General features: G+C 62.2%; 52 protein-coding genes and 1 tRNA gene (2 of these 53 running past the window's edge). 9 read left to right on the top strand and 44 right to left on the bottom strand.

What is annotated here, in order from left to right; all coding sequences use genetic code 11:
* The 4 genes from larB to B5E65_RS01310 form a co-directional block, all read right to left on the bottom strand.
* Positions 1-621, bottom strand: the 5' portion of a protein-coding gene (gene larB, locus B5E65_RS01325) for a nickel pincer cofactor biosynthesis protein LarB (RefSeq protein WP_087169976.1). It extends 135 nt beyond the left edge of the window; only the first 621 of its 756 coding nucleotides appear in the window; the start codon lies at positions 619-621; its stop codon lies beyond the left edge, outside the window.
* 12 nt (positions 622-633) lie between these two features.
* Positions 634-1,398, bottom strand: coding sequence for an ATP-dependent sacrificial sulfur transferase LarE (gene larE, locus B5E65_RS01320; RefSeq protein ID WP_087169975.1), 765 nt, complete (start codon positions 1,396-1,398; stop codon positions 634-636).
* 240 nt (positions 1,399-1,638) lie between these two features.
* Positions 1,639-3,021 carry a class II fumarate hydratase gene (fumC, locus tag B5E65_RS01315; RefSeq protein WP_087169974.1) on the bottom strand — a complete coding sequence of 461 codons (1,383 nt, stop codon included), beginning with the start codon at positions 3,019-3,021 and terminating at the stop codon, positions 1,639-1,641.
* Positions 3,022-3,033: 12 nt separating this feature from the next.
* Positions 3,034-4,206, bottom strand: coding sequence for an NAD(P)-dependent malic enzyme (locus tag B5E65_RS01310; protein WP_087169973.1), 1,173 nt, complete (start codon positions 4,204-4,206; stop codon positions 3,034-3,036).
* A 153-nt stretch (positions 4,207-4,359) separates the two neighbouring features.
* Here B5E65_RS01310 and B5E65_RS01305 point away from each other — a divergent pair, with 153 nt between their 5' ends.
* The 3 genes from B5E65_RS01305 (at position 4,360) to B5E65_RS01295 (ending at position 8,592) form a co-directional block, all read left to right on the top strand.
* Positions 4,360-5,442 carry a hypothetical protein gene (locus B5E65_RS01305; protein ID WP_087169972.1) on the top strand — a complete coding sequence of 361 codons (1,083 nt, stop codon included), beginning with the start codon at positions 4,360-4,362 and terminating at the stop codon, positions 5,440-5,442.
* 88 nt (positions 5,443-5,530) lie between these two features.
* Positions 5,531-7,915: an ATP-dependent DNA helicase gene (locus B5E65_RS01300; protein ID WP_087169971.1), complete on the top strand. Its 2,385-nt coding sequence runs from the start codon at positions 5,531-5,533 to the stop codon at positions 7,913-7,915.
* Positions 7,912-8,592, top strand: coding sequence for a Crp/Fnr family transcriptional regulator (locus B5E65_RS01295; RefSeq protein ID WP_087169970.1), 681 nt, complete (start codon positions 7,912-7,914; stop codon positions 8,590-8,592). The genes B5E65_RS01300 and B5E65_RS01295 overlap by 4 nt, the downstream gene beginning before the upstream one ends.
* A 65-nt stretch (positions 8,593-8,657) precedes the next feature.
* Here the strand turns inward: B5E65_RS01295 and B5E65_RS01290 are convergent, their stop codons facing one another.
* From B5E65_RS01290 to rplM, 26 genes are all read right to left on the bottom strand, one after another.
* Positions 8,658-10,595 carry an oxidoreductase gene (locus B5E65_RS01290; RefSeq protein WP_087169969.1) on the bottom strand — a complete coding sequence of 646 codons (1,938 nt, stop codon included), beginning with the start codon at positions 10,593-10,595 and terminating at the stop codon, positions 8,658-8,660.
* 185 nt (positions 10,596-10,780) lie between these two features.
* Positions 10,781-12,256, bottom strand: a complete 1,476-nt coding sequence (gene spoIVA / locus B5E65_RS01285) for a stage IV sporulation protein A (protein ID WP_087169968.1) — start codon at positions 12,254-12,256, stop codon at positions 10,781-10,783.
* 22 nt (positions 12,257-12,278) lie between these two features.
* The gene (locus B5E65_RS16675) at positions 12,279-13,796 is read right to left on the bottom strand and encodes a DUF3794 and LysM peptidoglycan-binding domain-containing protein (protein ID WP_158098481.1); all 1,518 of its coding nucleotides are present in this window, start codon (positions 13,794-13,796) and stop codon (positions 12,279-12,281) included.
* Positions 13,797-13,930: 134 nt separating this feature from the next.
* Positions 13,931-14,011: a stage V sporulation protein SpoVM gene (spoVM, locus tag B5E65_RS16830; protein ID WP_143402942.1), complete on the bottom strand. Its 81-nt coding sequence runs from the start codon at positions 14,009-14,011 to the stop codon at positions 13,931-13,933.
* A gap of 97 nt (positions 14,012-14,108) precedes the next feature.
* Positions 14,109-14,738, bottom strand: a complete 630-nt coding sequence (locus B5E65_RS01275) for a thiamine diphosphokinase (RefSeq protein WP_087169966.1) — start codon at positions 14,736-14,738, stop codon at positions 14,109-14,111.
* Between the two features lie 74 nt (positions 14,739-14,812).
* On the bottom strand, positions 14,813-15,688 hold the full coding sequence (rsgA, locus tag B5E65_RS01270; protein ID WP_087169965.1) for a ribosome small subunit-dependent GTPase A: 876 nt from the start codon (positions 15,686-15,688) through the stop codon (positions 14,813-14,815).
* A gap of 8 nt (positions 15,689-15,696) precedes the next feature.
* Positions 15,697-17,547, bottom strand: a complete 1,851-nt coding sequence (gene pknB / locus B5E65_RS01265; RefSeq protein ID WP_087169964.1) for a Stk1 family PASTA domain-containing Ser/Thr kinase — start codon at positions 17,545-17,547, stop codon at positions 15,697-15,699.
* Between the two features lie 125 nt (positions 17,548-17,672).
* The gene (locus B5E65_RS01260) at positions 17,673-18,422 is read right to left on the bottom strand and encodes a Stp1/IreP family PP2C-type Ser/Thr phosphatase (protein ID WP_087169963.1); all 750 of its coding nucleotides are present in this window, start codon (positions 18,420-18,422) and stop codon (positions 17,673-17,675) included.
* Positions 18,419-19,471: a dual-specificity RNA methyltransferase RlmN gene (rlmN, locus tag B5E65_RS01255; RefSeq protein WP_087169962.1), complete on the bottom strand. Its 1,053-nt coding sequence runs from the start codon at positions 19,469-19,471 to the stop codon at positions 18,419-18,421. Before rlmN ends, B5E65_RS01260 begins: the two co-directional genes overlap by 4 nt.
* Before the next feature lie 4 nt (positions 19,472-19,475).
* Positions 19,476-20,789, bottom strand: coding sequence for a 16S rRNA (cytosine(967)-C(5))-methyltransferase RsmB (gene rsmB / locus B5E65_RS01250; RefSeq protein ID WP_087169961.1), 1,314 nt, complete (start codon positions 20,787-20,789; stop codon positions 19,476-19,478).
* Positions 20,786-21,694, bottom strand: coding sequence for a methionyl-tRNA formyltransferase (gene fmt / locus B5E65_RS01245; RefSeq protein ID WP_087169960.1), 909 nt, complete (start codon positions 21,692-21,694; stop codon positions 20,786-20,788). The genes rsmB and fmt overlap by 4 nt, the downstream gene beginning before the upstream one ends.
* Positions 21,694-22,221 (bottom strand): peptide deformylase, encoded by a 528-nt coding sequence (gene def / locus B5E65_RS01240; RefSeq protein ID WP_087169959.1) that lies wholly within the window; start codon positions 22,219-22,221, stop codon positions 21,694-21,696. Before def ends, fmt begins: the two co-directional genes overlap by 1 nt.
* A gap of 31 nt (positions 22,222-22,252) precedes the next feature.
* Positions 22,253-24,517, bottom strand: coding sequence for a replication restart helicase PriA (gene priA, locus B5E65_RS01235; RefSeq protein WP_087169958.1), 2,265 nt, complete (start codon positions 24,515-24,517; stop codon positions 22,253-22,255).
* A 27-nt stretch (positions 24,518-24,544) separates the two neighbouring features.
* Entirely contained in the window at positions 24,545-25,111 is a 567-nt protein-coding gene (gmk, locus tag B5E65_RS01230) for a guanylate kinase (RefSeq protein WP_087169957.1), read from the bottom strand.
* Positions 25,104-25,379: an extracellular matrix/biofilm regulator RemA gene (gene remA, locus B5E65_RS01225; RefSeq protein WP_087169956.1), complete on the bottom strand. Its 276-nt coding sequence runs from the start codon at positions 25,377-25,379 to the stop codon at positions 25,104-25,106. The genes gmk and remA overlap by 8 nt, the downstream gene beginning before the upstream one ends.
* 16 nt (positions 25,380-25,395) lie before the next feature.
* Positions 25,396-26,274, bottom strand: a complete 879-nt coding sequence (locus B5E65_RS01220) for a YicC/YloC family endoribonuclease (RefSeq protein ID WP_087169955.1) — start codon at positions 26,272-26,274, stop codon at positions 25,396-25,398.
* A gap of 86 nt (positions 26,275-26,360) precedes the next feature.
* The gene (locus tag B5E65_RS01215) at positions 26,361-27,755 is read right to left on the bottom strand and encodes an MATE family efflux transporter (protein ID WP_087169954.1); all 1,395 of its coding nucleotides are present in this window, start codon (positions 27,753-27,755) and stop codon (positions 26,361-26,363) included.
* A gap of 176 nt (positions 27,756-27,931) precedes the next feature.
* Positions 27,932-28,201 carry a hypothetical protein gene (locus B5E65_RS01210; protein WP_087169953.1) on the bottom strand — a complete coding sequence of 90 codons (270 nt, stop codon included), beginning with the start codon at positions 28,199-28,201 and terminating at the stop codon, positions 27,932-27,934.
* Entirely contained in the window at positions 28,198-28,743 is a 546-nt protein-coding gene (locus B5E65_RS01205) for an RNA polymerase sigma factor (RefSeq protein WP_158098480.1), read from the bottom strand. The genes B5E65_RS01210 and B5E65_RS01205 overlap by 4 nt, the downstream gene beginning before the upstream one ends.
* A 166-nt stretch (positions 28,744-28,909) precedes the next feature.
* Positions 28,910-30,328 carry a glycogen synthase gene (locus tag B5E65_RS01200; RefSeq protein ID WP_087169951.1) on the bottom strand — a complete coding sequence of 473 codons (1,419 nt, stop codon included), beginning with the start codon at positions 30,326-30,328 and terminating at the stop codon, positions 28,910-28,912.
* 111 nt (positions 30,329-30,439) lie between these two features.
* Positions 30,440-31,564 (bottom strand): glucose-1-phosphate adenylyltransferase subunit GlgD, encoded by a 1,125-nt coding sequence (gene glgD / locus B5E65_RS01195; RefSeq protein WP_087169950.1) that lies wholly within the window; start codon positions 31,562-31,564, stop codon positions 30,440-30,442.
* A complete protein-coding gene (locus B5E65_RS01190) occupies positions 31,558-32,772 on the bottom strand; it encodes a glucose-1-phosphate adenylyltransferase (protein WP_087169949.1) in 1,215 nt (404 codons plus the stop codon). The genes glgD and B5E65_RS01190 overlap by 7 nt, the downstream gene beginning before the upstream one ends.
* Before the next feature lie 57 nt (positions 32,773-32,829).
* Positions 32,830-34,878 (bottom strand): 1,4-alpha-glucan branching protein GlgB, encoded by a 2,049-nt coding sequence (glgB, locus tag B5E65_RS01185; protein WP_087169948.1) that lies wholly within the window; start codon positions 34,876-34,878, stop codon positions 32,830-32,832.
* Positions 34,879-35,251: 373 nt separating this feature from the next.
* On the bottom strand, positions 35,252-36,295 hold the full coding sequence (locus tag B5E65_RS01180) for a 3D domain-containing protein (RefSeq protein ID WP_087169947.1): 1,044 nt from the start codon (positions 36,293-36,295) through the stop codon (positions 35,252-35,254).
* A gap of 694 nt (positions 36,296-36,989) precedes the next feature.
* Positions 36,990-37,388, bottom strand: coding sequence for a 30S ribosomal protein S9 (gene rpsI, locus B5E65_RS01175; RefSeq protein WP_087169946.1), 399 nt, complete (start codon positions 37,386-37,388; stop codon positions 36,990-36,992).
* 17 nt (positions 37,389-37,405) lie between these two features.
* Entirely contained in the window at positions 37,406-37,834 is a 429-nt protein-coding gene (gene rplM / locus B5E65_RS01170; protein ID WP_087169945.1) for a 50S ribosomal protein L13, read from the bottom strand.
* Positions 37,835-38,137: 303 nt separating this feature from the next.
* Here rplM and B5E65_RS01165 point away from each other — a divergent pair, with 303 nt between their 5' ends.
* From B5E65_RS01165 to lepA, 4 genes are all read left to right on the top strand, one after another.
* Complete coding sequence (locus B5E65_RS01165) at positions 38,138-39,901, top strand: DUF885 domain-containing protein (RefSeq protein WP_158098479.1); 1,764 nt, start codon at positions 38,138-38,140, stop codon at positions 39,899-39,901.
* Positions 39,902-40,031: 130 nt separating this feature from the next.
* Positions 40,032-40,805 carry a tRNA 2-thiocytidine biosynthesis TtcA family protein gene (locus B5E65_RS01160; protein WP_087169943.1) on the top strand — a complete coding sequence of 258 codons (774 nt, stop codon included), beginning with the start codon at positions 40,032-40,034 and terminating at the stop codon, positions 40,803-40,805.
* On the top strand, positions 40,802-41,977 hold the full coding sequence (alr, locus tag B5E65_RS01155) for an alanine racemase (RefSeq protein ID WP_087169942.1): 1,176 nt from the start codon (positions 40,802-40,804) through the stop codon (positions 41,975-41,977). The genes B5E65_RS01160 and alr overlap by 4 nt, the downstream gene beginning before the upstream one ends.
* Positions 41,978-42,011: 34 nt before the next feature.
* Positions 42,012-43,817 carry a translation elongation factor 4 gene (gene lepA, locus B5E65_RS01150; RefSeq protein WP_087169941.1) on the top strand — a complete coding sequence of 602 codons (1,806 nt, stop codon included), beginning with the start codon at positions 42,012-42,014 and terminating at the stop codon, positions 43,815-43,817.
* A gap of 44 nt (positions 43,818-43,861) precedes the next feature.
* On the opposite strand, the gene B5E65_RS01145 is transcribed toward lepA, so the two are convergent.
* Positions 43,862-44,095, bottom strand: coding sequence for a hypothetical protein (locus tag B5E65_RS01145; protein ID WP_087169940.1), 234 nt, complete (start codon positions 44,093-44,095; stop codon positions 43,862-43,864).
* 130 nt (positions 44,096-44,225) lie between these two features.
* Here B5E65_RS01145 and B5E65_RS01140 point away from each other — a divergent pair, with 130 nt between their 5' ends.
* The gene (locus B5E65_RS01140) at positions 44,226-45,239 is read left to right on the top strand and encodes a helix-turn-helix domain-containing protein (protein WP_087169939.1); all 1,014 of its coding nucleotides are present in this window, start codon (positions 44,226-44,228) and stop codon (positions 45,237-45,239) included.
* Between the two features lie 88 nt (positions 45,240-45,327).
* Here the strand turns inward: B5E65_RS01140 and B5E65_RS01135 are convergent, their stop codons facing one another.
* The 10 genes from B5E65_RS01135 to B5E65_RS01090 all read right to left on the bottom strand — a co-directional run bounded on the left by B5E65_RS01135 (position 45,328) and on the right by B5E65_RS01090 (position 53,016).
* Positions 45,328-46,728 (bottom strand): oxaloacetate decarboxylase subunit alpha, encoded by a 1,401-nt coding sequence (locus tag B5E65_RS01135; protein WP_087169938.1) that lies wholly within the window; start codon positions 46,726-46,728, stop codon positions 45,328-45,330.
* A 21-nt stretch (positions 46,729-46,749) separates the two neighbouring features.
* Positions 46,750-47,130 (bottom strand): biotin/lipoyl-containing protein, encoded by a 381-nt coding sequence (locus B5E65_RS01130; RefSeq protein ID WP_087169937.1) that lies wholly within the window; start codon positions 47,128-47,130, stop codon positions 46,750-46,752.
* A gap of 51 nt (positions 47,131-47,181) precedes the next feature.
* Complete coding sequence (locus tag B5E65_RS01125) at positions 47,182-48,510, bottom strand: carboxyl transferase domain-containing protein (protein WP_087169936.1); 1,329 nt, start codon at positions 48,508-48,510, stop codon at positions 47,182-47,184.
* Positions 48,511-48,613: 103 nt separating this feature from the next.
* On the bottom strand, positions 48,614-48,958 hold the full coding sequence (locus tag B5E65_RS01120) for a hypothetical protein (RefSeq protein WP_087169935.1): 345 nt from the start codon (positions 48,956-48,958) through the stop codon (positions 48,614-48,616).
* On the bottom strand, positions 48,955-49,791 hold the full coding sequence (locus tag B5E65_RS01115; protein ID WP_087169934.1) for a pseudouridine synthase: 837 nt from the start codon (positions 49,789-49,791) through the stop codon (positions 48,955-48,957). The genes B5E65_RS01120 and B5E65_RS01115 overlap by 4 nt, the downstream gene beginning before the upstream one ends.
* A gap of 77 nt (positions 49,792-49,868) precedes the next feature.
* Positions 49,869-50,267, bottom strand: a complete 399-nt coding sequence (ytfJ, locus tag B5E65_RS01110) for a GerW family sporulation protein (protein ID WP_087169933.1) — start codon at positions 50,265-50,267, stop codon at positions 49,869-49,871.
* A 12-nt stretch (positions 50,268-50,279) separates the two neighbouring features.
* Complete coding sequence (locus B5E65_RS01105; protein WP_087169932.1) at positions 50,280-51,044, bottom strand: hypothetical protein; 765 nt, start codon at positions 51,042-51,044, stop codon at positions 50,280-50,282.
* 1 nt (position 51,045) lies between these two features.
* Positions 51,046-51,624, bottom strand: a complete 579-nt coding sequence (gene scpB, locus B5E65_RS01100; RefSeq protein WP_087169931.1) for an SMC-Scp complex subunit ScpB — start codon at positions 51,622-51,624, stop codon at positions 51,046-51,048.
* Between the two features lie 2 nt (positions 51,625-51,626).
* A complete protein-coding gene (locus B5E65_RS01095) occupies positions 51,627-52,346 on the bottom strand; it encodes a segregation and condensation protein A (protein WP_087169930.1) in 720 nt (239 codons plus the stop codon).
* A gap of 22 nt (positions 52,347-52,368) precedes the next feature.
* Positions 52,369-53,016 (bottom strand): site-2 protease family protein, encoded by a 648-nt coding sequence (locus tag B5E65_RS01090; protein WP_087169929.1) that lies wholly within the window; start codon positions 53,014-53,016, stop codon positions 52,369-52,371.
* A 180-nt stretch (positions 53,017-53,196) separates the two neighbouring features.
* On the opposite strand from B5E65_RS01090, the gene rpmB reads away from it, so the two are divergent.
* On the top strand, positions 53,197-53,385 hold the full coding sequence (rpmB, locus tag B5E65_RS01085) for a 50S ribosomal protein L28 (RefSeq protein WP_087169928.1): 189 nt from the start codon (positions 53,197-53,199) through the stop codon (positions 53,383-53,385).
* Between the two features lie 270 nt (positions 53,386-53,655).
* Here rpmB and B5E65_RS01080 read toward each other — a convergent pair.
* The 3 genes from B5E65_RS01080 to B5E65_RS16670 form a co-directional block, all read right to left on the bottom strand.
* Positions 53,656-53,747: transfer RNA gene (locus tag B5E65_RS01080), tRNA-Ser, on the bottom strand.
* Between the two features lie 70 nt (positions 53,748-53,817).
* On the bottom strand, positions 53,818-55,362 hold the full coding sequence (locus B5E65_RS01075; RefSeq protein WP_087169927.1) for an oligosaccharide flippase family protein: 1,545 nt from the start codon (positions 55,360-55,362) through the stop codon (positions 53,818-53,820).
* 74 nt (positions 55,363-55,436) lie between these two features.
* On the bottom strand, positions 55,437-56,621 hold the 3' portion of the coding sequence (locus B5E65_RS16670) for an ATP-dependent Clp protease ATP-binding subunit (protein WP_087169926.1). The gene runs 1,086 nt beyond the window's last position; only the last 1,185 of its 2,271 coding nucleotides appear in the window; its start codon lies beyond the right edge, outside the window; it ends in the stop codon at positions 55,437-55,439.

Here is a 56,621-nt window from a genome sequence, read left to right as displayed (position 1 = left end):
ATATCCCACGCTGGTGGGCACCGCGATGACCGGGCAGTCCACCAGGCCGCCCACCACGCTGGCCAGTGCGCCTTCCATGCCTGCCACGGCAATGACCACCCGGGCGCTCATGAGCACATCCAGGTTGGCCAGCAGACGGTGCAGCCCGGCCACCCCCACGTCGTAGAGACGCTCCACCTTGTTGCCCATGGCCTGGGCGGTGAGGGCAGCCTCCTCGCAAACGGCCTGGTCGCTGGTTCCGCCGGACACCACCACAATGGTGCCCTTGGCGCTGATATGGGGCCGGGGCCAGGCAATGCCCACCCGGCTCAGCGGGTCGTACTGCAGGCTGTGGCCCTGGCTGCGGGCCAGGTCGGCGGCTTCGGCGCTCATGCGGGTGATCAGGATGTTCTCTGCCCCGCGCCGGTGCATGGAGGCCAGGATGCCGGCGATCTGCTCCGGCGTTTTGCCCGCGCCGTAAATCACTTCCTGCGCCCCCTGGCGCAGGCCCCGGTGGTGATCCACCTTGGCAAAGCCCAGGTCTTCAAAGGGTTCCAGCTTCAGCTGCAAAAGCGCCTGCTGCGGGTCTACCCGGCCGTCCCGGACTGCTTCAAGCAGCTGCAGCGCGTCCTGTTTTTCCATTCTGTTTCCTCCTCACTCCATCGGTTCTGCCCGGCGGGCGGCGGTATCCAGCCACACCTGGGCAAAGTAAGGGCGCAGCAGTGCGCGGAGGGTTTCCCGCTCCGCCGCAGCGCGGCCCCATTGTTCTTCGGTAACCTGCAACAGGCAGGCATCGTCCGCCCGCAGGCGAACCCGGAAATCCCGGTAGCCCTGCCCGGCCAGGCAGTTTTCCGCCCCCTCTACCCGGGCCAGATCCGCGGGGTCAATTTGTCGGCCGGTGGGAATTCGGGTGGCCAGGCAGGCATAGCTGGGTTTCTGCCAGGTGAACAGGCCCAGTTCCCGGCTCAGGCGCCGCACCTCCAGTTTGGTGATGCCGCACTCCCGCAGCGGACTGCGCACCCCCAGTTCCGCCAGTGCCTGCATACCGGGCCGGTCGGCCGCGTCGTCCGAGGCGTTGGTGCCGTCCAGCAGCAGGTCATAGCCGTCGGCAGACGCCTGGCGGCGCAGGGCGGTGAAGATGGCCCGCTTGCAGTAGTAGCAGCGGCGGGGACCGTTTTCCCGCACTTGCGGGTCGGCCAGGGGATCCAGCTCGATAACCCGGAGGGTCACCCCGGCGCGGGCGGCCAATTGCTGCGCGTCCTGCCGCTCGAAGGCCGGCTGGAACGGGCTGGACACAAAGTAAGGCTGGATCTGCGCCCCGGCCTGCACCCCGGCCTGCAGCAGCAGCGCGGAGTCGGTGCCGCCGGAGAAGGCCAGCGCCGCTTTGGGATGGCGGGCAAATAATTCGGAAAGCTGCATAGAGAAAAGGGCTCCTTTCGACAGAACGGGGCGGGGCCCCATACAGAAAAATGCGCCGCGAAGCAGGCCGGTGGCGGCGGACTGCACACAGCCCCCGCACCCGGCGCAGAGGGTATTCCCCCGCCTTCGTGGCGCATGAACCCGGCCTGTCTTCCTGACGGCGCGGGCGGTTTTGTTGTTGATTTCAGTATACCGGGCCCGGCAGCGGTTTGCAAGCTGCGGACACAGCAAACGTTTGTTTTATCGCTGCAGGGTGCCGATCATATCTTCGGGACGTACCCAGGCATCAAACTGTTCCGCCGTAACCAGACCGGACTGGATGGCGGCCTGCCGCAGGGTAAGCCCCTGGGCGTGGGCGGCCTTGGCGATGCGGGCGGCGTTCTCGTAGCCGATATGGGGATTCAGTGCGGTGACCAGCATCAGGGACTGCTCCAGATTATGGGCGATGCGTTCCCGGTTGGGGGCAATACCCACGGCGCAGTTTTTGTTGAAGGAGCGCATGGCATCCGCCAGCAGCCGCACCGACTGCAGGAAATTGTAGATGCAGACCGGCATGAATACGTTCAGCTGGAAATTGCCCTGGGAGGCAGCCATGGCCACCGCCGTATCGTTGGCAATTACCTGCACCGCCACCATGGTGACCGCCTCGCACTGGGTGGGGTTCACCTTGCCGGGCATGATGGAACTGCCGGGCTCGTTCTCCGGGATGGTCAGCTCGCCGATGCCGCAGCGGGGGCCACTGGCCAGCCAGCGCACATCGTTGGCAATCTTCATCAGATCCGCCGCCAGAGCCTTCATGGCCCCGTGGGCGAAGACCAGCGCGTCCTTGCTGGTGAGGGCGTGGAACTTGTTGGGCGCGGTGACAAACTCGGTGCCGGTGAGGGCGGTGAGCCGCTCGGCGGCTTTTTCCGCAAAGCCTGGCAGGGCGTTCAGACCGGTGCCCACGGCGGTGCCGCCCAGCGCCAGCTGACGCAGACCCGGCAGGGAGGCCACCAGCATCTCCCGGCAGCTGGTGAGCATGGCCTGCCAGCCGCTGATCTCCTGGCCCAGGGTCAGGGGGGTGGCGTCCTGCAGGTGGGTGCGGCCGGTTTTGATCACGTCGGCGTAACGCTCGCTCAGATCGGCAAAGGTGGCCGCCAGCTCGTCCAGGGCGGGCAGCAGCTGGCCTTCAATCTCCAGCACTGCCGCCAGGTGCATGGCGGTGGGGAAGGTATCGTTGGAACTCTGGGAACGGTTCACATGGTCATTGGGGTGCACCGGGGTATCGTCCCCCAGAATCTGCTGGGCGCGGCGGGCAATCACCTCGTTCAGGTTCATGTTGGTCTGGGTGCCGCTGCCGGTCTGCCAGACCACCAGTGGGAACTGATCGTCCCACTTTCCGGCCAGAATCTCGTCGCAGGCGGCGCAGATGGCGTCGGCACGGGGGCCGTCCAAGTTGTCCAGTTCCCGGTTGGCCTGGGCGGCAGCTTTTTTCAGATAGGCGAACGCCCGGATGACCGGCAGCGGAATGGTCTCGCCGCCGATGCGGAAGTTCTCGTGGCTGCGCTGGGTCTGGGCGCCCCACAGCTTGTCGGCAGGTACCTTTACCTCGCCCATGGTATCATGCTCGATACGGTATTCCATCGTTCGCCCTCCTTATACCCGGGCCAGGCCCAGGCGGCGGGCTTCCTCCGCCACCGCACCGGCCACCGCATCGGCCACGCGGGGGTCAAAGGCATTGGGCAGGATGTAGTCGGCGTTCAGCTCTTCTTCACTTACCAGCGCGGCAATGGCGCGGGCCGCCGCCAGCTTCATGCTTTCGGTGATCTCCTTGCTGCGCACCTGCAGCGCGCCCTTGAAGATGCCGGGGAACACCAGCACGTTGTTGATCTGGTTGGGATAATCCGAGCGGCCGGTGCCGATCACCGCCGCGCCGCCGGCACGGGCCTCGTCCGGCATGATCTCGGGCACCGGGTTGGCCATGGGGAACACGATCGCGCCGGGGGCCATGGAGGCCACCATCTCCCGGGTGACCAGGCCGGGGCGGGACACGCCGATGAATACGTCCGCGCCCTTCATTACGTCGGCCAGGGTACCCTGCTTGTTTTCCTTGTTGGTGATCTCGGCCAGCTGGGCCTGAGCCGGGTTCATCCAGTCCGCGCCGCGGTAGAGCGCGCCCTGCTTGTCGCAGAGCACGATGTCCCCCACCCCCAGCTGCAGCAGCAGGCGGGCAATAGAGGTACCGGCCGCGCCGGCGCCGTTGATGACCAGGTGCAGGCTTTCCATCGGCTTGCCCACCACCTTGGCAGCGTTGAGCAGCGCGGCCCCCAGCACAATGGCGGTGCCGTGCTGGTCGTCGTGGAATACGGGAATATCGCAGCGCTTTTTCAGTTCTGCCTCGATCTCGAAGCAGCGGGGGGCGGCGATGTCCTCCAGGTTGATGCCGCCGAAGCTCTTGGAGATCAGGGCCACCGTGTTGATGAAGGTTTCCGGATCCTTGCTGTCCACGCAGATGGGGAATGCGTCCACACCGGCGAAGGCCTTGAACAGGGCGCACTTGCCCTCCATGACCGGCATGGCGGCTTCGGGGCCGATGTCGCCCAGGCCCAGCACGGCGGTGCCGTCGGTGATGACCGCCACCAGGTTGCCCCGGCGGGTCAGGTCATAGGAAAGGGCCGGGTCCTTCTGGATGGCCAGGCAGGGTTCGGCCACGCCGGGGGTGTAGGCCACCGAGAGCTCTTCCCGGTTGGTGACCGGCGCCCGGGAGATCACCTCGATCTTGCCCTTCCACTGGCGGTGTTTTTCCATTGCAAGCTGTTTTGTATCCATATTGCTTCTCCTCTCCCCCGACGGGTGGAACATACATCATACTGCTTTAGTATACTCGTACAGATTTTTCCCGTCAACTTGGCAAAAGGGATTTTTTGAGTGTCCGGGCGGCGGGCAGCGGCATACCATGGAACAGCGAAAGGGGTGCTGAAAATGGAATGCAACACACGCTATCTGGACTTTTTCCTCGGGGCGCTGTCCCCTGCCGGGTTTCACGGCTACTTTGCCCAGCTGACCGCCCAGCCGGGTCTGACGCCCTTTCTCATCAAGGCAGGGCCGGGCTGCGGCAAGTCCACCATGATGAAGAAGCTGGCCGCCCTGGGCAGCGGCACGGTGGAGCGCATCCACTGTTCCTCCGATCCGGCCAGCCTGGACGGGGCCGTATTCTGGGAACAGAACACGGCGATTCTGGACGCCACCGCCCCCCACACGCTGGAGCCCGCCTGCCCGGTGGCGGTGGAGCAGGTGGTGAGCCTGTACCACACACTGGACCGGGCCCGGATGCAGGCCAACGCCGGGGAGGTGCGGGCATTGTTCGGCCGGTGCGCCTGTTTGCAGGGACGGGCGGCCCGGTATCTGGCGGCGGCGGGCGCGCTGCTGCTGGAAAACCGTCGTCTGGCCGCCGGTGTGGCGGATGAGGGCAAAGCGCGCCGGTACGCCGCCCGGCTGGCGGAACGCCGGATGCCCCGGCAGGAGGGGCCGGGCCGGGAGAGTGTGCGGCTGCTGAGCGCCGTGACCCCGGACGGGATACTGGCCTACCGGAATACAGTAGAAGCGCTGGCTGACGATGTGATCGTGCTGCGGGACGAATACGGCGCGGTGAGCCGGGTGATTCTGGAGGAACTGCGGCGGCAGGCGCTGGAGCGCGGATTGTTTGTGATTACCTGCCGATGCCCGTTGGCCCCGGAGGATAAAATTGACCATCTGCTGCTGCCGGAGCTGGGGCTGGCGGTGCTGACCTCCAACAGCTGGCATCCCATGGAGTTCTGCGGCCAGCACAACATGCGGTGCAGCCGGTTTGCCGACCCGGAGGGGCTGCGGGCCCGTCGGCAGCGGATGCGGTTTAACCAGAAAGCGGCGGCGGAACTGCTGGCCCAGACCAGCGCTTTGCAGCGGGAGGCCCGCTGCGCCCACAACGAGTTGGAGACCTACTACAAATCCGCCGCGGATTTTACCCGGGTGGACGCGGTGATGGCCGAGACGGCCTGCTCCATGGGGCTGGTGACAAAGCCCTGATGGTGGTATAATAAGGAACAAGAAAAACAGCCCGCGCCGTTTTGTTGGCGGCGCGGGCTTTCCGGTGTTTTGCGGGAGGTGACGGGACATGGACGCGGTGCAGCTTTCGGTGCGGCAGCTGGTGGAGTTTCTTTTGCTGACAGGCAGTATCGACAGCCGGTTCTCCGGGCCGGACCGGGCGCTGGAGGGGGCCCGTATCCACCGCTGGCTGCAGAAGAAAGAGGGGCCGGATTACCAGCCGGAGGTCTATCTGCGCTGGGAGCAGACGGTGGAGGAGGTTCCCTACCGGATTGACGGCCGGGCGGATGGGGTCTACCCCGCCCCGGACGGGGTAATTTGCATTGACGAGATCAAGACCACCACCCTGCCCTGTGAGCAGATCACCCCGGATCACAGCCCGGTGCATTGGGCACAGGCCAAGGTATACGCGGCCATTCTGGCGGCGCAGAAAGGCCTGAGTGAGATGGGGGTGCGGCTGACCTATTTTCAGGTGGACGAGGAGCGGCTGTTCCGGTTTGAGGAACGATACAGTGCCGATGAACTGCAAGAATTTTTTCTGGATCTGCTGCGGCAGTACGCCCCCTGGGCCAAGCGCAGCGCCGCCCATCATGAGGCCCGGGGCGTTTCGCTGCGGGGGCTGGCATTCCCCTTTGACGGATACCGGGCGGGCCAGCGGGAGATGGCGGCCATGGTCTACCGGGCCATGCGGGACGGCAAGCGGGTATTCTGCCAGGCGCCCACCGGCATCGGCAAAACCATGAGCGCGCTGTTCCCTGCGTTGAAAGCCCTGGGCGAGGGGCACGGGGAACGGGTGTTTTATCTCACGGCCCGCACCACCACCCGGCAGGCGGCCCGGGACGCGCTGGAACTGCTGCACCAGAACCGGGGGCCGCTGGAACTGAATTACATTGTACTGACCGCCAAGGACAAGATCTGCCCCCGGGAACGCCGGGAGTGCAATCCGGAGGCCTGCCCGCTGGCACGGGGATATTTTGACCGGCGGCGGGACGCGCTGTGGCGGGCGCTGGAGCACCGGCATTTTGACCGGGAGACCATTGAACGGCTGGCCGAAACGGAACAGCTTTGCCCCTTTGAGTTCGGGCTGGATATTTCGCTATGGTGCGATGTGATCGTGGGGGATTACAACTACCTGTTTGACCCCACCGCCCGGCTGCAGCGCTTCTTTGAGGGCGGCGACGGGCAGAGCCTGTTTCTTGTGGACGAGGCCCACAACCTGCCCGACCGGGCCCGGGAGATGTATTCCAGCCGGCTGGAGAAGGAGCCTCTGTACGCGGTGCGCAAGGCACTGGGCGGACGGGGCAAGCTGGCCCGTGCACTGGCGGCGCTGAACACCGCTTTTGTGAACATCCGCCACGAGAGTGAGGAAAAGGAGACCCGCAGCTGGTTTACCGACGCGGCCCCGGAGGAGTTTCTCAAGGCGGTACGGCACTGCACCGCGCCGATGCAGCAGTGGCTGGAGGAACACCGGGGCGAAAACGGCGGCGAGCTGTACGATCAGGTACTGGACGCCTACTTTACGATCAAGGATTTTCTGCGCACCGCAGACCGGTACGATGAGCATTACGCCACCCAGTACACCGCCGCGGGCAGCCGGGTACGGGTGGAACTGATCTGTCTGGACCCAAGCCTGTTTGTGGACGAAAGCCTGGCGCTGGGCCGGGGCGCGGCGCTGTTCAGCGCCACCCTGACCCCCCTGCCTTACTACCGGGATGTGCTGGGCTGCGGTGAGGCGGCGGCGGTAAGCCTGCCCAGCCCCTTTGATCCCGGGCGGATGGGGCTGTTCTGCGCGCTGGATGTGGACACCCGCTACGCCCGCCGGGAACAGAGCCTGGACCGGGTGACCGATTACCTGGCGGTGATGGCCGCCGGGCGGGTGGGCAACTACCTGGCCTATTTTCCCAGCTATGGCTACATGGAGCAGGTGCGGCAACGGTTCTGCGAACGGTATCCGGAGATTGAGATTCTGGTGCAGGACAGCGGCATGAGCGAGGAAGAACGGGCCGCTTTTCTGGACAACTTCCGGGAAGAACCGGACAAGACCCTGCTGGGCTTCTGTGTGATGGGCGGGGTGTTTGGCGAGGGCATCGACCTGACCGGCAGCCGCCTGATCGGCACCGCCGTGGTGGGGGTGGGCCTGCCCCAGGTGAATCCCCGGCAGGAGATGCTGCGGGATTATTTTGCCCGCACCCGGGAGGACGGATTTGCTTACGCCTACCAGTATCCCGGCTTCAACAAGGTGATGCAGGCCGCCGGGCGGGTGATCCGCACCCCCGATGACCGGGGCGTGGTGCTGCTGCTTGACAGCCGGTTCGGCACACCGGGCTACCGACGGCTGTTCCCCGGGTACTGGCAGCATTGCCGGGATGTGCGCGGTACCGACATGATGGCGGAACAGCTAGCGGAATTCTGGCGGCGGGAGGACGAGGACCCGCAGAAAGGAGCGCGTCTATGAACACCAGCCGCAGCCCTTACCAGATACGGTATTTTTTCGAGGGGGAATTTTTGCCCTACCAGAGCGCCTTTGAGCAAAACGGCCCGCCGCCCATGAAGCTGGACAAGGGGATGCGTGTATGCCGCAGCCGGGAGAGCCGGGACTGGATGTACTACCTGTGCAAAGGCCGGCTGCGGGTGTATGCGGGCAACTGCCAGGGTAACGAGCGCACGGTGGCGGTCCTGGGGCCGGGCAGCATCGCCGGGCTGGACTGCCTGATTCCGGGCCAGGCCTCGCTTATGAACATCGCCTGCCTGACCGACTGCTGGCTGCTGCCCTTCCAGAACCGGTTTCTGGAAGAGATGATCCGCCGGGACCCGGATTTTTCGGTGGTGCTGGCCCGCTACTACTGCCAGGTGCTGCGGCAGCTCTGCTTTGACGCGGCCAACCAGAGTTTGAACAGCGTGTTCTTGCGGCTGGCCAACTTTCTGCTGGCCAACTGGGATGGCGAGCAGGCCCAGGTGCGCATGAGCCAGCAGGAGCTGGCCTGCGCCATCAACTGCTCCCGCGCCAGCGTATCCCGGGCCTGCCGGGTACTGCGGCAGGAGGGCGTGATCGCCAGCGACGGGATCGGCTTTCACATCCTGGATCCGACCAAGCTGGAACAGCTTTGCCAGACCTATGCGGAGCTTCCCTGAAACAAGCAAGCAGAGAGCCGGCCCCGGCATGTACCACCGGGGCCGGCTCTCTGCTTAGTGTGGCCTTATACCTTCAGGCCGGCCTTGTAGCCGCTGTGGACGGCGTCGTAAATCTTGCCGGGGGCCTGGCTGTCCCCCACGTTGTACACCATGACACCCTGGGCCAGCAGCTCCTCGTAGAGGGCCTGGTTGGGCTTCATGCCGGTAGCCAGGAACACATGGTCCGCCGGCACGGTGCCGCGGCGGGACCTCTGCTCGAAGGTGACCCCTTCCTCCCCGATTGAGACCACCTTGCTGGAGGTGAACACCTGCACACCGTTCTCCTGGATCCAGCCGCCGTAGACGATCTTGTCGCAGTCGCTGCAGCCGTTCATGATCTGGGGCAGCATCTCCAGGATGGTCACCTGGGTGTCCGGCTGCCGGCTGAAGAGCACCGCGGTCTCCACCCCGATCAGTCCGCCGCCAACGACCACCACCTGGCCGGTGGGGCGCACACCGCCCTCCTTGAGGGCGTCCACAGCCAGGGTCACGTTGGGCCGGTCGGCGCCGGGCACCGGCAGACCAGCGGGGGTGGTGCCGGTGGCCACGATCACCGCGTCAAACCCGGCCAGGTCCGCGGCAGTGGCCTCCTTTTCCACCACCGTAACCCCGTGCTTGTTCACCTGGGTGACCAGATAGCGCAACGCGTCCCGGATGTCCGCCTTGAAATCCGGGTAGGAGGCCTCGTGGAGCCAGCCGCCCAGCGCCCGCTTTTCAAACAGGGTCACCTCGTGGCCGCGCAGCGCGGCGGTGTCGGCCGCCTTTAGGCCGGCGGGGCCGCCGCCTACCACCGCTACCTTGCGGACCTTGTCGGCCGGCCGGATAGCCAGCGCGTCCTCAAAGCCCAGGGTGGGGTTCATCGTACAATTGATGGATTTGCCCAGATGGTTGCCCCGGTCCAGGCAACCCTCGTTGCAGCGGATGCAGGGGGAGATGTCCTCCGGATGACCTTCCTGCGCCTTTTTGGCCCAGTAGGGGTCCGCCAGCAGCGGCCGGCCCATGCTGATGAAGTCTGCCTTGCCGCTGGCCAGGATCTCCTCGGCAAAGTCCGGCTGAGTGATGGATCCGGTGGCAAACACCGGGATCTTCACCACCTTTTTGATGGCCTCAGCGGCCCACACGTTGTGGCCCCGGTCCAGCTGCATGGGGGTGACCTGGTGGATCATCTGGTGATGATCGCCGCCGCTCACATCGATGGCGGCGCAGCCCAGCTGCTCCAGCCTCTGGGCATAGTAGATGGTATCGTCGATGGTCATGCCGCCGGGCTCATAGTCGGTACCGCTGAGCCGAACGATGATGGGGAAATCCTCCCCCACATACTCCTTGCAGCGGGTGAACACCTGCTCCAGGAAGCGGAACCGGTTCTCCCGGCTGCCGCCGTACCAATCCCGCCGCTGGTTGGTGAAGGGCGACAGGAAGTTGGTGATCAGATACCCGTGGGCGCCGTGGATCTCCACTACCTGGAAGCCGGCGGTCTTGGCACGCAGGGCCGCCCGGCCGAAGTCCTCCACCAGTTGGTGGATCTCGTCGATGGTCAATTCCTCCGGGATAGCGGCCCGGCCGTACCGCTCGTACATGAGCGGCCAGGGGTTGGGAGACGCGGACTTCATGGGCGGGCCCAAAAAACGCTGACGGCCGCAGTGCTCGATCTGGATGCAGGGCACGCTGCCCAGGTTCTTGATGGTGTCCGCCAGCCAGCCCAGGCCCACAATGTATTCGTCGTCACAGATACCTAGCTGGTTTGAGGCCGACTTGCTGTACTTGCGGTCCACGAACGCGTACTCCACGATGATCATACCGACCTCGCCCCGGGCCAGGTCCTCGTAGCAGCGCACCAGCCGGGAGGAAACGCTGCCGTCCATATGGCTCAGACCAGTGGTCTGGGGAGCCTTGCAGATGCGGTTCTTGATGGTCACGTTGCCGATCTTGCAGGGGCTGAACAGGGTGGGAAAGTAGGGATTCATACGGGTATTTACCTCCTTTTGGCTTGGGATTCCTGTTTTCAGTATACCCGGTTTGCCCCGCGGTTTCGGAGAGCGTATGGCGCTGTTTTGCGCAAAATTATAGTGTCACATGATACAATTTTCGTACAAAAGCCGCGCCCGGCCCCGGCGCAAGGGTCGCCGCGAGCCGGGCGCGGGCCGGCGCTTTACAGGATAATGCAAATCAGGCCGGAACAGCCCTCGTTGATGACCCGTTCCAGGGTCTCCTGCAGGCGGGCGCGGGCCTCCTGGGGCATATGCAGCAGCTTGTTCTGCAGCCCCTCGTTGACCAGTTCGTGCAGGCTTTTGCCGAAGATGTTGGACTCCCAGATCTTGAGCGGGTCCTGCTCGAAGTCCTGCAGCAGGCTGAGAACCAGTTCCTCGCTCTGCCGCTCGGAGCCCACAATGGGGCTGATCTCGGTGTGTATGGTGGCCTTGAGCAGATGGATGGAGGGGGCGCTGGCCCGCAGACGGACCCCATACCGGCCGCCCTGGCGCACGATCTCCGGTTCTTCCAGATGCAGCTCACTGATGGCCGGCATCACGATGCCGTAGCCGGTGGCCTCCACCTGTTCCAGGGCGTTACGGATCTTCTCGTATTCCCGGCGGGCCTTGGCCAGGCTGATCACACAGGGCAGCAGGCTGGCCTCGTCGCAGACCTCCAGGCCAGTGGTCTCCCCCAATACCCGGTAAAAGATATCCGGCTCCAGCTGCAGGCGCATCCGCACGGTGCCTTCCGCCAGATCCATGCCGTCGATCACGGCGCTGCTCACATACTCGCAGGCAAAGGTATCCGCGTTGGCGGCCACGTCCTTCATCCGGTCGATCGGATCGGCCCATTCCCGCACCCCGGCATAGACCGCCTGCTGCAGCCAGTGGTCTGCATCCAGCATGGGAATCCACCGGGGCATGGCAAAGGCGATCTCCCGCACCGGGAACTCATACAGCACGCTGGCCAGGATCGCCTCCAGCGTCGGCACGTCCAGGTCCACGCAGCTTACCGGCAGCACCGCATGCCCGTACCGCTGCTGCATCTGCTGGGCCAGACGGCGGCTTGCTTCGCTGTCCGGCTCGGTGCAGTTGAGCAGCACCAAAAAGGGTTTGCCCAGCGCTTCCAGTTCCTGAATGACCCGCTGCTCCGCCGGCTCGTACCGCTCCCGGGGAATGTCGCTGATGGAGCCGTCGGTGGTGATAACCAGGCCGATGGTGGAATGGTCACAGATGACCTTGTGGGTGCCGGTCTCGGCGGCCTGGTCAAAGGGGATTTCCTCCTCGAACCAGGGACTTTTGACCATGCGGGGCTGGTCGTTTTCCTCGTGGCCCATGGCCCCCTCCACCATATAGCCCACGCAGTCGATCAGCCGGGTGCGGAAGCTGCCGCCGCCCTCCAGTTCCACCGTGACGGCGGTTTCGGGCACGAATTTTGGCTCGGTGGTCATGATGGTGCGGCCCGCGGCCGACTGGGGCAGTTCGTCCCGGGCACGGGCCCGGCGGGCCGGGTCGGTAATGCGGGGGATCACCAGCAGTTCCAGAAACTTTTTGATAAAGGTGCTCTTGCCGCTGCGGACCGGCCCCACCACCCCGATATAGATGTCGCCTCCGGTGCGGGCGGCGATGTCCTGATACAGTTGCTCACGCTCCATAGTTGCGATACCTCCTTTTCTGTCAGCCCACTACCGGGATCAAAAGCCGGGCGGGCGCATCCAGACGGGGCTGTTCCAGTTGGTTTGCGCGCAGCAGCGCCGCCGGCGACACATGGTACCGCTTGGCAATGTGGAACACGTCCTCCCCTGCCTGGGCGTAGCAGATGCGCAGCGCCACGTCCGGATCGGCGGGCTCCAGCGGGTCTTCGCAGGTCATTTCGCTGACCACCGTCTGCTGCCTGGCCCGGGCCATCAGGCCGGTAACCCGCAGCGTCAGGTCGGCGGCCATGCCGCCGTTCTCCTTGCGGGCGGCGCACTGCACCACATCCGCCCAGCATTCGGCCCGGTACTCCTGGATCTGGCCCTCCCACACGTCGGGCAGCTGATACTCAAACGCCTTGTCGTAGCACTCGATCTCGCCCAGGCTGTTCAGGCAGAGCACATGGGCGGTGCCGCGGCCCCGCAGCATCACCCCCGGCCCGGCCTGCGCGGCTTCCGTCGGGGCCAGGCTGGCAAAACAGTGCAGGATACGTGCGTTCTCGTCCGGCAGGGCACCTTCCAGGGTCAGGCGCACCGTCTGATCCACCGGCGCTTCCATCTGCTCCACCGTGACCGTTTTATACTCCACCTGGGCGTTGTATTCGGTGGAGAAGGCATCCTCCACCACCACGCATTCCATGGGCCGCCAGACCCGTAGCCGCAGCATGGCCGTGACCGACACGGTACCCGGCGTCTGGGGATTGGGGGCTGCCATCAGGGTGCAGCCCACCGGCTCCACGTAAGCAAAGCAGCGGCAGTCCTCCGCCGCGCCGTCCACATCCACGATCTGATTGAAGGGCACCGCCCTGGTCAGCTGCTCCAGCTCGCAGCCCGGGGCGATGCGGTAGAGCACCCGGGCTTCCACCTCGCCTTTTATCACCGCCTTGCCCGGCAGCAGACGAATCTCCTGCACGGTGGCCAGGCCGGTCACGTCCAGCACGGCCGCGGGCGGCGTGGGAAAGGTGATCTCCTCCTCGGCGGTGATGAGCTTATCCAGGGCCGCCACCGGGCGGGCCCCGGTCAGGGTACCCAGCAGCTGCTCGGCACCGCTGCCGGACAGGGCCGTGATCACCGGCTGCTCCTGCCGCAGGGTCAGGGTCACATTCAGCGAGAACGCCCCCCGCACATCCACCCGGCGCTGGTTCACCGCCCGGCAGTTCAGATACTCCACCTCGCCGCCGGTGTGCACCTGACAGCCGCCATATTCCGGCGCAGGCAGATCCAGCGTTTTGGTGAACGGCAGTTTCTGCTCGGTCTGGCACAGGTTCTGCTGCTCGTCCGACTGGTAGAACACCACACACCGCAGATAGCCGTCCAGCGTGAGACGGCCGCCGGTGGTCTGGGCCTGCAGCACCACCGGCCGCACCTGGCATTTGACAATCTTGAACACCTGCGGCAGATAGTCCGGGATCAGAATCTCGGTTTCGATGGGAAGTTCGGTCTTTGTATCGCACAACCCGCCCGCCGCAGTCAGGGTGTCTCTGAACACCTTCAATTCCATAGTTTCGCCCCTTTCGCGCGTTTCTATGGCCATGTATATGAGCGGCGCGGACAGGATATGCAGACATGCCGGGCAGCAGAAAAGCCGGGGCGCACCCGCTGTCTGGGTGCGCCCCGGCTTTTGCTGAGGAGGGATCAGCCCTCCCGGTTGATGTGAAAGATGGCCCGCAGAATACCTGCCAGGAATTTCGGACTTTTGATAACCACTACCTGCATGGATGCTTCCCCGCTTTCTCCCGTCTGGGTGATGTTGGATGCTCCATACTATGCTGCGGCGGGCAGAATGTGCGGCTTTTGCGGCAGTTTGGGAAACTCAGTCCGCTTTGGTGCAGATGACGGCCAGTGCCCCTTTGTCAATCCGCACGGTGACCGGGCCGCGGTTTTCGGCCCACTCGTTGCTGACGCCGATCGGGAAATCCGGGGTCAGGGTGGCGTTGTCCAGTTCATAGAACGCCCCCTGTACGCAGACACCCTCGGCACGGCCCTCCAGCGGAAACAGCGAGAAGTACTGCCAGCACGCCGGCAGCAGGGTCAGGGTATGGCCGGGCAGCAGAAAGCGGATCTCGCTGCGCTCATTGGTCAGGCAGGTATCCACCCCCTGTTTCTGCAGCCACAGGCCGGTGGCCAGGTTGGCCAGGGTGTGTTCCAGCCGGGCGCCGCCCAGCGCCCCCAGGATGGTGACCCGCTTTGCGCCCTGCTCCGCCGCCAGCCGGGCGGCATAGTGGGTGTCGGTATCGTCCTTTACGTGGGGCAGCACCACGGTATCCCCGCCCGGCGGGGGCGGCGCGGAATCAAAATCCCCCACCACCAGATCCGGCGTCAGGCCCAGTTTTTGCAGATTGCGCCAGCCCGCGTCGCAGGCCACCAGACGGCAGCCCGGCGTGATGTAACGGCGCATCGCCTCCCCTACCGGGCAGGCAGACACGATCACCCAATCCTGCATAGGGCATTCTCCTTTCCGCCCCGGTATGCGGGGCCGCAAAAGCCCGGCGGAGACAGGGCTCCGCCGGGCTTCGGTTACTTTTTCAGTTCCCAGCTTTTTACGTCCTTGACCTCGTCGTAGATGGCGCAGTAGCTTTCGTAGCGGCTGGGGCTGATCTTGCCCTCGGCCAGGGCCTGCCGCACAGCGCAGCCCAGTTCGGTGCGGTGCGAACAGCCGGTAAACCGGCACTTGCCCAGATAGGGCGCAAACTCCGGGAAAGCGTATTCCAGATTCTCTTTGGGAATGTAGCAGGCACGCTCCAGATCCAGGCTGGCAAAGCCTGGGGTATCAGCGATGCGGCCGCCCAGCGTCTCAAAGATCTCCACCTCCCGGGTGGTATGGCGGCCGCGGCCCAGCTTCTGGCTGATGTCGCCGGTCTGGCGGCCCAGCTCCGGCGAGAGGGCGTTGAGCAGGGTGGATTTGCCCACCCCGGAGTTACCGCAGAATGCGCACAGCTTGCCGGCGATGCGGGCGCGGATCTTGTCCAGCCCCGCCCCGGTCTCATGGTCTACGCGGATGCAGGCAATACCGGCCTTTTCGTAGGCAGAGGCCAGATTCTCGTCGCTGGCCAGGTCGCCCTTGGTGATCACCAGCACCGGTTCGGCGTCCTTGTCCACCGCAATGGCGGACAGCTTATCCAGCACCAGGGTACTGGGCACCGGCTGCACCGTACTGGCCACGATGAACAACACATCCAGGTTGGCTATGGGCGGACGTACGAACACATTTTTGCGCGGGCCGATCGAGGCAATGACGGTGGCGCCCTGTTCCCGTTCCAGGGTTACGGTATCCCCCGCCACCGGCGTGATGCGCTGTTTGCGGAAGATGCCCTTGGGCTTGCACTCCACGATTCCCTCGTCGGTTTTCACATAGTAAAAGCCGCCGATGCTTTTAACGATATAGGGTTCCATATGCCGCCTCAATTCTTGCCGGATTCCCCGCCCGAGGGCGTGGATTCCGGCGTGGCGCTGGGCGCGGGGCTGGCAGAAGGCGTGGCAGTGGGCGTCGGGGTTGCCGTCGGAACCGGGGTGGGTTCCGGGGTGGGTTCCGGCGTAGGCTCAGGCCCAAGCGAGACGACCACGTCTACGCGGGAGTTCCAGTTGGCCTCGCTGCCCGGCTCCTTGCTTTGGCTGATGATCACATCCACAGGGTATTCGCTGCTGTACTCGGTGGTCTGCAGGCCCAGGGTGAGCATCTTGTTCTGCAGGGCGGTAGCCGCCTGCTCCACCGTCAGGCCGCGCAGATCGGGCACCGTGGTGGTGGTATCCACCTCTTCACGGCTGACGATCAGGCGCACCTGGGTGCCCACCGCCACCTCGGCGCCGGCCTCCGGCTCGGTGCGGATTACGGTGCCCACCGGGTAGTTGTCATCCACCTGCGGGGTGATACTGACCACCAGGCCCTGCCCCTGCAGGCGGGTGGTGGCATCCTCGGAGGTCATGCCGTACACGTCCTCCACATTTACGATCTCGGTACCCTTGCTGACCTTCAGGGTCACGGTCTGCCCTTCCTTGACGGTGCGGGGCGGGCGCGGGCTCTGGCTGTACACCTGCCCGGCGGGGTACTGGGAGTTATACTCTTCTTCAAACACGATATTGAACTGGTCGTAGGCGGAGTTGCCCTCGATCTCCTCCCGGGTCATGCCCACGAAGTTCACCAGTTCCACGTCCGCCCGGTTGCTGAACAGGGGGTTGGTGGAGTTGGTAAAGATGATATAGCACAGGATAGCGGCGCCGATGGCAAAGGCGGCCGCCATACCCGCCAGGATCGGCAGGGTATAATTTTTGCGTTTCTTCTTTTTGGGGGCCGGGCGGCGGGTGCCGCCGGCGGACGGCTTGGCGCCGGAGCCGGATTTGGTTTGCTTGACCACTTTGTCGATATACCTCTCTGGTTCGGAATCTGTCAGATATTCGTACTCAAACCGGATGCTGGGGTTCTGTTTGAACTCCTCCAGGTCCATGAGCATGGCCCGGGCGCTGGGATAGCGGTCTGCCGGGTCCTTGGCCATGGCGCGGGCGGTAATGGCCTGCAGGCCTTCCGGCACCTGGGGCGCCACCTCGCCCAGCGGGGTGGGGGTATCGGAAATCTGCTTGATGGCCACCGACACGGCGCTGTCTGAGGTGAAGGGCAGCTTGCCGGCCAGCATTTCGTAGAGCATCACGCCCACCGAATAGATATCGGTCTTGCCGTCGGTAACCTCGCCGCGGGCCTGTTCCGGGCTGATGTAATGCACCGAACCGATGGCCTTTTCGCTGACCACCTGGCTCTCGGCCCGGGAAAAACGGGCAATGCCGAAATCCATCACCTTGATGCTGCCGTCAGCCAGCAGCATGATGTTCTGGGGCTTGATGTCCCGGTGGACAACACCCTTGCTGTGGGCATGGTCCAGTGTCTCCAGGATCTGGGTAATGAAGTGGACGGCCTCTTTCCAGGTGAGCGGGCCGCCCCGCTGGTTCAGATACTCTTTCAGGGTGATGCCGTCGATGTATTCCATGACGATATACTGGATCTTGTCGCTCACCGACACATCGTACACCTTGACGATATGGGGGTGATCCAGGATCGAGATCGCCTTGGACTCGTTCTTGAACCGCTGGACCAGTTCCGCGTTTTCCATGAACTCCGGCCGCAGGATCTTGACGGCCACTACCCGGTCCTCTTTCAGGTCGCGGGCACGGTATACGTTGGCCATACCGCCTACGCCGATCAGACCTTCCAGCAGATAGCGGCCGTCCAGCCGTTTACCGATCACGTGTTCCAGATTCTCCATGCAATAAAACCTCCCTGCGCCGGGGCGCGCTGTGAAAGAAAAACGGGGCGGCAGGCCGGACTATGCGGCGCGCGGAAGAGCCGAAACTCCGCCGCGGGCCGCCCCTGTGGTTCATCCGCAGCCCGTCAGGGCGCGGGGGCTGCCACCGGCTCCACGCCGATCAGCAGCACCGTGATATTGTCCTGCCCGCCGTGTTCCAGGGCCTTGGCCACCAGAACATCCGCCGCTTCGTAAAACGGCACCTCGGTCAGGATGCGGGCCATGGTCCGGTCGCTGACCGGATTGCTGAGCCCGTCGCTGCACAACAGAAGCACATCCCCCGGCCGCACAGTGCATTCGCCGGTCTCGGTCTCCACCGTGGGATTGACCCCGAGGGCACGGGTGATGATGTTTTTGCGGGGATGGGTGGCCGCCTGCTGGGCGGTGATGGTGCCGTTCTCCACCAGCTCCTGCACCATGGAATGGTCCCGGGTAAGCTGGCGGATCTGCCCGGCCCGGAACAGGTACACCCGGGAATCCCCCGCGTGGAACAGCCAGGCGTGGCCGCCGCGCACCAGAGCGCCGGCCACGGTGGTGCCCATGCCTGTATGTTCCGGATGGCGGCTGGCTTCCTCATAGATGGCCTGGTTGGCCTGCTGTACGGCCTTCCGCAGGAATTCGATCTCCTGCCCCGGCACCAGGTCCGCCAGGCCCTGGTCAAAATACTCCTCCAGAGCCTGCGCTGCCAGCTGAGAGGCCAGCTTGCCGGAGTTGGCGCCGCCCATGCCGTCGCAGATCAGGCCCCAGACGGTGTCGTCCGGCAGGCGGGCGGCCCGGTAGTTGTCCTGATTTTCCAGCCGGCCGTAGCCGATATCGGTTTTGGCTGCCAGTTTCATGGCGTCGCCTCCTTGGGTGGTTGTTGGGCTTCGTCCCGCCGCAGCTGGCCGCAGGCGGCACTGATATCGCTGCCGAGACGGCGGCGCACGGTGGCGTTGACCCCCAGACGGGTCAGCGCCTGCTGGAACCGGCGCACATTTTCGGCGTCGGTGGCGGAATAGGGGCTGCCGTCCACCGGGTTGATGGGGATCAGGTTCACATGGGCCCCCATGCCCCGGATCAGGTCGGCCAGCTGCCGGGCGGTGGCGTCGCTGTCGTTGACGCCCCGCACCATGGAATACTCAAAGCTGATCCGGCGGCCGGTGGTTTTCTGATACCGGCGGCAGGCGGCGATGAGCTGTTCCACCGGATAGGCGTCGTTCACCGGCATCATGCTGCTGCGCATGGCGTTGTTGGGGGCGTGCAGCGAGATAGACAGGGTCAGCTGCAGCTTCTTCTCCGCCAACCGGTCGATCATGGGCACAAGGCCGCAGGTGGACAGGCTGATGTTGCGCATGCCGATGTTGGCACCTTCCTCCGAAGAGATGATGGTGAGGAAGTCCATCACGTTATCGAAATTGTCCAGCGGTTCGCCGATGCCCATGAGCACGATATGGGAGATACGCTCCCCGATATCCCGCTGGGCGGTGTAGAGCTGGGCCGCGATCTCGCCGGCTTCCAGATTGCGCACCCGCCCGGCCTGGGTGGAGGCGCAGAACCGGCAGCCCATCCGGCAGCCCACCTGGGTGGACAGACAGACGGTATTGCCGTATTTGTACCGCATGACCACCGTCTCGATGCAGTTGCCGTCCTCCAGGGCGAACAGGTACTTGACGGTACCGTCCTTGGACTGCTGGCGGCGGCGGATGGTGGGCGCGGCAATATAATACTGCTCCTCCAGGGTTTTCAGCAAAGCCTTGGGCTGGTCGGTCATGGCGGAAAACTCCGTGACCTGTTTCTGATGCAGCCAGCGGTAGATCTGCCCGGCCCGGAATGCGGGCTGCCCCAGCGCCGCCAGCGTTTGGGCCAACTGGGGCCGGGTCTGGGAGGAAATGCAGTTCTTGCTCATTGTATCACAATCTCTCCAATGTTGCTATGAAAAATCCGTCGAAACCGGTCTCGTCCGGAAAAATCGTCATGCCGAAAGGCCCTTCCGACGCCTGCTCCGGATGGAACGGCGGCGGAACCAGCCGGAACTTTGCGCCCTCTTCCCCGGCCAGGAACTGCTCGATCTGGTATTCGTTTTCCTGGGGATTAAGGGTGCAGGTGGAATATACCAACCGCCCGCCCTCTTTTACATAACGAGAGGCGGTGGCCAGAATCTTCGCCTGCAGCACGCAGAGGGAGGGCAGCTCTCCCAGCGTTTTATAGCGCAGATCCGGTTTTTTGCGCAGAATACCCAGACCGGAACAGGGCACATCGCAGAGCACCCGGTCGGCCCGGGCCAGCTCCGGCTGCCAGACCGACGCATCGGCACAGGCCACATCGGCGCACTGGATGCCGCTGCGCTCCAGCGCCTGCCGGATCAGGGAGACCCGCCCTTCGGCGGCATCCCGGCTGTACAGGCAGCCGGTATCCTGCATCTGCTGGGCCAGCAGCAGGGTTTTGCCGCCGGGCGCAGCGCATAGGTCCAGCACCTTCTGGCCGGGCTGCGCGTCCAGGCTCAGGGCCGCCAGCTGGCTGGACAGCCCCTGCACATGGAAAAGCCCCTCGGCAAAAGCGGCGCTCTGAATGGGTGAGCCCTCAAAAGCTGCCAGCAGGCTGCCCGGCAGCGGGCCGGGACGGCTGGGCGTACCCTCGTCCGCCAGGCGCTGAGCCAGCTGTTCCGGACTGGTGCGCAGGGTGTTGACCCGCAGGGCGGTTTCCTTGCTGGGGGTGGACATGGACAGCAGAAGCTGTTCGGCGCGGGTGGGATAGGCCGCCAGATACAGCCGCACGATGGGTTCGGCCACCGAATACTGCACCGACAGCCGCGCGGCCCGGTTGGGGAACTTGGCGGCGGCAGGGTCCTGGGCCGGGGCGCGGCGAAGCACCGCATTGACCAGCCCGGCGGCGCTGGAACAGCCCAGCTTCCGCACCAGGGTGACCGATTCGTTGACCGCCGCGGCGGGCGGCACCTGCATGTACACGATCTGGGCCAGGCCTGCCCGCAGCACCGCCCGCACCGGCGGATCCAGGCGGGTCACCGGACGGTTCAGGCACTGGCGCAGCTGCCAGTCCAGGGTGATCTGGTGTTCCAGAACGGTATAAAAGATGGCGGTACAGAAGGCTTTGTCCCGGCCGGTCAGGCCGCTGCGGCGCAGCCGCCCGTCCAGCACCAGGTTGGAATAGCCGGCCTTTTCCTGGTGGATCAGCGCCTCCACCGCCGCGCGGCGCGCGGCGCTCACAGGCTGTCCCCCGCCTTGAACCGCCGGCCGGCAGCCCAGGCAGAGCCCTCCATGGGCTTGCCGCCCTCCGGCACCACCTGCAGCAGTTGCAAGGCACCGGAGGCACAGGCCACGGTAAAGGGTTTCAGCGCCAGGATGGTGCCGGGCTGTGCGCTGCCCTCAGCCACGCGGCTGGCCAGCACCTTGATCTTCTTGCCGCCGTACTCAAAGAAAGCCACAGGCCAGGGATTCATGCCCCGGACCAGGTTGTGCAGATGGGCGGCGTCGGCGTCAAAGTCAAAATGAGCCATCTCCTTGCGCAGGGGCGGGGCCAGGGTGGCGGCCGCGTGATCCTGAGGCACGGGGGTCAGCTCATCAAACCGGGCCAGGGCATCCAGCAGCGTTTCCGCCCCCAGGGCGGTGATCCGGTCAAACAGCTCGCCGCTGGTTTCCTCCGGGCCGATGGGCGCCGGGCGCACCAGCAGGATATCGCCGGTGTCCAGGCCCTCGTCCAGCTTCATGATGGTCACGCCGGTCTCGGCGTCGCCGTTCAGCACCGCCCACTGCACCGGGGCGGCGCCCCGGTATTTGGGCAGCAGGGATACGTGCAGATTGATGCAACCCCGGGGCGGAATTGCCAGCACCTCCGGCGGCAGAATCCGGCCGTAGGCCACCACCACGATGATTTCCGGTTCCAGCGCGCGGATCTGCGCCTGTACCGCTTCGTCCCGCAGGGTCACCGGCTGAAACACCGGCGTGCCGTGAGCCATCGCCACCTGCTTGACCGGCGGCGCGGTGAGCACCTGCTTGCGGCCCACCGGTTTATCCTGCCGGGTAAACACCCCGCAGAGGGTATGCCCGGCGCCGTACAGGGCTTCCAGGCAGTGGGCCGCGATGTCCGGCGTGCCCATGAACAGGATGCGCATTATTCCTCTCCGTCCTCGTCGAATTCTTCTTCGTCTTCGTAGAAATGGTCGGCCAGATCCAGGATGGTCACGCCATCCAGATGGTTGGTCTCGTGGCAGACGCAGCGGGCCAGCATGTCCTCGGCTTCCAGCTCAAAGGGGTTGCCGTGCCGGTCAAACGCCCGTACCTTGACCCGCTTGGGTCGGCTGATGGCGGCATTGCGGCCGGGGAAGGACAGGCAGCCCTCGTAGAGCATGACCTCTTCGTCGCTGCGCTCCAGAATTTCCGGGTTGATGAACTCCAGATACTTGGGCTCGTACCCCTCCGGCACGGTGCCGTCCTCGGGCAGATCCCGCTCATCCAGGCTTACGAACACCCGGCGCATGACCCCCACCTGGGGACCGGCCAGGCCGTAGCCCTCGGCATCGGCCAGGGTCTCGATCATATCGTCCAGCAAAGTAGCCAGACGGTCGTCAAAATTGGTCACCGGGCGGCAGACCTTTTTCAGAATGGGGTCGCCGTCCTGTACGATAGTACGCAGAGCCATAATTTTTTCTCTCCTTTTCGGGCGGACGGTTTTACATATCGCCGTCCGCGTTGAAATCCAGTGTGACCGCGGCCTTGGCGGGCAGGCCCTCCTCCCCGTACCGGGCAAGGACGGCGCGCATCAGGGCGCGGAAATCGTTTGTATTGCGGCATTTGATGGTCAGCTTGAACCGGTACAGATCCTTGACCATCGCCACATTCATGGGGGCAGGCCCCAGCACCCGCATGGGCAGCCTGGGCCAGTTCTGGCGGGCCGTTTCGGCCAGAATCGCGGAAAACCGGGCGGCCGCGGCCAGCGCCGGGCCTTCCTTTTCGCCGGAAAAGCCCACCATGCACAGATCACAGAAGGGCGGGTACAGGCACAGCTGCCGGAAACCGATCTCCTCTTCAAAGAAGGCTTCGTAATCCTGTTTGGCGGCCAGCTGCAGCACCGGATGGCCCGGGCTGACGGTCTGGATGATGGCACGGCCGGGATACTCCGCCCGGCCGCCCCGGCCCACCACCTGGGTGATCAGGCTGAACACATTTTCATAGGCCCGGTATCCCTGGCTGAACAGCAGCGAATCAATGCCCAGCACCCCCACCAGGGTGACCTTTTCAAAATCCAGCCCCTTGGCCACCATCTGGGTACCCAGCAGGATGTCGTATTCTCCTTTGGCAAAGCGGGCCAGCAGCTGTTCATGGGCATTTTTGCGGCTGGTGGAATCCTGGTCCATCCGCAGCACACGGGCTTTGGGGAACAGGTTTTCCAGTTCTTCCTCCACCCGCTGGGTGCCGAAACCGGTATACAGCAGTTTGCCGCCGCACTGGGGGCAATGGGTGGGGGCGGGCTTGATCGTTTTGCCGCAGTAGTGGCAGAGCATCTGCCCCTGGGCTTTATGGTAGACCATGGGCACGCTGCAGGACGAGCATTTCAGCGCGGCCCCGCAGTCCTGGCACAGGGCCACGGTGCGGTACCCACGGCGGTTGAGCAGCAGAATGGTCTGCTGGCCATTGGTCAGGTTTTCCCGGATGGCATCGGCCAGAGGCTGGCTGATGTCCTCCGGGTTGCCGGCGGCGGCTTCCGCCCGCATATCCACGATCTGCACCGGCGGCAGCGGCTGCCCGGCGTACCGGTGGGTAAGCCGTACCAGCTGGTACCGATCCTGCCGGGCGGCCCGGTAGTAGCTTTCCACCGAGGGGGTGGCGCTGGCCAGCAGCAGCAGCGCGCCGCTGTCCGCCGCCCGCAGCCGGGCTACATCATGGGCGTCAAACCGGGGGCTGGACTCGGAACGATAGGTATGCTCCTGCTCCTCATCAATGATGATGAGCCCCAGATTCTGCAGCGGCGCAAAGATGGCGCTGCGGGTGCCTACCACGATCTGGGCGCCGCCCTGCTGGATCATCCGCCATTGCAGCAGCCGCTCGGTATGGTTGAGGGCGGAGTGCTGCACCGCCACCCGGCTGCCGAAATTTTCTTTCAGTCGGCGGATCATCTGGGGGGTCAGGCTGATTTCCGGCACCAGCACCAGTGCGGTGCGGCCCAGTTCCAGCGTGTGACGGATCAGTTCCAGAAAAACCAGCGTTTTGCCGCTTCCGGTGACCCCGTGCAGCAACGCCGCATGGGGTTTGCCCGCCCACAGCGCAGGCAGCAGCGCGTCCAGGGCGGCCTGCTGCTCATCGGTCAGGGTGATGGTCTCATTGGTCAGCGGGATATGGGCGTACAGATCCAGGGTTTTGTCCACCTGTTCCTTTTCCAGCACGCCCTTTTTGACCAGATTGTCCGCCACGGCGGCGGATACTCCGGCCTGCTGCAGTTCTTCCCCGGTCAGGGGGCCGTCCCGCAGCAGCTGCACCGCTAAAATCTGGGTCGGGGTGGGGCGGGGCTTTTCCGGCAGAGGCGCCGCCAGCCGGTACTGAGGCTGGGTATGGCGCACCAGCTGCTTTTGCAGCACCGGACGGCCGTCCTGCAAGACAGGGCGGTACTGGGCCCCATAGGGAATGACCGTTTTTACCGCCTCGTACCAGGTACAGAAGGTGCGCTCATGGAGGAACTCCACCAGGCGCAGCAGATCGGGGGTGAGGCAGGCGCTTTCCGGCGCGGCGTCATAAAGCGGCTTGACGCGGGCGGAGAGCTCCTCGCTCTCCCCTGCCGCCAGCACCACCGCCATGCGGGGCTTGTCCCCCCGGCCGAAGGGCACCAGTACCATCCCCCCTACCGGCACCTTGCTTTCCAGTTCCGGCGGAACCCGATAGGTATAGAGTTTGTCAAAATGAAGGGTGGCGTTGTTTACCGCCACTTGCACGGTATGCGGCAATCGCTGCCCCTTTCCGGGCTGAGCCGGTCAGCCCTCTTGTCTTGCCCGGATGATCTCGTACAGCTGCCGGGCGCAGTCGTCCACTTCCTGGTTGACTACCGTAGCGGTGTACTGATCCGCCAGGGCCAGTTCCTCCCGGGCGCGGGCCAGCCGGCCCTGGATGGCCTCCTCGCTCTCGGTGCCGCGGCCCCGCAGGCGGTGTTCCAGTTCTTCCAGGCTGGGGGGCGCCACAAAGATGGTGGTGGCCTCCGGGTACAGGCGGCGAATGTTGCCCGCGCCCTCCACCTCAATCACCAGCACCACGGTAATCCCCTGGCCGATACGGCGGTCTACCTCGGACTTGGGGGTACCGTAGTAGTTGCCGCAATAACAGGTGTGCTCCAGAATTTCCCCGGCAGCCAGTTTCTCTTCAAACTGATCCCGGGTCATATAATAATAGTTTACCCCTTCGGTCTCGCCGGGACGCATAGCCCGGCTGGTGGCGGAAACCGAGATCTCGATCTCCGGGTGCAGCTGCCGCAAGCGGTTTACAACGGTGTCCTTGCCGGAGCCGGAAGGCCCGGACACGACCACCAGATACCGATCCTTATTCATCTTCCAGCTCCTCATCCAGTTCATCCGCATCGTCGTTGTCGTTCAGGCGGTTGGCCACCGTCTCCGGCTGCACAGCCGACAGGATCACATGGTCGGAATCCATGATGATCACCGCCCGGGTGCGGCGGCCATAGGTGGCGTCGATCAGGGCGCCCTTGTCCCGGGCTTCCTGTACAATGCGCTTGATGGGGGCGGATTCAGGGCTCACAATGGCGATCAGCCGGTTTGCGCTGACCATATTGCCGAACCCGATGTTGATAAGCTTCATGATAGCTCCCCTTTTATTATTCGATGTTCTGCACCTGTTCGCGGATCTTTTCGATCTCCGCTTTCATCTCCACCACCAGGCGGGTGATGGCCAGATCCTGGCACTTGGAACCAATGGTATTGGTTTCCCGGTTCAGTTCCTGGGTCAGGAAGTCCAGCTTGCGGCCCACAGCCCCCGGCCCGGTAAGAATCTGCCGGTACTGCTGGATATGGCTGCGCAGGCGGACAGTCTCCTCATCCACGGCGGTCTTGTCCGCAAAGATGGCCGCCTCGGTCAGGATGCGCGCCTCATCAATGGAACGATCCTCCAGCAGAGGCTGCAGACGGGCGTACAGGCGCTGGGTGTAGGCTTCCACACGGCCGGCGCTGTCCTGCTCCACCAGGCCCACGTCCTGCTCCAGGGTGTCCAGCCGGGACAGGATGTCCGCCTCCAGCTTGGCGCCCTCCGCCGTGCGCATGGTCATGAAGCTGTCCAGGGCCATACGGCAGACCGTTTCCACGTCGGCCGCCAGCTGCTCCTCGTCCACCTGGGCATGGCGCACCGACAGCACATCGGGGAAACGGGCCAGCATCCCGGCCGTGGCATCGCAGGCCACGCCGCAGCCCTCCGAAATCTGCCGCAGTGCCTCCAGATAGCTGCGGGCCAGCGGCAGGTCGGCCTGAACCTCCACATCGCTGACACCAATGGTCTGCAGCTGCAGGCTCAGTTCCACCTTGCCCCGGCTGATGGTGCCGGAAAGCAGCTTCTTGAGCCGGTCGTCCAGAAACAGACAGGCCCGGGGAAGCCGGGAAGAATACTCAAAATACCGCGAATTGACGCTGCGGATCTCCACGGTCAGGTCACGCCCGTTGAGAACCGCCTTGCCCCGGCCGTAGCCGGTCATACTCAGCGCCATAGCACACCGCCTTTCTTTTGTGTTTTTCCGCAAGGCATATCACTTCAGGGCACAGATCCCCCGATTTGGATATACACAGGGATATTTTACTCTTTTTGGGCTGTTTTTGCAAGGCGCACGCCGGTATCCGGGGCGGGCGGATCCCCCAGATCGTGGAACAGGCGGCGCAGCACCACAGCGGCCACCAGGCACAGGATCATCTCCGCGCAGGTCTGGGCATAGGCCAGCCCGTAGAGCGGCCAGATCCAGTTCAGGATGCACAGCGCCGGGATTTCCATGACGATCTTGCGCAGAACCGCAAAGATCAGCGAGCGCCGCCCCATACCACAGGCCTGGAACACGCCCACCGCCAGGAAGTCCACCCCCAGGAACGGCAGGCACAGGCACATGCCCCGCAAAAACCGGGAACCGTAGGCCACAATCTCTGCATCCTTCATAAACAGGCGTACCAGCCAGGCGCTGCAGGTCCAGTCAAACACACACAAGGCAATCAGGAACGCCATGGCAACCTTCAACGCAAACAGAATGCACCGTTTCATCCGGCGGTAATCACCGGAAGCGTAATTGTAGCTGACCAGAGGCATCAGTCCCTGGGATAAGCCCAGCGCCACATAGAAGGGCACCTGGTTGACCTTTTGTGCAATGCCCATAGCCGCCACCGCGTTGGATCCGTACACGGAGGTAAAATTGTTCAGCACGGTCATGCCGGTTACATTGAGCAGGTTCTGCACCGCGGCCGGAATGCCCACCGCACAGACGCCCACCACAATGGCACGGCCAGGCAGCGCGGGCCGCAGGCTGATATTGCTGCTGTGCCGGCGCACCGCCAGCAGTACCAGAAAATAGCCGCAGGCCACGCAGTTGGAGAGGAAGGTGGCCAGGCCGGCGCCGGCGGCCCCCATATTCAGGCCCCAGGGCAGGATAAAGACCGGGTCCAGCAGGATATTCAAAAAGCAGCCGCTCATGGTGCCGATACCCGCATGGAGCGCCGCCCCCTCGCTGCGGACCATATAGGCCAGCACCACATTTAAAATAGCCGGCACGGCGCCACAGGTGGTGGTCCAGAACAGATAGGCGAAGGTAGCGGCAGCGTTTTCCTCGGTAGCGCCCAGCACGGCCAGGGCCGGGCCGGAAAATGCTGTAAAGCCCACGGACAGAAGCGCCCCGCAAAGCAGCGCGCACCAGAAACCAAACGAGGAGCTGCGGCGCACGGTTTCCCGGTCGCCCCGCCCCATCGCACGACTCATCATACTGGAGGAACCCACACCAAACAGGTTGTTGATGGCATTGAACGCCAGCAGCACCGGTGCGGCCAGGGTAACTGCGGCATTTTGAATGGGGTCGTTGAGCATCCCGACAAAATAAGTGTCCGCCAGATTGTACAGCACCATGACCAGAGAACTGGCAATTGTAGGTGCTGCCATGGACATGACCGCCCGGGAGACGGGAGCCTGTTCAAACAAATAGGTACGATCCTGCATAATATGACGCTTCCCTCTCTCTGCCGCCCCTCTGTGCAGCAGCTAGTTATGGAAAGAGCGCCCCGCGGGCGCGGGGCGCTCTTTCGGATACAACGTTCGGATGTATCCCATGATAGCACAGGAACCAGGGCTTTTCAACCCGACAAAACCGGTGCATTGTCTGGATCTTTGGCACTTTACCGTTTTTCACCCTCGACTGTTTCAATCAGCAATCTGCGGTTTTTTGGGCGGTTTATCAGCCAGAACGCAGCGGCATATAAAATGCCAAACGATGCTATATAGGCCACTATACCTGCGATGGGCATGGTATCGGGGACCAGGGCACTCACGTTGGCCGCAACAAAACAAAACAGCAGATTCAGCCGGAGCGATACCAGTTTCCTGGGCTGCAGGATCCACTTTTCTTCCAGATCCGAAAAGCCGGCAAACAGATCGTACTCACTCATGCGGAATACCCCTCCCTTTCCAAAAAATCGCGCAGCTTATTCCGCGTTCGGTGCAGGGAAACCGAGACCCGGTTTTCCGAGTATTGCCGGGCTGCGGCAATTTCCTGGATACTGGCCCCGAAAAAGTATCGCTGCAGAAAGATTTCCCGCTCTTCTGTGCGGAGCGAGGCAACAAAACGGTTAAGCAGGTCCCGAATCTGAACCGAATCCAGCGGCTGGCGGGTTGTCTGATCCGGAATACATTCGGCCAGTTCATCCAACAGCACGGTGATTCCACTGCGTTTTTGCGCCTGTGCCCGCTCCAGGTACCGCAGGGACGTATTGCGGGCTGTTTTGGCCAGATACGCCCGGAAATATTTCGGCCTGGCCGGCGGAATCCCATTCCACACCCGGAGCCATACATCATTCAGCACTTCTTCCCCGTCCTGGACACTGTCCAGCAGGCCGGCTATGATCCGGCGGCAAAATCCGCTGTACCGGTTTTCCAGAAGCGACAATGCCTGTTCGTCGCGCTGCCACAGAAGCGACACGATTTCATCCATGCGCATTCCCTCCTTATCTATAGCAGACCGGAACGAGGAAGCGTTTCTTACAGATATTCCGGTAAATTTTAAAAATGTCGGCTTCTGCCTGCAGGCACAAAACGGCCACGCCGCAGAAATGCAGCATGGCCGTTTTCTTATGTCATGATTGCGTTGGGCACAAAGATCACCACAGGTTCATGACCTGCTCGTACATCTCCACATAGGAGCGGGCGGAAACGTTCCAGCTGAAATCGCACTGCATCGCGCGCTTGACCAGAACCGGCCAGCCCTCTTTCTGCCAGTAGCCTTCCTTGGCGCGCCAGCAGGCCTCGTAGAGGTCATGGGCGCTGTACTGCTGGAAGACAAACCCGTTGCCCTTGCCATCGCCGGAATCCTGGATGGAATCCCGCAGGCCGCCGGTAGCACGCACCACCGGGATGGTACCATAGCGGCAGGCCACCATCTGGGCCAGGCCGCAGGGTTCGGACTTGGAGGGCATCAGGAAGATATCCGCGCCGGCGTAGATCTGACGGGCCAGCGGCGGCACAAAGCCGATGTACACGCCCACACGGCCGGGATGACGGCCGCACAGATCGCTGAAGAAGGACTCATAGGCATACTCGCCGTTGCCCAGCACCACCAGCTGGATCCCCTGCTGGAGCAGGCCCTCGGCCACGCTCTTGACCAGATCCACACCCTTATGGCCTACCAGACGGGTGACCATCGCCATGATGGGGCTGCCGTCGTCATCCAGGCCAAAGCGCTCGATCAGCTGCTTTTTGCAGGCCAGCTTGCCTTCCTGGAAAGTATCGGCGTTGTAATGGGCCGGGATGTTGGGGTCGGTTTCCGGGTTGTAGCTGTCCACGTCGATGCCGTTCAGGATGCCGCACAGTTTATGCTGGCGCTGACGCAGCAGACCGTCCAGGCCATGGCTGAACCAGGGATCCAGAATCTCGCCCGCATAGGTGGGGCTGACGGTGCTGACCCGGTCGCTGACCTCAATGGCGCCTTTCATGAAGTTGGCGCAGCCGTCATACTCCACAATATGCGCATCCTTGCGGCCGATACCGCAGATTTCCTCCAGGATGTCCAGGCCGTATTTGCCCTGATACTGGATATTGTGGATGGTGAAAACCGTCTTGATCCGGCTGAACTTGTCCAGATGCCGGTAATACAGGTTCAGGTATACCGGGGTCAGGGCGGTCTGCCAGTCATTGCAGTTGATCACATCCGGGGTGAAGTCGGTGTAGAAGAGCATCTCCATGATGGCGCGGCTGAAGAATGCGAACCGTTCCGCATCGTCGTAGAAGCCGTACAGGCTGCCGCGTTTGAAGTAATACTCATTGTCCAGGAAGTAGAAGGTTACGCCTTCATACTCGCAGGTAAACAGGCCGCAGTACTGGCTGCGCCAGCCTACCGGCACACTGAAATTGGTGACAAAGCTCAGACGATCGCGGTATTTCATGGTCTCATACAGAGGCATGACCACGCGGCAGTCCACACCGGAGCGAACCAGCGCCTTGGGCAGGCTGCCGGCCACATCGCCCAGGCCGCCGGACGCGGCGAACGGATTGGCCTCACTGGCGCAAAAAAGAACTCTCATGTGTCTCCTCCTTGATCAGGATTATAGAGGGAGGGGGCGGGAGCCGAGGCGGCTCCCGCCCCTGGGGAGAAAAGGGCGGCCTCCGGTCAGGCCGACACCTTTTGGCAGGGTTTATACGGTCTGTCCCTTGGCCACGTAAACCGGGAAGGTATCGGTGCCGCACAGATTCTTGTCGGCCGTAACCTTGACGCGCTTATCGGTGACCACATATTCCAGGGTAGCGCCCGGCTCCACCACGGTATCCTGCATGAGCACGCAGTTCTTGACCTTAGCGCCCTTGCGAATCCGCACGCCGCGGAACAGCACGCAGTTTTCGATTTCACCCTCAATCACGCAACCGTCCGCCACCATGCAGTTCTTCACCTTGGCATCCATGGCGTAACGGGTGGGGGCATCGTCCCGCACCTTAGTGTAGATGGGTTTGCCGACCGGGAACAGCTGGTCCAGGTTGGCCTCATCCAGCAGGCGCATATTCTCGTCGAAATAGCTCTTCATGCTGGTGATATGAGCGGTGTAGCCCTTGTATTCCAGGCCCTGCACATTGAGCAGCTGCAGGTTGCGGGACAGGATATCCCGCTCGAAATAGACCAGGCCGCGGCTGGTGGCATCCTGCACCATGGTGATCAGGGTCTCACGCTCCACAATGTACACGTCCATGGACAGGTTCTGCACACCGGGGCGGTAGTCGTTGGTGAGCAGTTCCACCACACGGCCGTCCTGCAGCTTAATGGTATGATTGTCGTTCTTGCAGCCTTCGGGGATCTCCCGGCGCTCGTACAGCATGGTCACGTCGGCGCCGCTGGCCACATGGGCGGCAATCAGTTCCTTGAAGTTGTAGTTGAAGGCAGTGCTGGCCTCGCTCAGTACCACATACTTCTCTTTCTGGTTTTTCAGGAATTCCAGAATGCTGGCCAGCGCTTCCACACGGCCGTTGTACATCTTAACGGTGGACTGGGCGTAGGGAGGCACAATGTTCAGGCCGCCCAGCTTGCGGGTCAGATCCCACTCACGGCCATTGCCCAGATGGTCCATCAGGGAATGGTAGTTTTTCTTTACGATGACGGTCACGTTGGTGATGCCGCCATTTACCATGCTGGACAGCACAAAGTCGATCATGCGGTACCGGCTGGCAAAGGGGATGGACGCCATTGTGCGCTTTTCCACCAGCTCCGGCACCAGGTTATCACCTGCGTTGGGCAGGATGACGCCCAGCGCGTTTGAAGTAGAATTCACCATTGTTCTTCGCCCTCCTTCACGTCTTTGACCACCATAGCCTTGGGGCCGATCTTGGCACCTGCGCCGACGGTGATACCCTCGCCGACAACCGCTACGCCCCACTTGGTGATGTCGTCCATGTCCTCAGGACGCACGCCCACCATGGCGCCGCGCTTTACCACCACATTTTCCGCAATAATGGAGTAGCGCACGCAGGCACCGGGCTCCACCACCGAGCCGGGCATCAGGATGGACGCCTCGACGGTAGCACCTTCCGCCACACGGGTATTGTCAAACAGAACGCTCTGGATTACGGTACCGTCCACGCGGCAGCCTTCGGTGATCATGCTGTTATCAATCACAGCCTTGCTGCCGATCTTGTGACCGGGCAGACCGGAGGTACGAGAGTAGATCTTCCAGCTGTCATCCCACACATCCAGCGCCACGTTGGGATTCAGCAGGTCCATATTGGCATCCCACAGGCTGTCGATGGTGCCCACGTCTTTCCAGTAACCCTCGAAAGCATACGCGACCATCTTCTCGCCCGCGTTCAGCATGTTGGGGATGATGTTCTTGCCAAAATCGTTCTCGCTGTTGGGATCCGCTTCATCTTCGGTGAGGAATTTGCGCAGCTTCTCCCAGGTGAAGATGTAGATACCCATGCTGGCCAGATTGCTCTTGGGCTCCTTGGGTTTCTCCTCAAACTTGGTGATGGTGCCGTTCTCGTCGGCGGTCATGATGCCGAAACGGCTGGCCTCTTCCCAGGGCACCTCCATAACGGCGATGGTGCAGTCGGCGCCCTTCTCCTTATGGAAGTCCAGCATCTTGCCGTAGTCCATCTTATAGATATGGTCGCCGGACAGGATAACCACGTAGTTGGGCTCATACCGGTCGATAAAGTTGATATTCTGGTAGATCGCATTCGCGGTGCCCTTGTACCAGTCGGAGCCGGTGGCTTTCTGGTACGGGGGCAGCACATGCACGCCACCGTACAGACGGTCCAGATCCCAGGGCTGGCCGTTGCCGATATACTCGTTCAGCACCAGAGGCTGGTACTGGGTCAGGATGCCCACTGTGTCAATGCCGGAATTGACACAGTTAGAAAGCGGAAAGTCAATGATCCGGTACTTTCCGCCAAAAGGCACCGCGGGTTTTGCCAGACGCTGGGTAAGCGCGTACAGACGCGAACCCTGACCGCCTGCCAACAGCATTGCGATACATTCTTTCATGACAATTCTCCCCTTATTGGCGCATCGCGCCTTTTCTATTCTAAAAGGCCGTTGCTTTCAGGCTCGGGCCTTTTTCGACTGTGTTCTTCTCTCCCTTACTCTTTCTTGGCCGCCTTTTTCGCTGCTGGCTTGGCTCCGCTTTTTTTTGGCAGGCCGGGAAGTCTTGGCAGGCTTGGCCGCCTTTTCTTCCGGCTTATCCGTCTTTTTGCGGGGTGCCGGCACCGAATAATAGGCCGTACTCATAGGTGCCAGATCCAGCGTGATGTGGTAATCAAACCCGTGCATCGCGCCCTTGACCGCCCGCTTCATCGGGTTGTGCAGGTCGCCGCCACCATAGATTGCGTCGTCGCTGGTCAGTAACTCTTTATACTGGCCGGCGCAGGGCACGCCCATCTGATAGCCGGTACGGAGCACCGGATTGAAGTTGCAGACCACCAGAACCATCTTGCCTTCCGTGTCGCGCCGCAAGAACGCAATCACCGACTGAGAACTGTCGTCCGGCACGATCCACTGGAACCCCTCCCAGCTGTAATCCACCTGCCAGAACGCCGGATTCTCCCGATAGAAATGGTTGAGTGCCTTGACCCAGGCCTGCAGCTGCTGGTGCTTTTCGTAACCAAGCAACATCCAGTCCAGCGGCTTTGCCTCGTTCCACTCGATGAACTGGCCGAATTCCTGGCCCATGAACAGCAGCTTTTTGCCGGGGTGCGCCATCATATACCCATAGAAGGTACGCAGGTTATCAAACTTGGCGTCATACTCGCCCGGCATCTTGTTCAGCAGGCTGCACTTACCGTGAACCACCTCATCATGACTGATGGGCAGCACGAAGTTTTCGCTGAAAGCATAGAAGAAGCTGAAGGTCAGCTTGTTGTGGTTGCCGGACCGGAAAAGCGGATCGGTACTCATATAGCTGAGCATATCGTTCATCCAGCCCATGTTCCACTTGAAGTTAAAGCCCAGGCCGCCGTCCGCTGCCGGTTTGGATACCAGCGGCCAGGCGGTGGATTCCTCCGCAATCATAAGCTTCTCCGGGTGCCGGTTCAGCACTTCGGTATTCAGCTTGCGCAGGAATGCGATGGCTTCCAGATTTTCCTTGCCGCCATACATGTTGGGCTCCCACTCGCCGTCACGGCGGTTGTAGTCCAGATACAGCATGCTGGCAACCGCGTCCACACGCAGGCCGTCCACATGGTACTCTTCCAGCCAGAACAGGGCGCTGGACACCAGGAAGCTCTCTACCTCGGGCATACCGTAGTTGAAAACCATGGTGCCCCATTCCTTGTGCTCGCCCCGGCGGGGGTTGGGATCCTCATAGCAGGGCTGCCCGTCGAACATGTACAGGCCGTATCCGTCCTTCGGGAAGTGCGCAGGTACCCAGTCCATAATCACGCCGATACCGGCCTGATGGCACTTGTCCACAAAATTCATGAAGTCCTTGGGGGTGCCGTACCGGCTGGTGGGGGCAAAATACCCGGTAACCTGATAGCCCCAGCTGCCGTCAAAGGGATATTCTGTGATGGGCAGCAATTCCACATGGGTGTAGCCCATTTCCTTTATGTACGGCACCAGCTCATCCGCCAGTTCGGAATAGTTGTAAGGCAGATCGCCCTCCTTCATCTTCCAGCTGCCGGCATGAACTTCGTAGATGTTCATGGGGCTGTTGATTACGTCCCGGCCTTTCTGCGCCGCCATCCATTCACCGTCGCCCCAGGCATAACCGGACAGATCATAGATCTTGCTGCCATTGGATGGACGGGTTTCAGTATGGAATGCATACGGATCAGATTTAAACAAAAGCTCATCGGAAGCGGTGGTCACACAGTATTTATATACATCATACTGTTTAAGACCGGGAATAAAGGTTTCCCAAATACCGCTGTCCTCCAGGCGAGCCATCGGATGGCTGCCCACGACCCAGCTGTTGAAGTCCCCTACCACGCTGACACTTTTGGCATGGGGGGCCCACACGCGGAATTTTACGCCGTCTTCCCCGTTTTCCTGCATACAATGAGCGCCCAAGAACCGGTAGGCCTCAAAGTTGTTTCCCTGATGGAACAGATAGACAGGCAGATCCGCTTCGCTTTGTTTCTTTTTTACGGGCATGGTGTCTCCCTTCTCTCCTCTGCGGCCCGCAAGCGGGCACGTGCTGTATACTATCTATAATGATACTCATTTTACATTCGATTTTCAAGAGTTTTCTGTCATAAATTGCTAAAAACGTAAATTGTAAAGTTTGTGTTTTGTGCAGTTTGCATGCAAAGTTTTCCACTTCATTGGCAAATGGTAGATTCTTCTTGCTAAAGCGAGCACAAACGTCCCGGTTTGGTGCACAAACGGATCGTATTCCGGCGGTAAGACCGTCAATTCGCACAAAAAAAGAACGCCTCTATCCCGTAGGATAAAGACGTTCTTTCCGACCCGGACGGTATACCCGCCGAAGTCCCGATTGCTGTTTGTGTTTACATACGTTTCCAGGTCAGCCAACCACGTAAACGTTCACTGTCTGCACGCCGTTCATCAGCGCCTCGGTGTAGGTGTCGTAGTACAGGTCCACCAGGCAGGAACCATTCAGCAGAGACGTACCGGTATCGGTTGCAATTGCATAGCCATACACAAACCGTCCGTCGGTGCTGGCAATATACAGCTTGGTTCCGTAGGGGATCAGGGCGGGGTTGACCGCCACTGTGCCGCAGTACAGACCCAGACCGGAGGCGCCGCGCCCGCCGCTGGAACTGTAACCCGTAGCCCGGCCGGTATAAACCGCCTTGTAGCTGGACGGCACACCATTGACCACCTCAGGGCCGCTCACAGAAGAAACCGGCGCGCCGGCCTTGTAGGCCTTAATCACCGTATTCTGCGGTGCCACGGTCTGCACCACGCTGACCACCTGGCTGGACTCTACCGCACCGTCTACCACCCGCTCACGGCTGGTGATTTCGTTGGTGCCTTCATGACCGGTCTGCAGTGTCATGGTGCGGCTGCGGTTGCGGTAGAACAGACTGGTATACACATATTCGGTTTCGAAGGGGATGGACTCGTAGCTCACCGTATCCCGGTATTCAACCCGGTGCACGGTGACGGTGTCTCCCTCTTCCAGCTGGGTGTGCAGGCTGGGCTCGGTATAATCATGCTCGCCCAGGCTCACGCCCGTGGCATCCAGGGCATCTTCGACCGTACCGCCGCACAGCTGTGCGGTCAGGTTCTGGCCATCGGCTTCCACATACACCGGATAGGCACGCTGGATGCTGAGCGACGCCAGGTTCCCGGCATAGGCCGTGTAGTAGACCTCGTCATGGGCTTCGGCCACAATACCGGACAGTTCCATGATCTGGTCGGGGTCGTCGTGGGTAGTGATCAGAGTGCGGCGGTTGCCGTCGGAATCCGACACGTGCACGACATTCAACGAAAGGCTGAGGACAAACAGGGCAATCGACAGGCTGCACAGGGAGCCCAGCAGCGCCCAGACCCGGACCGGAATGGCCAGCCAGCGGCGCCGCAAGTGTTCTGTGAATTTTGTCATACGCTCTCCTTATCGGTTCCATGCGAGGGCATCATGTACCACCCGGTCCACAGGGCAGTACGGCGGCCTTTAAAGCATGGCAAGGCCGCGCCCGCGAAACCCGTTTGACGGCACAAACAATACTGTCAACGGGACGTGCTGTTCAGCACTTGTGGCATTGTATCAAATCCGGGAAAAAGCGTCAAACAGGAGAATTTACCCTTTTAAGCTTAATTTTTTTGAATTCCGTTTATTTTGAAAAATGTTCACTCGTTTTCTCTTCATAGCGTTGTTTAGCTTCTGTTTGCTTCTGTTTTTAATTATTTTTCAGGATATGTTTTCTAATATTACCTTTTTCTTCCATTTATATGCTTTCGTCAAACTGTCAAAATACCAGCATCTTGTATGTGTGTTTTGCACAACTTTTATGCAAAAAGCATTTTTTGTAAAGAAGTGCTTATTTTCTGTATACAGCATATTCCATAAGCCGATCTTGGCAAAGTCAGCGCAGCCAAATATACTTTCAGACCCGTGAACTTTGCTTGCCAATATTTTTTAGAACGCTGCTCGAATCCGCTATTTCATCAGAAATTTTTCGAATGCCTCTCATCTTATCTGACAAAACTGGAGTTCTCTGTGGCCGATAAGGAAAAGCCCCGGAAATCCGAAGATTTCCGGGGCTTTTGAACCAATTTGAACTGGTTTGGACAACCAATCAGCGCTTGCTGAACTGGGGAGCGCGACGGGCAGCCTTGAGGCCGTACTTCTTACGTTCCTTCATACGAGGATCGCGGGTCAGGAAGCCAGCCTTCTTCAGAGCAGGGCGCAGGTTCTCGTCGTACTGCAGCAGAGCACGGGACAGGCCGTGGCGGATAGCGCCAGCCTGGCCGGACACGCCGCCGCCGCCCACGCGGACCACGATGTCGAACTTGCCGTCCACATCGGCCACAGCCAGGGGCTGACGAACGATCAGCTTCAGGGTCTCCAGACCAAAGTAATCGTCGATGTCACGATCGTTGATGGTGATCTTGCCGGTGCCGGTGTACACGCGAACGCGGGCAACGGAATTCTTACGACGACCGGTGCCGTAGAAATAAGGTTTCGTCTCGTACATCTTCTATTGCCTCCTAATCAAAACTCGTAGATCTCGGGCTTCTGAGCGGCGTTGTCATGCTCGGCGCCCTTGTAGCAGCGCAGACGGGTCATGGCCTTGGCGCCCAGCGCGTTGGCCGGGATCATGCCCTTAACGGCCACGAACATGGCCTTGTCGGAATTCTCCGCCATCAGGGTCTTGTACTGGATCTCCTTCAGGCCGCCGATCCAGCCGGAATGAGTGCGGTAGTACTTCTTTTCCAGCTTCTTGCCGGTCAGAACCGCCTTGTCGCAGTTGATGATGATGACATGGTCGCCGCAATCCACGTTGGGGGTGAAGGTGACCTTGTTCTTGCCGCGCAGCAGCACAGCAGCCTGGGCGGCAACACGGCCCAGCGGCTTGCCGGCCGCATCGAGGACGTACCACTTGCGCGCCGCCTGGGCGGGCTTTGCCAGAGTAGTGCTCATAATCTATTTCCTCCCTGAAAGATTTGGTTTTTCGGTCAGGTCCGATTGGACGCAAGTTAGATTATAGGACATGAAATGCCGTTCGTCAAGACCTTTTTTGCAAAAATTTGATTTATTCCTGCGTTGCTTGCAAATGCTCTTGTTTTCTCTTGTATGCTCCCGTTTTCTCAATCTCTATTTTTACTTTTCCTTTTGGCTGGGAACCGAAAAATCGAAAACGGATGCAAAATCTTCTGTTATGCTATATACTATACCATAGTATATAGCAAAGGCGGACGTTTCGTCCGCAGAAAAGGAGTCTGCATGAAACTGTTTACCCGCATTCTGGCCGGAGCCGCCGCAATGCTCATACTGGCCGGCTGCGCCGCTTCCGAGCCGGCCATGACCGAAAGCGAACGGTTTGCCGCCTATACCCACGACCAGTTCTGCGAAACGGTAACCTCCAGTGCGCTGAACCTGAACTATACCCTGAGCCGCCCGGAAGAATGGGGGCTGGAACGGATGACCGAGAAGCCGTTCGGCGAACTGGACCTGGATTTTGCCGAAGCTGCGGAAGAGCTGAAAGCCGACCGGGAGGAACTGAACGGCTTTGACCGTTCTCAGCTGACCGAGGCGCAGCGGCTGACCTGGGACGCGCTGGATTTTTCCCTTACTACCCAGGAACAGGCCGTGGGCAAGGAACTGTACGACGATCTGCTGGGCCCGGTAACCGGCCAGCATGTCAACGTGCTCCTGAGCCTGGCAGAGTTCTCTTTCTACGAAAAAGCAGATCTGGACGTATACATGGCTCTATTGGAAGACCTGCCCCGCTACTTCGAATTTGTGGCTCAGTATGAAACCATGCGGGCCGATGCCGGGATGGTGGCTGCCGCCGAGACGCTGAATCAGGCCGCCGAATACTGCGAGATGATCGCCGCCGCGCCGGAAGACTGCCTGCTGGTAACCGGGTTTGCCGATCGTCTGGCCGAGCTGGACTGGCTGGAAGAATCCGACCGCGCTGCGTACGAAGCCCGCAACCGGGAACTGGTCTGCGGGCCGGTGGCCGAGGCATATCAGGCGCTGGGAGAATGTGCCCGGGAGCTGGCCGCTCAGGCCGGTGAGCCGCAGGGCCTGGCTGCCCGCCAGGACGACGGGGCGGACTACTACCAGCTTCTGGTGCGAGCCATGGTGGGCAGTGACCGTTCCATTGAAGACTACGAAAAGCTGCTGATTACCAGCATCAGCGAGGGGCTGACCGAAATGGGCATGCTCTATCAGCAGGACCCGGACGGTTATGAGGCGTTTTTCACCACCGTGCCGGCACAGGGCAGCCTGCCCCCGGAGGAGATCATTGCTCAGCTGCGGGAGGCCAGCAAGGAGGACTTCCCTGCCCTGGAGGAACTTCCCTATACCGTCAAGGATGTTCCCGCCGCGCTGGAGGAATATACCTCCCCTGCTTTCTTTATGATTCCGCCCATTGACAGCCAGGACAAAAACACCATCTATATCAACAACAGCGCGCTGGATGCCAGTTCTCTGTTCACCACCCTGGCACACGAGGGGTATCCCGGGCATCTGTACCAGACGGTGTACACCCAGCTGCTGGATCTGGATCCGCTGAACAACGAGCTCTCCGCCACCGGCTACGCCGAGGGCTGGGCCACCTATGTGGAACATGAATACGGCTACAGCTATCTGGACGAAAGTGACACCTACTGCCGTCTGGCCCGGCTGAACGGGCTGCTGTCCCTGGAGGTATCCGCCCTGGCAGACATCGGGGTGAACTGGGCCGGCTGGAGCGAGGACGATCTGGCCGCCTGGCTGGATATGCTGGGCTTCAACGGAGACGCCGCCGGCGATCTGATGGCACATGTGTGTGCCGAACCCGCCAACTATATGGCCTACGCCGCAGGGTATCTGGAATTTATGGAGTTGCGCAAGACCGCTGAGGACGCCTTGGGCGATGCGTTTGATACGCTGGAGTTCCACACCTGGCTGCTGGACCAGGGACCCGCGCCGTTCCCGGTGCTGGCCGAACGGCTGTCGGTCTGGCTGGAGGGCAGTTCCGCCCTGGATCAGGTCGCCTGACCTGGCAATCTGCCTGTTTTTGCCCCGCCGCGGCATAAAAAAGCCCGCGTCGGGGCATTTTTTTTGCAAAAAGCGGGTTCAAATCCGGCGGCGGTATGCTATAATAGTCGGGAATGTGAGGTGATGGGCCATGCAGCGGCTGGAAGGGCTGATGCGCAAAGCGATTCAGGATTATGAGATGCTTGCCCCGGGCGACCGGGTTTGTGTAGGCGTATCCGGCGGTAAGGACAGCGTGGCCCTTACCGTGGGCCTGGGCCGGCTGCGCCGGTATCTGGGTATCCCCTTTGAGGTAGTGGCGGTCACGCTGGATCCGCAGTTTGGCGGCCAGCCCATGGACTGCACCCCGCTGGAGGAATTGTTTGCCCGGGAACAGATTCCCTACCACATTCACCGCACCGATATCGGGCGGGTGGTGTTTGACCTGCGCAAGGAACCCAATCCCTGCGCGCTCTGCGCCAAGCTGCGCCGGGGTACGCTGCACACCGCAGCACTGGAACTGGGCTGCAACAAGGTAGCGCTGGGCCACCATCTGGATGATGCGATTGAGACCTTTTATATGAACCTGTGGCGGGAGGGGCGGCTGGGCTGCTTCTCCCCGGTGACCTGGCTGGACCGTCGCAAGCTGACCCTGATCCGGCCGCTGCTGCTGGCCACCGAAGCCCAGGTAACCACTGCGGTACGTCACGCCGGGCTGCCGGTTGTGAAGAGCCGCTGCCCGGCCGACGGCGCCACCGTGCGGCAGGACACCAAAGATTTTGTTCGGCGGATGGCGCGGGAAGACCCGGCTTTCCGCCAGAAGATGCTGGGCGCTTTGCAGGACAACGGCCTGGACGGCTGGAAGCCCCTGCACACCGGCCGCGGGCTGGGCGCTCAGGCGGGGAAACGGGAGAGAGATGCGGAATGAACTTTGAAAAGCATTGCTGGGCGGAGATTGATCTGGACGCACTGCGTCACAACTACCGCCTGATTGACCGGCTGGCCGGGCCGGCCAAGGTATGCGCCGTGCTGAAAGCCGACGCCTACGGCCATGGCGACGTGATGACGGCCCAGGTCCTGGCCCAGGAGGGCGCGGAGTGGTTTGCGGTGAGCAGCCTGTCCGAAGCGCTGCACCTGCGCCGGGCCGGGCTGGAACAGCCCATTCTTGTATTGGGGCACACCGATCCGGCCCAGGCCATCGTGCTGCACCGCCAGCGGATCATCCAGACGGTATACAGCCCGGACTATGCGGCCGCGCTGTCTGACGCGGCAGTGGCCGCCCGCTGTACGGTACAGGTACACCTCAAAGTAGACACCGGTATGGGGCGGATCGGCTTTGGCGCGCTGGGCGACGAGGCCGGCGCGGTGCGTCAGCTGGCCGCCTGCTGGCAGCTGCCCGGGCTGGAGGTGTGCGGTATGTTCCAGCACTTTTCGGTGGCAGACAGTACCGAGCCGGAGGACATCGCCTACACCGAGCGGCAGCACAGCCTGTTCTGCCGGGTGCGGGACGCGCTGCAGGCCCTGGGGCTGGATACCGGACTGACCCACTGCTGCAACTCCGCCGGGCTGGTGACCCACCCGGAGTGGGGGCTGGATCTGGTGCGGGCCGGCATCATTCTGTACGGCATTGATCCCAGCGACCAGGTATGTCTGCCCGGTCTGCGGCCGGTGCTGCAGCTAAAAGCCACCGTAAGTCAGGTCAAGGAGCTGCATCCGGGTGAAAGCGTAAGCTATGGCCGCGCCTTTACCGCCGAACACACCATGCGGGTGGCCACCCTCTGCGCTGGCTACGCGGACGGCTATCCCCGCCTGCTCTCCGGCAAAGGGCTTGTCTGCCTGCGCGGCAAGGCCGCCCCTGTGCTGGGCCGCGTATGCATGGACCAGATGGTGGTGGACGTGAGTGCCATTCCTGAGGTACACAGCGGCGATGAAGCCGTTCTGTTCGGCACCGGAGGCCCCGGTGATACTGTCTGTACCGTGGCGGCCAAGACCGGTACGATCCCCTATGAAATTCTTTGCGGCGTAACCCGCCGGGTGCCCCGGGTATACCGGGAGCAGAACCGTGTGGTGGAGATCGCCGATTTTCTGACCCAGCCGTAAGGGCCGGGCACGACGACTGAAAGGAGAACCCCCGTTGGCAAGAGATAATATCCGCAATTTCTGTATCATCGCCCATATCGACCACGGCAAATCCACCCTGGCTGACCGTATTCTGGAAAAGACCCACAGTGTGGACGAACGCCAGATGGAGGACCAGCTTCTGGATGACATGGAGCTGGAACGGGAACGGGGCATCACCATCAAAGCCCGTGCCGTGACCCTGAATTACACCTCCCGCAGCGGCGAGAACTATGAGTTCAACCTGATCGACACCCCGGGCCACGTGGACTTTGGCTACGAGGTGAGCCGCAGCCTGGCCGCCTGTGAAGGCGCAATCCTGGTGGTGGACTCCAGCCAGGGTGTGGAAGCCCAGACCCTGGCCAACACCTATATGGCGCTGGAGCACGATCTGGAACTGGTGCCCATTCTGAACAAGATCGACCTGCCCAGCGCTGAACCCGACCGGGTGGCCCAGGAAGTGGAGGATGTGATTGGCCTGCCCTGCCTGGACGCGCCCCGGGTGAGCGCCAAACTGGGCACCGGCATCGAGGATGTGCTGGAGCGGGTGATCACCGACATTCCCGCCCCTAAGGGGGATGAGAATGCCCCGCTGAAGGCTCTGATCTTTGACAGCGTATACGACAGCTACAAGGGCGTTATCGTATACATCCGGGTGTTTGACGGTACCCTCAAGCCCGGCGACACGGTAAAGATGATGGCCACCGGGGCCCAGTTCACCCTGGTGGAGGTGGGCCATATGGGTGCTACCAGCCTGTCCCCCTGTGACAAGCTCTGTGCCGGCGAGGTAGGCTATCTGACCGCCAGCATCAAGACGGTGCGGGATACCCGGGTGGGCGACACCGTGACCCTGGCCTCTGCCCCCTGTGCCGAGGCGCTGCCTGGCTACCGCAAGGTAACCCCGATGGTGTTCTGCGGTATCTACACCGTGGATGGCGCCAAATACCCCGACCTGAAAGATGCGCTGGAAAAGCTGCAGCTGAACGATGCGTCCCTGAGTTTTGAGCCGGAGACCAGCGCGGCGCTGGGATTTGGCTTCCGGTGCGGCTTTTTGGGCCTGCTGCATCTGGATATCATTACCCAGCGTTTGGAACGGGAATTTGATCTGGACCTGATCACCACCGCCCCCAGCGTGGAATACCGGGTCACCCTGACCGACGGCACCCAGATGACCATTGAAAACCCGTCGGATTATCCTGATCCAGGCCGCATCGCCAAGCAGGAAGAGCCCATTGTGGAAGCCCATCTGTACACCCCCACCGAATATGTGGGCAGCCTGATGGATCTGTGCCAGGACCGGCGGGGCACCCTGATCGACATGAAGTATCTGGATGCCACCCGCGTGGACCTGCACTACGAATTGCCGCTGGGCGAGATCGTGTATGACTTCTTTGACGCCATCAAGAGCCGCAGCCGGGGCTATGCCAGCTACGACTACGAGATGAAGGGCTTCAAGGAGAGCAAGCTGGTCAAGCTGGACATGCTGTTGAACGGCGAGATGGTGGACGCGCTGAGCATGATCGTGCACGCGGACAAAGCCTACGCCAAGGGCCGCCGCCTGGCCGAACGGCTCAAGGAGAACATTCCCCGCCAGATGTTTGAAATCCCCATTCAGGCGGCCATCGGCGGCAAGGTAATTGCCCGCGAGACGGTAAAAGCCATGCGCAAGGACGTGCTGGCCAAGTGTTACGGCGGCGATATTACCCGTAAGAAGAAGCTGCTGGAAAAGCAGAAAGAAGGCAAAAAGAAGATGCGCCAGCTGGGCAGCGTACAGCTTCCCAGCGAGGCATTTACCGCGGTGCTCAAGCTGGACGAGGACTGAGGATACGCAAAACGGGCGGAAACCGGATGGGTTTCCGCCCGCTTTTATTTTCGCATCGTGCGCAACATGAATACATATCCTGCGGTCAGTGCGGCGGCCAACCCCGCTGCCAGCAGGCGAAGAGCCAAGGGCTTTTGGGCCACCAGCGCATACAGGGTCAGTGTTCCTGCAGCCAGCACGAATACCAGTGTCAGAAGCCCTTTTGCCAGGATCCGTATCCATCGCGGCGCACCGGACAGGCCCGCCATCTCCGTCAGCAGGTCCAGAAGTATCTCCATGCCTGTTCCCTCCCCGGCTTTTCTCTGAATCCAGTATAGCACAGGGATTTGCAGGCATGCAACAAACTGTTTCTTGCCCGGCGGCAGGCGGAATGCTATACTGGTGGCAGCAAAACGCAGAGGTGATCGTATGGAAAATCCGAACAGAACTTCGGAGGGGTTTGGCCCCCGGCTGGCCGGACTGCGCCGGGCTGCCGGCCTGACCCAGCAACAGCTGGCCGAGCGGCTGTATGTAACCCGGCAGGCGGTCTCCCGCTGGGAAAGCGGCCGCACGCAGCCGGATCTGGCTGGCCTGCAGGGGTTGGCGCAGGCGCTGGGCTGCACGCTGGAACAGCTGGTAGGCGGTCTGGAACCGCCCGCCGGGCCGGACGAGGGGCTGCGGCGTACCTGCCGGTGGGTATTCTGGAGCAAGGTACTGCTGGCGGCCGTACAGATCGGCCTTTGGCTGTGGATGGGTAAGCCTGCCGGGGTCTGGCTGCCGGCCATTTTGCTGCTCTGCGACGGTAGCGTATACCTGCCGCTGGAAGCAATGGTGCGCAGCGGGGATTTCACTCTGCTGGCAGGATTTGACCGGCGGCTGCATTACCACCGGCCCACCCTGATCCGGATGGTGCAGATGATTGATTTAACCGTACAGCTGAACGGGCTGGCCTGGATCCTGATCGGTTTTCTGCTCTGCCTGCCCATGTCTGCCGAAACCTGGCAATGGGGTTTCCCGGTGCTTGTGGTGGGATATATTCTGGGAATGCTGGTCGGCATTTTTATGGTTAACTTCAAATACAACTCTTCCCTGCTGCCCGATGAGGGCGAGCGGCGCCGCAGCCACGCTTCGCTGCCAGTGCTGGTGATCTGGGGTGTGGTGTTCTGCATCCAGCTGGGGCTGTGCATCGGGCTGGCGGTGGTATACCGTATTCCCAACAACACGCCCGGGGCCCTGGTTCAGATGGGCTGGGGGATGCCGGGCATGGTCCTGAGTTTCGCGCTGCTGTTCTGGGAGATGCACCGGGCCGACAAATCCGCGCAGGCGGGCGCGCACTGGCGGCCCGGGCGGGCATTCTGGCTGCTGCTGGCCGGTTGCCTCCTCTGTGCGGCTATGCAGTGGGGCGCGGCCATTGCCTATGCGGACGGCGGCATCCTGCACTGAATTCTTTTCTTCTTTACACAGCAAAATCCCCCGACAGAGCCACAGAACGCTCTGCCGGGGGATTTTTATGCCTTATTGATCACCGGGATCAAACCGGATGGGACTTGTTGGCGAAGTTTACATGATCGCCATCCACACCGGCCAGCTTGTTGTTGCGGGTCTCGAAGAACTTGGGCGCAACCTGCGGGAACATCGCGTAGGTCAGGGCGTCCTCTTCCTGGATGGACCACTTCTCGGCTTCCTTCTTCAGCTTCTCCATCTCAGGCTGCAGCAGGTCGGCCGGACGGCAGGTGATGGGCTCCTCGTCGCCCAGGATCTGCTTGGTGAACTCGGGGCTGATGGGGGCGGGAGTACGGCCGTAATCGCCGTGCACCAGGCCCTTGAACTCCTTGGTGACCATCTTGTAGCGCTCGCCCAGGATCACGTTGAACACCGCCTGGGTGCCCACGATCTGGCTGGTGGGGGTAACCAGCGGCGGATAGCCGGAGTCCTTGCGGACACGGGGGATCTCCTGCAGAACGGCATCCAGCTGATCTTCCTTGCCGGCATCCTTCAGCTGCTTGAGCAGGTTGGACAGCATGCCGCCCGGCACCTGGTACAGCAGAGTGTTGGCGTCCACGCCCAGCATCTTGGGGCTGAGCTGGCCGCTGGCCAGGTACTTCTCACGCAGCTTGGCGAAGTGCGCGCGCACCACGTTCAGCTTCTTCAGATCCAGGCCGGTGTCGTACTCGGTGCCCTGCAGGGCCGCCACCAGGCTCTCGGTGGGCATATGAGAGGTGCCCAGAGCCAGCGGGCTGATGGAGGTATCGATGATGTCCGCGCCAGCCTCGATGCCCTTCAGGATGGACATGGAAGCCAGACCGGAGGTGTAATGGCTGTGGATATCCACAGGGATGGAGATGGTAGCCTTCAGTTCCTTCACCAGCTCGGAAGCGGCGTAGGGGGTCAGCAGGCCGGCCATATCCTTGATGCAGATGGAGTGCGCGCCCATCTCTTCCAGGGTCTTGGCATACTTGGCGAAGTACTCATTGGAGTGCACCGGGCTCAGGGTGTAGCTGATGCAGCCCTGCACATGGGCCTTCTCCTTGATGGCAGCCTTGATAGCGGTCTCCAGGTTGCGGGGATCGTTCAAAGCGTCGAAGATGCGCAGGATGTCGATGCCGTTGGCGACGGACTTCTGCACGAAGTACTCCACCGCGTCGTCGGCATAATGACGGTAGCCCAGCATGTTCTGGCCGCGGAACAGCATCTGCAGCTTGGTGTCGGGCATTTCCTTGCGCAGGATACGCAGGCGCTCCCAGGGATCTTCGTCCAGGAAACGGATGCAGGCGTCAAAGGTTGCGCCGCCCCAGCATTCCACCGAGAAGTAGCCCACCTCGTTCATCGCGGGGAGGACGGGCCGCATCTCGTCCATGGTCATACGGGTGGCGATCAGCGACTGATGGGAGTCGCGCAGGGCGACTTCCGTAATCTTAACAGGCTTTGCCATGTTGTTCACCTCGCGTTTCTCTTAGTTCATGCTCACCAGCAGGTCGCCGGAGTTGACGCTGTCGCCCTTGTTCACATGCACGCCGGCAACGGTGCCGTCCTGCGGGGCAACGATCTCGTTCTCCATCTTCATGGCTTCCAGGATGACCAGGATGTCACCGGCCTTCACAGAGGCGCCGGCGGCTACCTTCACGTCCAGGATGGTGCCGGGCATGGGGGCGCTCACCTTAACGGAGCCGGCCGCAGCGGGAGCAGCGGCAGGAGCAGCAGGAGCGGGCGCAGCGGCGGGAGCCGGAGCGGCAGGAGCGGCCACGGGAGCAGCGGCGGGAGCGGCAGCGCCGCCAGCCTCTTCCACTGCAACGCTGTAGGTGGTGCCGTTAACGGTAATATTGTAGTATTTCATGAGAATGGCCTCCTTTAATCTGTTCGATCCATGTATGACGGTTTGCGGCGATTACAGCGCCATGTTGCCATGCTTCTTGGGCAGGCGCTGGGTGCGCTTGGTGGCCAGCATATCCAGAGCAGCGGCCAGGGTGCTGCGCACCTGGGCGGGGGCCACGGCAAAGTCGGCCACACCGGCGGCCAGAGCGGCGTCGGCGCTGCAGCTTTCCGCAGCGTAGGCGGAAGCCTTGGCGGCGGTGGCGTTCACGATGTTGTCGCTGGCATCCAGTTCATCCTTGTACAGGACGGTGACGGCCACCTTCGGGTCCACAGCGGACACGGTGCAGCCCTGCACAGCGATGGTCAGGTCGGCGTTGGCCAGAGCGGTGTAGACAGGGCCCACGGCCTTGCCGGTGAGCACTGCCACACGGGCGGTGGTGGCGTCGGCGTAGGTGCCGGCCAAACGGGCAGCCTCACGGATGGCGCCGGCCACGTCCTCGCTGACGGAAGCGGAGAAGCCCTCGCTGTTGACCAGGGTCACAACAGGCAGGCTGAACGCATCGCACAGACGGACAAAGCGGGCAGCCTTGGACACGCTGTAACGGCACAGAGCGCCCGGCTCGGTAGCCACAACGCCCACAGGGTTGCCGGCCACGGTGGCCAGAGCGGTGTACACGCCCTTGGCAAAGCCGCCGAACAGCTCCACGGCGCTGTCCGCATCCACCACAGCGGCGGCAGCACCGGCAGCGGTGTACTTGTTCAGGTCCAGGGCGGCAGCGGGCTCGGCCGCATCAAACATAGCGGGAGCGGACAGGTTATTGGCAGGCAGCATAGCCACCAGGCGGGCAGCGGTGGCCACAGCCTCGGCGGCGTCCTTGGCCACAACAGCGGCCACACCGGCCTTGGCGGCCAGCTCGGCAGAGCCGGCGCCCTCTACCTTGTCACCGGCAGCAGCGCTGGTGAAGGGGGCGGTAAAGAAGATCTCGCAGCCCTCGGCGGCGATGCACACGTCGGCAGCAGCAGCAGCCAGCGCGCTGGAAACACCGCAGACACCGGTCACGACAGCCAGCTGCGGCACAACGCCGGAGATCTGGGCAATCTTCTCGGTCCAGCGGGCCTGCGCGGTCAGCACACCCAGGCCCTCGGACAGGCAGGCACCGGTGGAATCATAGAAGGTCACGACCGGGTTGCCGGTCTTGACAGCCATGTCCAGCACCTTGACGCACTTGTCCACATCGGCCACGGTGACGGCCTCGCCGTCCTGACAGATGGCGTACACCGGCTGCCCGTTTGCACTGCCGAACGCGGCACTTACCGCGCTGCGGGCAAACAGGACCGTATAGGCGCCTTCGTCAAAAAACGAGGCAAGGATCTGCTCTTTGCCAAAAGTTTTAGAAGCCATAAACAGCCCTCCTGCTAAAAATAATCCAAATTGGTTCTATTATACTACTTTGTCAAATACCTCACAAGAGGATTTTGACAATTTGCGGCAAAACAGGCAAAATTCATCTGCAGAAATGAAAAAGCCTTTCATTGGGGATCGGATCCGGGCAGCCTTTGAACCAGGCGTCCCGCCAGCGGACCAGTTCCGGCTGGCCGGAAAGCGCAAAAGCAGTTGCGCCCGCGTTCTCCCCTGCTGCCACTGCGGCGCGCACCGCGCCGTCCAGCAGGGACGGATCGCTGACCTGCACCTCCAGCACCCGGGTACAGCCCGGCTCTACCGTAAACAGGCAATGGCCCCGGTACTCCGGCCCGTCCATAATCACATACCCGCGCACTTCGCCGGAAAAGCGGCCCTGCACCAGGCTGTCCAGCACTTCGGGCTCCTCCACGGGGATCATCCGGATCATCGCTTTACCCCCTTGCGCGCGGCAGGGCGGGCGGGGCGCTTGGGCGCCTCGGCGCGGGCGGCGGCACGGGCCTGGCTGGCCTGGGTACGTGCCCGGGCCTGGCCCTTGACGGCGGCGGCGCGCAGGGCGTTTACCTCGCTGCGGGTGAGTTCCCGGTACTGGCCCGGCTGCAGCATGCCCAGCTTGACCGCGCCCATGGCGCTGCGGCGCAGCCGCACCACCTCCAGCCCCACGGCTTCGCACATGCGGCGGATCTGGCGGTTCTTGCCTTCCTTGATGGTCATCTCCAGCACGGTACGGCCCGGCTCGTCGGTAACCACGTTGATGACGGCGGGCTGGGTGCGCACGCCGTCATCCAGCACCACGCCCTCGCTCAGGGCCACCACCTGTTCCTCGGTGGCGCGGGGGTGTACCGTGACCCGGTACAGCTTGCTGACCCCGTGGGAGGGGTGCATCATCAGGTTGGCAAAGGAACCGTCGTTGGTGAGCAGGATCATCCCCTCACTGTCCTTGTCCAGACGGCCCACCGGGAACACCCGCACCGGGTAATCCGCCACCAGATCCATCACCGTCTTGCGGCCCAGCTCATCGCTGGTGGTGGTCACATAGCCCCGGGGCTTGTGCAGCATCAGATAGCACATCTCCTGCTTTTTCTGCAGCCAGACCCGCTGGCCGTCCACACTGAGCACGTCCCGGTTGGGGTCCATCTTGTCCCCCAGGCCCACCGGATGGCCGTTCACCTTGACCCGGCCCTCCCGGATGATCTGCTCAGCCGCCCGGCGGGAGCAGTAGCCCTGCTCGGACAGCACTTTTTGAATTCTCGTCAATGCCATAAACTTTTACTCCGTCCTTATCTTCTGAAAAAGGGGCGGAAAGCCCCCGCCGGCAAGCATGATCGCCTGCAAGCCGGTCATTCGGTCGCTTCTCCGCCCGGTTTCTCTTCCTTGTCCTTTTTGAGCAGCTCGCTGAGTTTGTCCACCAGTTCCGGCACCATGTTCAGCGCACGATCCACCGTGCTGGCGTGATCAGCCAGCTGAATGGTGCGCACATTGCCGTTCTGGATAACCAGGAACGCGATAGGCGAGATGGAGACCCCCGCCCCGCCGCCGCCGCCGAACAGGTCCTTATTGGTTTTGCTGCCAATGTCCGACCCGCCGGAGGCAAAGCCGAAAGTAACCTTGGAAATGGGCAGAATGGTTACGCCTTCCGCCGCGTTGATCGGGGCGCCTACGATGGTGTCGGCGTCCACCATCTCCCGGATTTTTTCCATTGTGACGCCCATCAGGCCCTGAATCGGATGTTCCGCCATGGGGAGCCCTCCTTATATAGATTGTGTTTCGGCAAGCTGCCGCAGACGGTACAGACCGTATACAGCTGCTGCTACCATTATAAACACCCGGGCGGTGATTTTACAAGAAAAATGTTCTTCGCCCGTATGTTCGCCCAGATAATCGGCCACCGGCTGCACCTGGTCGCACTGCAGCCGCACCAGGTTCTGCACAAGGCCGGTCACATTGCCCCACGCCGCACAGAACTGACCGTAACGCAGGGCGGTCTCGGCGGCGTCCTCCCCCTGGAGAGGCCAGTACAGCCGCACCGCATGCACCCGCAGACCGGCGAGGATCCGTTTGCCTACCGCGCCCACCGTGGGCAGCAGATCCAGAATCCGGCGCAGCGGAACGCCCGCCACAGAGAGTTCTTTTTTGGGTTCAGGCGCCGGGCGGGGCGATGGGGCCGGGGCAGCAGCCGCCGTTCCGGTTTGCTGCGCGCTGCGGGCGGCGGGCGGGGTGGACGGCGGGGTTTGCTCTTTCTTTTCCGGCGCCGCATTCTCCGGCGGTGTCGGGGCGGCCGCGGCTACAGGAGCCTTGGCGCGCTTTTTGCGGCGCGGCCGCTCTTTTTTTGCCCGGGGCGGCGGTTCCGGCCAAAGCTGCCGGGTGTAGAACAGCACCCGCAGACGGGCGGTGAATTGCTCGTGGGCATATTCCAGCTGTATGGTAACCGGCACCAGCAGGAGCAGAAGCAACAGGATCACAAGCACCGCAAGCAGCCAGCCCAGCGCCTTGAGCGCCAGCAGCAGGGCGCCCATATCACATACCCGCCGGCGTTTCGTCCGGCAGTTCGCCGCCGTTGTCGGCCACCTGTTCCAGCGGCAGGTCATCCTCATGGAGGGAGGGCAGCTGGCTCAGACTTTCCAGCCCGAAGGTGCGCAGGAACACGTCGGTAGTGCGAAAGCTTACCGGACGGCCAGGCAGATCCAGACGGCCGGCTTCCTCAATCAGGCCCTTTTCCATCAGGGTGGAGACGGTGGACGAGGAGTCCACGCCGCGCACCTGCTCAATAAAGGAGCGGGACACCGGCTGGTTGTAGGCAATGATCGCCAGAACTTCCAGCGCCGCCTGGGACAGCGGGGTATTGCGGCGGGTATCCAGCAGTTTGCGCACCGGCTCGCCAAAGCGGGGCTTGGTGGCCAGCTGCCAGCGGTCTTCCATCTGCAGAAGGGTCAGGCCCCGGTCGCCGGAATCGTAATCATCCCGCAGCTTTTCCAGCGCCTGCTGCACCAGGGAAACGTCGATCTCCAGAATTTCCGCCATGCGGGAAGCGCTGACCGGTTCCCCGTGCGCAAAGAGCATGGCCTCTACCACGGCTTTATATTCTTTCCAATCCATTCTCAGCCCTCCCCGTGATGCAGGTTCTTGTTGCGGCGCACCGCCAGTGCGCCGTTATCGTCAATGGTGATGCGGCCGGCGCGAACCAGTTCCAGCACGGCCAGGAAGGTGGCCACCGTCTGGCTGCGGCTGTCCCGCGGGGTGAACAGCTGCCGCAGCCGCTGCACCTTGCCGGTGATCAGGCCTCGCAGCACATGCACCACCCGGGAGGCCACCGACACAAAAGGCGCTGTGACCAGCGGTTCAAAGCTCTCCTGGGCCGGGGCGCGGCGGCGCTGGCTGCGGCCCATCAGGCTGTTCCAGGCCTGTTCCAGCAGGGACGGATCATGCCGCAGGGTGTAGGTAGCATCCTGCTCCACCTGCATGGGGGCGCGCACCGTGACAAACGCGGTGCCCGCCATACGGCCCAGCTTGCCTGCGATTTTTTTGCACAGGCTGTACTCGATCAGCTGGCCGGTAAGTTCTTCCCGCATACGCTCGGCCTCGGCGCTGCGGGGCAGCAGCAGGAAGCTTTTCATCTGCACCAGCCGGGCCGCCATCTCGATAAACTCGCTGGCCACCTCCATGCGGTTCTGCTGCAGGCTGTTGATGATCTGGGTATACTGGTCGATCAGTTCCAGGATGGAGATATCGTACAGGCTCATCTTGTTTTTACTTACAAGGTAGAGCAGCAGGTCCATCGGGCCCTCAAAATCTTCCAGTTTAAAGGTTATGGCTTCCATAGAATCCTCTCATACACAAAAATCAGAACAGCAGACGCACAAAGCCGGTGGACCAGAGGAACAGCTGCGCCAAGTGAAGATCCAGCCAGCTGAGCACCGGATTGAACGCGCCCAGAATCAGCAGCACAAAGATGATCAGCATCAGCACACGCTCGTACCGCATGACCCGGAAATACAGGCTTTGCGGCAGCACCACCAGCAGGATGCGGCTGCCGTCAAAAGGCGGAATGGGCAGCAGATTGAACACCGCCAGATTCAGGTTCAGATAAAATAAGGTCTGAAAGAACAGGAAGGCGATCACCAGAAGCAGGCCCGCGCCGCCCTGTGCCAGGCCCGCACAGATCTGCATTCCCAGCGCGCTTACCCAGGCCATGGCCAGGTTGGAGAGCGGCCCTGCCGCCGCGCTGAGGGCCATACCCCATTTGGGATTTTTGAAATAGCGGGGATTTACCGGCACGGGGCGCGCCCAGCCGATACCTGCGATGAGCATGCAGATGGACCCCCACGGATCCAGATGCGCCCGGGGCGACAGGGTGAGGCGCCCCTGCTGGCGGGCAGTGGGATCGCCCAGCCGGTCCGACGCCAGCGCGTGGGCCGCTTCGTGCACCGGCAGCACCAGCACCATGGCCAGCAGCCGCGTCAGATACACCACCAGCATTTCATAATCCATCCGCCGCGCCTCCCTGTTCTTTGCTCTCCGAACGCTTTACATACCGTTATATTATAGCGGTTTGGCGGCACGGTGACAAGCAAAAAAAGGTTTATATGCTTTTTTTCAAAAAAACTCTTGCATTTCCGGATGATTTCTGATAATATAATTTAGCGACTTGATTACGAGGAGGTGCAGCAAATGGCAAAGTGTGATTGTTGTGGTAAAGGCGTCGCTTTCGGCATTCAGGTGTCTCACTCCCATCGTCGGAGCAACCGTACCTGGAAGCCCAACGTGAAGCGCGTGAAAGCGATCGTTGACGGTTCTTCCAAGTATATTTACGCCTGCACCCGTTGCCTGCGCTCGGGCAAGGTCACCCGCGCGATCTGATCCGGCGTAAAGGAACACTGAGAGAAATAAACCGGCTGCCCGAATGGGCGGCCGGTTTTTCGTTTATGCGGCAACGCACTTCCCTGTCCCGGTCTTGACAAAGGCCCAGCCGCGGGTGAAGCTGTTGCGGGCCCGGCAACCGGCAGAACCTTTTGTCCGTTGACCAGAGGTTTTGGTTCCGGCTGAATCCGCAGAAAAGAAGCGTGTACTTTTCTGTGTACCGACAACAAGCAAAAACCCCGGAAACCAATTGGTTTCCGGGGTTTTTCTTGGCGGAGAGAGAGGGATTCGAACCCTCGGTGCCTTTATGGGGCACACACGATTTCCAGTCGTGCGCCTTAGACCAGCTCAGCCATCTCTCCATGCCGCAAGGCGCTTATATAATATAAACGATTTACGGCGGGTTGTCAAGAGATTTTTGCAGATTTTATGTCAGAAATTTGCAGGGGATGTTTTCTGCCGGCCGGAACGCATCCCGCACAGGGCGGGTTTCAGCGCGCCTGGCCACATGAAAACCAGATAGGCAAGCGCACCGGCAGCACCGCCTGCACCGATCTGCACCAGCGTTCCCCAGGGGGCGGTACAGCCGGATACCAGCCATGCCAGGCCCAGTGCAGGCGCCAGACAGGCCAAAGGGCGCAGTGCCCAGCGCAGCCAGTCAAACCGCAGATCGGCGGTATCCAGCAGGCGGTGCAGGTTCATCAGGCAGGTAAACGCATTGGAAAAGGCCATTACCCCGAGGAATCCCCCGATGCCAAACCGGGGCAGCGCCAGCAGGATCAGCAGGATACGCAGCACCGAGTCCTGCAGGCTGTACCGGAAGGTGGCCATCTGCTGCCCCATTCCTTTCAGCGCGCCGTCCACCATGCTTTCCAGATACATGAGCGGGGTGAGCGGCCCCAGCACCATCAGATACAGCCCCACCTCGCCGCTGCCGTAGAGAAGCCGGCCCAACGGCTGTGCGTACAGGGTAAACAAACCGCCTCCCAATACCGAAAAGGTGGCTGTAAGCAGCAGCATCCGGCTCAGCAGGTTCCGCAGCTGGGCGGTTCCGCCTCGGATATGGGCTTCGGTGATCTCGGGAAGCAGCAGGGTGGCCAAGGCCCCCAGAATAGAGAACGGAAAGAACAGCACCGGCAACGCCATGCCCTTGAGGGCACCATACTGCGCCAGTGCCTGCGCCCGGGAACCGGTATACAAGGCCAGGCAGGCGGGCACCAGGGCGTTTTCAGCCGCGGCCAGTGCGCTGGCCAGGCAGCGGCTGCCCTCCAGCGGCAGCAGAATACGCCACAGCCGTGGGGCAATATCCGCCGGGGCCCGGCGGTCACCCGCCGGCAGGCTGCGCCGGTCCCGCAGCCAGAACAGCAGCATAAGCAGGCAGGAAACAATCTCCCCTGCCGTGCTGCCCAGCATCACCGCGGCGCAGGCCCAGCCCACACCCCAGCCTTTTACCTGCCGCAGCAGCCAGGCGATCAGGGCGATGCGCAACAGTTGTTCCGCCGTCTGGCTCTCCACCGAAGGGGCCACCTTGCGGCGGGCCAGAAAGTACCCCCGCAGCGCCGCGGCCACCGCCATAAAAGGCAGACCGGGGGCCAGCAGCCGCAAGGACAGTTCGGCCCGGGCATCTCCCAGCAGGTACTTGGAGGCCGGATAGGCGGCCAAAAACTGCAGCGCGCCTGCCGCCAGCCCCAGCAGCGCGCCGGTGCCGGCCACCCGCCGCAGCGCGCCTGCCGCCCTTGCCGGGTGGTCACTCGCCAGTTCCTCAGCCACCAGCCGCGTGGCGGCCACCGAGATACCGGCGGTGGCAAAGGTCACAGCCAGGTTATAGACCGACAGGGCCAGCTGGTACAGGCCCATGCCCTCCGCCCCGATCCAGGCCGCCAGCCAGACGCGGAACAGCATCCCGACCGCCCGCAGCCCAAAGCCGCTGATGGTGAGAAGCATGGCATTTTTTAAATACAGCGTTGGTTTTTGCATGGGCAGCCCTCCGTTTGCTGCCAGTATATGCACAAAGGGCAGGGGAACATGTTTCCCTGCCCTTTTTCGCTTATTTATACCAGCGCGGGCTGATCCGCCCGCAGCTCGATGCCGCTTTCCCCCACCTGTGCGGTAAAGCTGGAACCCGGCACCGCCTGTCCGGCGGCAATCCGGTCGGCCAATGCCTGTTCCACCGCCCGGCTCACCTGACGGCGCAGCTCCCGCGCGCCGTAGCCCGGCTTTGCCTGCCCGGCCAGAGCCCGGGCCACCTGCGGGGTATGGTGCAGCCGATACCCGCTGCGGCCCGCCCGCTCCTCCAGCTGGCAGAGCAGCCGGTCGGCAATCGCTTCCAGCGAGTCGGCCCCCAACGGCTCAAACACCACTGTTTCGTCCATGCGGCCCAGCAGTTCCGGGCGGAAAAAGCGCCTGGCTTCTTCCAGCGCCTGCTCTTTCCGGCGGGCCAGCGTGGCCTCCGGTCCCGCGCCAAATCCCACCGGGCCGGTTTGCCCGGCCAGAAACCGTGCCCCCAGATTGGAGGTGATCAACACAATGGTATTGGTAAAATCCGCTTTACGGCCCATGCTGTCGGTCAGGCAGCCGTCCTCCAGAATCTGCAACAGCAGGTTCTGCAGGTCGGGATGGGCTTTTTCCATCTCGTCAAACAGCACCACGCTGTAGGGGCGGCGGCGCACCGCTTCGGTCAGCTGGCCGCCCTCGCCGTGGCCCACATACCCCGGCGGAGAACCCAGCAGCCGGGCGGCCGCATGGGCTTCGGCATACTCGCTCATATCAAACCGCAGCAGGGCTTTTTCGCTGCCGAACCAGCTGGCCGCCAGCACCCGGGCCAGATGGGTTTTTCCCACCCCCGTAGGGCCCAGGAACAGCATGGCGCCGATGGGGCGGCCGCTCTCCCGCAGGCCGGTACGGCTGCGGCGGATGGCGCCCGCCACCGCCGCCACCGCCCGGGACTGCCCCACCACCTGGCCCGCCAGCTCCTGCTCCAGCCGTTCCAGCCGGGCGCGCTGCTCCTCCCCCACCCGCTGGGCCGGTACGCCGCTGATCCGGGAGACCACCTGCGCGATGTCCTCCGCCGTCAGCACCGGGGTGGACACACCCGTATCCGCGGCCCGGATACGGGCTGCCGCGGCGGCTTCGTCCAGCAGGTCAATGGCCTTATCCGGCAGAAAACGGCCGGGCATATACCGCACCGACAGCCGCACCGCCGCTTCCACCGCCTCCTGCGGGATGGTCACATGATG

Origin of the sequence: Gemmiger sp. An120, from assembly GCF_002160955.1 — a bacterium.
GTDB classification, from domain to species: Bacteria; Bacillota; Clostridia; order Oscillospirales; family Ruminococcaceae; genus Gemmiger_A; species Gemmiger_A avium.
This window is presented reverse-complemented; position numbering and strand designations above follow the sequence as displayed.

What these genes read in the sequence shown, in the direction of transcription:
- larE (WP_087169975.1), bottom strand. Translation starts at nt 1,398, where the DNA reads ATGCAGCTTTCCGAATTATTTGCCCGCCATCCCAAAGCGGCGCTGGCC.
- fumC (WP_087169974.1), bottom strand. Translation starts at nt 3,021, where the DNA reads ATGGAATACCGTATCGAGCATGATACCATGGGCGAGGTAAAGGTACCT.
- B5E65_RS01310 (WP_087169973.1), bottom strand. Translation starts at nt 4,206, where the DNA reads ATGGATACAAAACAGCTTGCAATGGAAAAACACCGCCAGTGGAAGGGC.
- B5E65_RS01305 (WP_087169972.1), top strand. Translation starts at nt 4,360, where the DNA reads ATGGAATGCAACACACGCTATCTGGACTTTTTCCTCGGGGCGCTGTCC.
- B5E65_RS01300 (WP_087169971.1), top strand. Translation starts at nt 5,531, where the DNA reads ATGGACGCGGTGCAGCTTTCGGTGCGGCAGCTGGTGGAGTTTCTTTTG.
- B5E65_RS01295 (WP_087169970.1), top strand. Translation starts at nt 7,912, where the DNA reads ATGAACACCAGCCGCAGCCCTTACCAGATACGGTATTTTTTCGAGGGG.
- B5E65_RS01290 (WP_087169969.1), bottom strand. Translation starts at nt 10,595, where the DNA reads ATGAATCCCTACTTTCCCACCCTGTTCAGCCCCTGCAAGATCGGCAAC.
- spoIVA (WP_087169968.1), bottom strand. Translation starts at nt 12,256, where the DNA reads ATGGAGCGTGAGCAACTGTATCAGGACATCGCCGCCCGCACCGGAGGC.
- B5E65_RS16675 (WP_158098481.1), bottom strand. Translation starts at nt 13,796, where the DNA reads ATGGAATTGAAGGTGTTCAGAGACACCCTGACTGCGGCGGGCGGGTTG.
- spoVM (WP_143402942.1), bottom strand. Translation starts at nt 14,011, where the DNA reads ATGCAGGTAGTGGTTATCAAAAGTCCGAAATTCCTGGCAGGTATTCTG.
- B5E65_RS01275 (WP_087169966.1), bottom strand. Translation starts at nt 14,738, where the DNA reads ATGCAGGATTGGGTGATCGTGTCTGCCTGCCCGGTAGGGGAGGCGATG.
- rsgA (WP_087169965.1), bottom strand. Translation starts at nt 15,688, where the DNA reads ATGGAACCCTATATCGTTAAAAGCATCGGCGGCTTTTACTATGTGAAA.
- pknB (WP_087169964.1), bottom strand. Translation starts at nt 17,547, where the DNA reads ATGGAGAATCTGGAACACGTGATCGGTAAACGGCTGGACGGCCGCTAT.
- B5E65_RS01260 (WP_087169963.1), bottom strand. Translation starts at nt 18,422, where the DNA reads ATGAAACTGGCAGCCAAAACCGATATCGGCTACGGCCGGCTGGAAAAT.
- rlmN (WP_087169962.1), bottom strand. Translation starts at nt 19,471, where the DNA reads ATGAGCAAGAACTGCATTTCCTCCCAGACCCGGCCCCAGTTGGCCCAA.
- fmt (WP_087169960.1), bottom strand. Translation starts at nt 21,694, where the DNA reads ATGCGCATCCTGTTCATGGGCACGCCGGACATCGCGGCCCACTGCCTG.
- def (WP_087169959.1), bottom strand. Translation starts at nt 22,221, where the DNA reads ATGGCTCTGCGTACTATCGTACAGGACGGCGACCCCATTCTGAAAAAG.
- gmk (WP_087169957.1), bottom strand. Translation starts at nt 25,111, where the DNA reads ATGAATAAGGATCGGTATCTGGTGGTCGTGTCCGGGCCTTCCGGCTCC.
- remA (WP_087169956.1), bottom strand. Translation starts at nt 25,379, where the DNA reads ATGAAGCTTATCAACATCGGGTTCGGCAATATGGTCAGCGCAAACCGG.
- B5E65_RS01220 (WP_087169955.1), bottom strand. Translation starts at nt 26,274, where the DNA reads ATGGCGCTGAGTATGACCGGCTACGGCCGGGGCAAGGCGGTTCTCAAC.
- B5E65_RS01215 (WP_087169954.1), bottom strand. Translation starts at nt 27,755, where the DNA reads ATGCAGGATCGTACCTATTTGTTTGAACAGGCTCCCGTCTCCCGGGCG.
- B5E65_RS01210 (WP_087169953.1), bottom strand. Translation starts at nt 28,201, where the DNA reads ATGAGTGAGTACGATCTGTTTGCCGGCTTTTCGGATCTGGAAGAAAAG.
- B5E65_RS01205 (WP_158098480.1), bottom strand. Translation starts at nt 28,743, where the DNA reads ATGGATGAAATCGTGTCGCTTCTGTGGCAGCGCGACGAACAGGCATTG.
- B5E65_RS01200 (WP_087169951.1), bottom strand. Translation starts at nt 30,328, where the DNA reads ATGAGAGTTCTTTTTTGCGCCAGTGAGGCCAATCCGTTCGCCGCGTCC.
- glgD (WP_087169950.1), bottom strand. Translation starts at nt 31,564, where the DNA reads ATGGTGAATTCTACTTCAAACGCGCTGGGCGTCATCCTGCCCAACGCA.
- B5E65_RS01190 (WP_087169949.1), bottom strand. Translation starts at nt 32,772, where the DNA reads ATGAAAGAATGTATCGCAATGCTGTTGGCAGGCGGTCAGGGTTCGCGT.
- glgB (WP_087169948.1), bottom strand. Translation starts at nt 34,878, where the DNA reads ATGCCCGTAAAAAAGAAACAAAGCGAAGCGGATCTGCCTGTCTATCTG.
- B5E65_RS01180 (WP_087169947.1), bottom strand. Translation starts at nt 36,295, where the DNA reads ATGACAAAATTCACAGAACACTTGCGGCGCCGCTGGCTGGCCATTCCG.
- rpsI (WP_087169946.1), bottom strand. Translation starts at nt 37,388, where the DNA reads ATGTACGAGACGAAACCTTATTTCTACGGCACCGGTCGTCGTAAGAAT.
- rplM (WP_087169945.1), bottom strand. Translation starts at nt 37,834, where the DNA reads ATGAGCACTACTCTGGCAAAGCCCGCCCAGGCGGCGCGCAAGTGGTAC.
- B5E65_RS01165 (WP_158098479.1), top strand. Translation starts at nt 38,138, where the DNA reads ATGAAACTGTTTACCCGCATTCTGGCCGGAGCCGCCGCAATGCTCATA.
- B5E65_RS01160 (WP_087169943.1), top strand. Translation starts at nt 40,032, where the DNA reads ATGCAGCGGCTGGAAGGGCTGATGCGCAAAGCGATTCAGGATTATGAG.
- alr (WP_087169942.1), top strand. Translation starts at nt 40,802, where the DNA reads ATGAACTTTGAAAAGCATTGCTGGGCGGAGATTGATCTGGACGCACTG.
- B5E65_RS01145 (WP_087169940.1), bottom strand. Translation starts at nt 44,095, where the DNA reads ATGGAGATACTTCTGGACCTGCTGACGGAGATGGCGGGCCTGTCCGGT.
- B5E65_RS01140 (WP_087169939.1), top strand. Translation starts at nt 44,226, where the DNA reads ATGGAAAATCCGAACAGAACTTCGGAGGGGTTTGGCCCCCGGCTGGCC.
- B5E65_RS01135 (WP_087169938.1), bottom strand. Translation starts at nt 46,728, where the DNA reads ATGGCAAAGCCTGTTAAGATTACGGAAGTCGCCCTGCGCGACTCCCAT.
- B5E65_RS01130 (WP_087169937.1), bottom strand. Translation starts at nt 47,130, where the DNA reads ATGAAATACTACAATATTACCGTTAACGGCACCACCTACAGCGTTGCA.
- B5E65_RS01125 (WP_087169936.1), bottom strand. Translation starts at nt 48,510, where the DNA reads ATGGCTTCTAAAACTTTTGGCAAAGAGCAGATCCTTGCCTCGTTTTTT.
- B5E65_RS01120 (WP_087169935.1), bottom strand. Translation starts at nt 48,958, where the DNA reads ATGATCCGGATGATCCCCGTGGAGGAGCCCGAAGTGCTGGACAGCCTG.
- B5E65_RS01115 (WP_087169934.1), bottom strand. Translation starts at nt 49,791, where the DNA reads ATGGCATTGACGAGAATTCAAAAAGTGCTGTCCGAGCAGGGCTACTGC.
- ytfJ (WP_087169933.1), bottom strand. Translation starts at nt 50,267, where the DNA reads ATGGCGGAACATCCGATTCAGGGCCTGATGGGCGTCACAATGGAAAAA.
- B5E65_RS01105 (WP_087169932.1), bottom strand. Translation starts at nt 51,044, where the DNA reads ATGGGCGCCCTGCTGCTGGCGCTCAAGGCGCTGGGCTGGCTGCTTGCG.
- scpB (WP_087169931.1), bottom strand. Translation starts at nt 51,624, where the DNA reads ATGGATTGGAAAGAATATAAAGCCGTGGTAGAGGCCATGCTCTTTGCG.
- B5E65_RS01095 (WP_087169930.1), bottom strand. Translation starts at nt 52,346, where the DNA reads ATGGAAGCCATAACCTTTAAACTGGAAGATTTTGAGGGCCCGATGGAC.
- B5E65_RS01090 (WP_087169929.1), bottom strand. Translation starts at nt 53,016, where the DNA reads ATGGATTATGAAATGCTGGTGGTGTATCTGACGCGGCTGCTGGCCATG.
- rpmB (WP_087169928.1), top strand. Translation starts at nt 53,197, where the DNA reads ATGGCAAAGTGTGATTGTTGTGGTAAAGGCGTCGCTTTCGGCATTCAG.
- B5E65_RS01075 (WP_087169927.1), bottom strand. Translation starts at nt 55,362, where the DNA reads ATGCAAAAACCAACGCTGTATTTAAAAAATGCCATGCTTCTCACCATC.